Origin of the sequence: Shewanella piezotolerans WP3 (assembly GCF_000014885.1) — a bacterium.
In the GTDB taxonomy this organism is placed as follows: Bacteria; Pseudomonadota; Gammaproteobacteria; order Enterobacterales; family Shewanellaceae; genus Shewanella; species Shewanella piezotolerans.
In genome coordinates this window covers 3,663,941-3,721,611 of the sequence record NC_011566.1, presented here as the reverse complement: position 1 = coordinate 3,721,611, position 57,671 = coordinate 3,663,941, and the positions used below count along the sequence as shown (strand labels likewise).

The window sequence follows — 57,671 nt, the reverse complement described above, 5'->3', positions numbered from 1 at the left end:
AGCACTGATGCTTCACCATACTATGGCGGCACTTTAGTCTTTTTAGTTATGTTAGTGGTTTGGGCGACCGATTCCGGCGCCTATTTTGCCGGCAAGTCATTCGGTAAGCGCAAGCTAATGCCGAATGTAAGTCCAGCTAAAACCATTGAAGGCTTACTTGGTGGATTGGCAACAACTATGATTATTGTTGCTGGGGTAATGTATTTTTCACCTGAGCAAGAGTTAGGGCTTTTAGTTGCAGTAACCCTATTTGTTGCACTTGCTTCAGCAGTGGGTGATCTGTCTGAAAGTATGTTTAAGCGAGTCGCTAATATTAAAGACTCAGGCACCATCTTACCTGGTCACGGCGGTGTGTTAGATCGTATTGATAGTTTAACTGCGGCCCTGCCTGTATTTACCCTGATATATATAGCTTTTTGGATGTAACTATATGCAAAGTTTGGTGATTTTAGGTGCGACGGGCTCAATCGGTGCAAGCACATTAAATGTTGTTAAATGCAACCATGAGCAATACCGAGTATTTGCACTCGTCGCTAATACTAATGTCGCCAAGATGCTTGAGATCTGTATTGAGCATCGCCCATTAGTTGCACATATGGTTAATGCTCAAGCGGCTACAGAGCTTAAGCGATTACTTCCAAGTGAATTGGCGATAGAAGTCACCACTGGGGAAGATGAACTTTTATCGCTTGTGAGTTGCGCTGAAGTTGATACTGTCATGGCTGCAATTGTAGGGGCAGCGGGATTGCCTTCGACATTAGCGGCTGTTAAAGCTGGAAAGCGCGTATTACTGGCGAACAAAGAATCGTTAGTGATGTCGGGACAGTTGTTCATTGAGGCGATGCAATCTTCTGGGGCGACGGTTTTACCGGTAGATAGCGAGCATAATGCAATTTTTCAGTGTTTATCTGAGCGCACTCAATTAGAGATTGGCCGCTGTGATTTAGCTGGCGCCGGTATATCTCATATTTTGCTAACGGGTTCGGGTGGGCCGTTTTTAAATTCTGAGTTATCTACGCTGTCTTCAATGACGCCTGCACAAGCTTGTAAACATCCTAATTGGTCGATGGGACAGAAGATCTCAGTTGATTCAGCTAGCATGATGAACAAGGGCCTAGAGTACATCGAAGCCCGCTGGCTGTTTAATGCCAGTGCTGAGCAGTTGAAAGTCGTTATTCACCCACAAAGTGTGATCCATTCAATGGTACAGTATCGAGATGGCTCGGTTATCGCACAACTGGGAAATCCTGATATGCGTACACCTATTGCGCATTGCATGTCTTTTCCACAGAGAATTAGCTCGGGAGTTGAACCTTTAGACTTTTTCAAAGTCGGACAGTTAAGCTTCTTAGAACCTGATTTCAATCGCTTCCCATGTTTAGCGTTAGCAATTGAAGCGTGTAAACAAGGACAAGAAGCGACTACCGTTCTAAATGCTGCCAATGAAATATCCGTTCAGGCGTTTTTAGAAGGTCAGATACGTTTCACCGATATAGCCATTATCAATGAACAGAGCTTTAAGCACGTAACGGCGCAATCATTAACCACTATTGACGATATTATGGCGTTAGATAGCCAAGCACGACAATATGCATTAGAAGCTGTTAATAAGCTCAAATAGTTCAGAGGAAGGGAATGATAGATTTTTTTTGGAACCTAGGTTCGTTTATTGTCGCACTAGGTATTTTGATCGCTGCACATGAATATGGACACTTTTGGGTCGCGAGAAAGTGCGGCGTTAAAGTTGAGCGATTCTCTATTGGTTTCGGTAAAGCTATTTGGCGTAAAACCGGACAAGATGGCACTGAGTATGTTATCGCGATGATCCCTCTCGGTGGTTATGTCAAGATGCTCGATGAGCGTGTTGATGACGTACCAGAAGAGTTGAAAGATCAAGCCTTCAACCGTAAGGGAGTGTGGCAGCGCATTGCCATTGTAAGTGCAGGTCCAATTGCGAACTTCTTGTTCGCTATCCTAGCGCTATATGCAATGTATCTCATTGGTGTTCCAGCCATTAAACCCGTCATTGATTCAACCGTTGCAGGGTCTCCTGCCGCGCAAATTGTTGTCAAAGAGCCGCTGCAAATCATGTCTGTTGGCGGACAAAAAGTTAAAGATTGGGAAGAAGTTAATCTGGCACTTGCAGGCCACATAGGTAACCAACAAGTTGATATATCAGTCGCGCCTTTAGAACGCCTAGAAGGGACAAATTCGAATGCGCAACAATATACGTTAGATACTCGTGAGTGGAAGTTTGACCCAGAAAAAGAACTTCCTATTACTGCTATTGGTTTGGGCATGTATCGCCCACAGATTTTACCTACGTTAGCAATGGTCAGCGAAGATGGAGCTGCTGGGCTTGCGGGCATTAAAGTCGGTGATATTTTGGTTGCTATTGACGGCGAACGTTATAGTGAGTGGCCACGTTTTGTTGAAATTGTTCAACAATCCCCAAATAAAAGCCTTGATATAACGGTTAGACGTAACGGTGAACAGCTCGTGATGAAGGTGACTCCTAAGTCTCGTGAAAATGCTGATGGTGGCATTGAGGGAGTGATTGGGGTTGCTCCTACCTCTGAGCCATGGCCAGACAACATGAAATTGCAGTTAGAGTATGGTTTTTTTGACTCTTTTCCTGTTGCAGTGGATAAAACATGGCAACTTGTCTCAGTCAGCATTAAGATGATTGGCAAGTTATTAACTGGTGACGTGTCAGTTAAAAATCTGAGTGGCCCTATTTCTATTGCACAAGGTGCGGGAAATAGTGCTAATGTCGGATTAGTTTACTTTTTAGGTTTTCTTGCTTTGATTAGCGTGAACTTGGGCATAATTAATCTTTTGCCTTTGCCAGTGCTAGATGGAGGACACCTTTTGTATTACTTCGTAGAAGTGATAACAGGCAGGCCTGTACCTGAAAAGGTTCAGGAAATTGGATTCAGATTTGGGGCAGCATTGCTGCTAATGTTGATGAGTGTTGCGCTCTTCAATGATTTTTCCCGACTCTGATCAGGGACAGACAAATAATTAGAAGTGCTCTATGAGATTGAATAAAATTTTTGCCTCGATGTTATTAGTCGGAGCGTCTTTTTCAGGGAACGGTTGGGCTGATACTTTTCAACCTTTTGAAGTAGCTGATATCCAAGTTGAAGGATTACAGCGAGTTGCACTCGGTGCCGCTCTACTAAACCTACCAGTGAAGGTAGGTGATACTGTTGATCAATTAAAATTGCAGCAAGCAATTAAGAGCTTATATGCGTCAACTAACTTCGAAAAGATTGAAGTGTTGCGTGACGGCAATGTTTTGGTGGTTAAAGTCACCGAAAGGCCGACAATTAGCTCTGTTACCTTTGAGGGTAACAAAGACATTAAAGATGAACAGCTGCAAGAAAGTCTTGATGGTTCAGGCGTTAAAATTGGTGAGTCACTTGACCGTACCATGCTGTCTGGCATCGAAAAAGGCCTTCAAGATTTCTACTATGGCGTTGGTAAGTATGGCGCCAAGGTAAAAGCTGAGATCGTCAATTTGCCGCGTAATCGTGTCGAGCTTAAATTCTCCTTTACCGAAGGCTTAGCTGCTGAAATTCGTCAAATCAACGTTGTTGGTAACAGTGAATTTAGTGACGAAGAGCTCATTGGTATGCTTGAGCTTAAAGATTATGTTGCTTGGTGGGATCTATTTGGTGAACGTCGTTACCAAAAGCAAAAGCTTCAAGCCGATTTAGAAACGATTAAAACCTATTATCAGAATCGCGGTTATATTCGCTTTGATGTGACTTCAACTCAAGTCGCTATGACTCCTGACCGCAAAGGTCTCTACATTACGATTAATGTAGATGAAGGTGAGCAGTATAAGGTTAAAGACGTTAACTTAACGGGTGATTTGATGGGGCGTGAAGAGTTGCTACAAGCAATCTTGCCTATCAAAGAAGGCGATATGTATAACGGCGGCGATGTTACATTTACCGAAGAGATGTATGGTAAGTATCTAGGTCGTTACGGCTATGCCTACCCTGAAGTGAAGACTTACCCTGAAATTGATGACGAAACTAAAGAAGTGACGTTAAATATCAATGTTAAACCAGGTAAGCGTGTCTACGTGCGTAATATCAATTTCGCTGGTAATACAGTGACGAAAGATGAAGTTATGCGTCGTCAATTGCGTCAAATGGAAGGGGCATGGTTAAACTCTGCTCAAGTTGAACTGTCAAAGTCTAACTTAAACCGCTTAGGTTATTTCGAGACTGTTGATACTGAAACGGTTCAAGTTCCTGGCACTGATGATTTAGTTGATGTTGCTTTTAATGTGAAAGAACAGCCATCTGGTTCATTTAACGCTGGTGTGGGTTACGGTACTGAATCTGGGCTTAGCCTGCAGTTCGGTGTACAGCAAAGCAACTTCCTTGGTACTGGTAACCAAGCTGGCGTCAACTTGAATACCAATAAATATTCTAAAAACGTTAACCTATCGTTTACTGACCCTTACTTCACTAAAGATGGTGTAAGTTTAGGTGGCAGTATCTATTGGAGCGAATTTGATGCTGATGAAGCAAACCTAGAGGCCTATAAAAATAGCTCCTATGGAATTGCAATCAATTCGGGCTTCCCAATTAATGAATACAACCGTATAAACGGTGGTATAGGTTATCGCCATAACGAAATTTCAGAGATTTCGGCTTATGAACAAGCGGTTAGGTTCTACGACATCTACCGAGATTCGGATGATCCTAATGCTGGCTTGAGCTTTGATAACTTTGAGTTAAGTCTCGGTTGGTCAAGAAGTAACTTGAACCGCGGTACCTTCCCATCAGACGGCTCGTCACAGCGTTTGAACGGTAAGATGACGGTTCCTGGGTCAGACTTACAATATTTTAAAGCAGACTTTGATACCAACTTTTATTTCCCTATTAACCGTAGTCACAGCTTTGTTATGCTAGCGCGTGGCCGTTTAGGTTATGGTAATGGTTACGGTCAGTTTAATGATAATGACCAAATTCTACCGTTCTGGGAAAACTATTACTCAGGTGGTAGTAGTTCATTACGTGGCTTTAAGTCTAACTCGGTTGGTCCACGTTCATTCTACTTATATCGTGGCAGCGAGCCTTGTTCACCAGATCCTTCTGGAACGGGTTGTACGCTACCTGGGGATCCGAACCAAATTCAAGTTAGTTCAGGTCGCTCAATTGGTGGTAACGCTATTGCAACAGCGAGTTTAGAGTTAATTGTACCTACGCCGTTCTTAGATGAAGCCTATACCAACTCTGTTCGTACAAGCTTCTTTGTGGATGCGGGTAACGTATGGGATACTGAGTTTGACTATGAGTCGTATCGTTATCTTCCAATAGAAGAGTTTAATAAACTTGAAGATTATAGCGATCCGAGTCGTATTCGTGCCTCTTGGGGTATGAGCGTGCAGTGGTTATCGCCGATGGGACCTATGGTGTTTAGTCTTGCATGGCCAATCAAGGAATACGAGGATGATGAAACTGAGATCTTCTCGTTTAATATTGGTAAAACTTTCTAAAAATAATTTAAATGTAATCGGCAAGTTTTGCTGAGATAAAGGAGTTTGTTTTGAATAAGATGTTAAATCGCGCAATGATGGTTTTAGTTCTTTTAGGTGCACCATTAGCTGCGCACGCTGAAAAGATTGCAGTTGTAGATATGCAAGCTGTATTTGAGCAGCTACCTCAACGCGAACAAGTTAACGAAACTTTAAAAGCAGAGTTTGGTGACCGTGTTGCCGCTGTACAGAAAATGCAGGAAGAGCTTCGTGGTTTGCTTGAAAAGCAACAACGTGATGCAGCGCTTATGAGTGAGTCTCAAAAGACTGAAATGGTTCGTAAAATGGAATCAATGAAGGCTGAGCTACAACTTAAAGGCAAAGCATTAGACGAAGATATGCGTCGTCGTAACGGTGAAGAGCAAAATAAACTACTTCTTGAAGTACAAAAGACAATCAATACAATTGCTGAAAAAGAGCAGTATGACATGGTATTACAACGTGGTGCAGTTATCTACGTTAAGCCATCTGCTGACATCAGCAACAAGATTGTTGAAGCTCTAGGTAAAGGCAAGTAATTAGATGACTAGCTATACTTTAAGAGTACTGGCTGACCATCTTAATGCAGATGTTCAAGGTGACGACTCCGTTGAAATATCAACGGTCGGCACTTTGGACGGTGCAGGTAAAGGTCAAATCTCTTTTTTGGCAAACTCAAAATACCGTTCGCAGCTTGAAACTACTGCTGCATCAGCGATTTTGATGAGTCCGGCAGATGCTGAAGGGTTTAAGGGCAATGCTATTGTCCTAAAAGACCCCTATGTTGGCTTTGCCCGCATTGCACAATTCCTTGATACCACGCCAAAAGCGGCTGAAAATATTCACCCTTCTGCACAAATAGCTGCTTCTGCTATGCTAGGAGAGGATGTTGCTATTGGTGCCAATGCAGTGATTGGTGAAAATGTTGTTCTTGGTAACAATGTCCAAGTTGGCGCTGGCAGTGTTGTTGGACAAGACAGTGTTATTGGCTCTAACACATTATTATGGGCGAATGTGACCGTCTATCATGATGTACATTTAGGTCAAGACTGTATTGTTCATTCGGGTACTATTATAGGCTCAGATGGATTCGGTTATGCCAATGAACGTGGTCAGTGGATTAAAATCCCACAAACTGGCGGTGTTCGAATTGGAGACCGTGTCGAGATCGGTGCAAATACTACCATTGATCGCGGCGCGATAGATCATACCGAAATTCATGACGGCGTTATTTTAGATAACCAAGTTCAGATAGCGCACAACGATATTATTGGTGCTAATACCGCGATAGCGGGAAGTACCGTTGTTGCTGGTAGTGTCACTATTGGTAAGCACTGTATCATCGGCGGCAATTGCGCAATTTCAGGACACCTAAGTATTTGCGACGGTGTACATGTTACTGGTAGCACTAATATTACCAGTGTGATCCGAGAGCCGGGTGTATATTCTTCTGCAACGGTTGCGATGGATAACAAACTGTGGCGTAAAAATACTGTTCGCTTTAGACAACTTGATGGGCTTTTTCAGCGCGTGAAGTTGCTAGAGAAAAACACAAAGTAAATGATTAGCTGCCTAGGGCAGATTAAGGAATAAGTTTCGTGTCAAATCAATTGAATACAATGGATATCAAAGAGATCCTAAAGTTTTTACCTCATAGATACCCGTTTTTATTGATTGATAGAGTATTGGATTTCACCCCAGGTGAGACCTTACACGCTATCAAAAACGTCACCATTAATGAGCCATTCTTTCAGGGGCATTTCCCGGTTCAACCTGTGATGCCAGGCGTATTGATTTTAGAAGCTATGGCGCAAGCTACAGGTCTTTTAGCATTCAAGACGATGAGTGATGCACCTTCGAACGATGCACTATACTATTTTGCTGGGATCGACAAAGCACGTTTTAAGCGTGTTGTAGAACCAGGCGATCAGTTGCATTTCGAAGTTAAAATGATTAAAGAGCGCCGTGGAATAGGCGTATTTACTGGCGAAGCCAAAGTGGATGGCGAGGTTGTTTGTTCAGCCGAAATAATGTGTGCACGGAGAGAGATTTCCAAGTGATCGATAAATTAGCTTACATCCATCCAGATGCCAAAATTGGCAATAACGTCACTATAGGTCCGTGGACTTATATTGGCGCAGACGTAGAAATTGGTGATGACTGTTGGTTTAGTTCACACGTCGTTGTGAAAGGCCCAACTGTTATCGGCAAAGGTAATAAATTTTATCAATTCGCCTCTGTAGGCGAAGACTGCCAAGATAAGAAGTTTGCAGGTGAAGCAACTCGTCTGATTATTGGCGATAATAATGTTATTCGCGAATCGGTAACAATTCACCGCGGTACAACTCAAGATAATTGGGAAACCCGCATCGGTTCAAACAACCTGTTTATGGCTTATGTGCATATTGCCCACGACTGCGTAGTCGGCAACAACGTTATCATGTCGAATAATGCCTCAATTGCGGGTCATGTCCATGTTGGTGATTATGCCATTCTTGGTGGCATGACAGGCGTACATCAGTTTGTTAAGATCGGCGCTCACGCATTTACGGCTGGCTATTCTTTGATTTTGAACGACGTGCCACCGTTTGTAATGGCTTCGGGTCAACCCGCAGTGCCGAGAGGTCTTAATAGTGAAGGACTTAAGCGTCGTGGATTCTCTAAAGAATCTCAGCTTGCTGTTCGACGAGCTTATAAAACGCTGTACCGTAACGGCTTAACCGTAGAAGAAGCGGTCGAGCAGCTAAAGGAGGCGGCTGAAGATGATGAACAAGTTAAACTGTTGGTCGACTTTATAGCTTCCTCTAATAGAGGCATCGTTCGTTAGAAAGAATAAGAACCCGTTATATAGCGGGTTTTTTCTTTATCATTCATCCTAAAATAGACTCCTCTCTATGAGCTCAAACACTCCTCGTATATTTGCTATGGTCGCCGGAGAAATCTCAGGTGATATTCTAGGCGCAGGCCTAATTAAGGCGCTTAAACAAAGCTATCCAGATGCACGCTTTGTTGGTATTGGTGGTCCACGCATGGACGCCCTTGGCTTTGAATCTCTGTTCTCCTATGAAGAACTTGCAGTGATGGGGATTGTTGAGGTGCTTTCGCGTTTACCGAGGTTGTTGAAGGTGAGGGCGTCGCTCATTGATGAAATCACGCAACTCAAGCCGGACTGCTTTATCGGTATAGATGCGCCTGATTTTAATATAGGGCTTGAGTTAAAGCTTAAAGCTCGTGGCATCAAAACGGTTCACTATGTTAGCCCGTCAGTATGGGCATGGCGACCAAAACGAATCTTTAAAATTGCAAAGGCGACTAATATGGTGTTGTCACTGTTGCCATTTGAGAAAGCCTTTTACGATAAGTACCAAGTACCTTGTACCTTTGTCGGCCACACGTTAGCAGATGACATCCCATTAGAAAGCAGCAAAGCTGAGGCGCGCAAATTACTTGGACTTGATAGCGAAGCTGAATATTTGGCTATTTTACCAGGATCGCGAGGTGGCGAGTTAAAAATGCTTGCCGAGCCGTTTGTTAAGGCTGCTAGTTTGATTAAGCAACGTTATCCTGATATCAAATTTGTCACGCCACTTGTGAATGAAAAACGCAGGGCACAATTCGAACAAGCTCTTAGCGACTATGCTGCAGATTTGGAGATTCATTTAATCGAGGGGCATTCGCGCGAAGTGATGGCTGCAGCCGATTGCATATTGCTCGCATCAGGCACTGCAACACTCGAAGCGATGCTCGTTAAAAGACCTATGGTCGTTGCCTATAGAGTAAGCCCCATTACCTATCGTATTGCGAAAGGTATGATGCTCACTAAACGATATTCGCTACCAAACTTGTTGGCTGACGATGATATCGTGGATGAACTTATTCAAGAGAACTGTACCGCACAAAAGATTGCTGATGCAGTATCTGTGCAACTCGATAGCGATTTTACTCCGCTACATGATCGTTTCATGGCAATGCATAATGATATTCGTCGTGATGCCAGTGCACGTGCGGCAGATGCGGTAATTAAGCTCGTTGAGGAACAAAGTTAATGGCAGTGTTTAAAGGGATAACACCTGAGCAGATAGACGCTATCTGTGTTGGGCAATATGCAGGTGTTGACGAGGTTGGTCGGGGGCCACTGATTGGTAATGTGGTGACGGCGGCAGTGATTTTAGACCCCCATAATCCAATTGTTGGCCTGAATGATTCAAAGAAACTTTCAGAGAAAAAGCGAGAGTTGCTATTTAATCAGATCCAAGAGAAAGCTTTAAGCGTCAGTGTTGGGGCGGCAACGCCGGCTGAAATTGACGAGATCAATATATTACATGCCACTATGATGGCAATGCAGCGAGCGGTTGCAGGACTATCTATTAAGCCGACCTCTGTATTAGTCGACGGTAATCGTTGTCCTGATTTTGGCATGCAGAGCCATGCTATTATCAAGGGCGATGGTCTTATCGATGCTATTAGTGCCGCATCAATCGTTGCGAAAGTAGTACGCGACCGTGAGATGGAGGCTTTAGCTGCGCAGTATCCTGAATATGGCTTTGAGAAACACAAAGGTTACCCGACTAAGGCTCATTTTGAAGCATTAGCGAAGTACGGCATTCTTGCTGAACATCGTAAAAGTTTTCGGCCAGTACGTGAGGCGATGTAGAACTCGTCCTTTTTTATCCCATGTTCTTAATTGTATACACGGCGATCATGGTCGCTAAAAATTTATCCATCCGTTGTCTAGATTAGCGGTTTCGCTTGTTTGCTGCTAGTCCATGTTTTACTCTGTAATATTGACTATTTGTCTTCATCTACCTAAAAGAAAGATACTCCATATATGTCTGATCCTTTATTTGTGCATTTGCGCGTCCATAGTGACTTTTCAATGTCTGATGGGCTGTCCAAGGTTAAACCTATTCTTGCTAAAGTGAGCGAGCTTGGGATGCCTGCAGTGGCGTTGACGGATCAGACTAATATGTGTGGACTGGTAAAATTTTACGGCGGCTGTCATGGTGCCGGAATAAAACCCATCATCGGCACTGAGTTTTGGGTACAAGTGCCGGGCGTCGATGAGCTTTGTTCTATTACTGCAATTGCAATGAATAATGAAGGTTATTCGAGCTTAACGCTACTGATCAGTGATGCTTATCTTCGCGGCCATATTGATGATAGAGCAGTGATTGATCATGAGTGGTTAGCTAAGTATAACGACGGTTTGATTTTACTCTCTGGTGGACGCCATGGTGATGTTGGTCGAGCGTTACTAAAAGACAACAAGGCTCAAGTTGATTCCCTAATTGAATTTTATCAAACACACTTTCCTGACCGTTATTACCTAGAATTGTTACGCACCGGTCGTCCAGATGAAGAGCGTTACTTGCATATGGCTGTGGAGTTAGCACAGGCAAAGGATTTACCTGTCGTTGCTACCAACCAAGTGGTGTTTAATAAACCTGAACAGTTTGAAGCCCATGAAATTCGGGTGGCGATCTCCGATGGTTTTACGCTAGCCGATCCTCGCAGACCTAAAAAATACAGTGATCAGCAGTATTTTAAGAGTAGTGAAGAGATGTGCGAATTGTTCGAGGATATTCCAGAAGCAATTCAAAACACCGTTGAGATCGCCAAGCGTTGTAACGTTACTGTGCGTTTGAATGAATATTTCCTGCCTAACTTTCCTACTGGCGATTTGACCATTGAAGACTTTTTGGTCGATGTTTCTGAAAAAGGACTTGAGGAACGTTTAGAGTTTTTGTTTCCTGATCCAGAAGTAAGAGCTGAAAAACGACCAGAATACGATGAACGTTTAGATATTGAACTTAAAGTTATTAACGAGATGGGTTTCCCTGGCTACTTCCTGATTGTCATGGAGTTTATTCAATGGGGTAAAGATAATGATATCCCTATTGGCCCTGGTCGAGGTTCGGGAGCGGGGTCGCTAGTGGCCTATGCTCTCAAAATTACCGATCTTGATCCATTAGAGTATGATCTACTATTCGAACGATTTCTTAACCCTGAGCGTGTATCTATGCCGGATTTCGACGTCGATTTCTGTATGGATCGTCGAGATGAGGTTATTGACCACGTGGCCGATCTTTACGGCCGTGATGCGGTATCGCAGATTATTACCTTCGGTACCATGGCGGCTAAAGCGGTAATACGAGATGTGGGTCGTGTGCAAGGACACCCTTACGGTTTTGTCGATAGGATCTCTAAGATGATCCCTGCTGAGCCTGGCATGACGCTGGCTAAAGCATTTGAAGTCGAACCCGCTTTGCAGGAGTCCTACGATGGCAGCGAGGAGGTTAAAGACCTTATCGATATGTGTCGGATTTTGGAAGGTGTTACCCGTAACGCTGGTAAGCACGCCGGTGGTGTTGTTATCGCGCCGACCAAAATTACTGATTTCTCCCCTATTTACTGTGACTCCGAAGGGCTTAACCCTGTTACTCAGTTCGATAAAAACGATGTAGAAACCGCGGGTCTGGTTAAGTTCGATTTCTTAGGGTTAAGAACGCTCACCATTATTGATTGGGCGTTGCAGATGGTGAACGCCGTTAAAGACAAGAATGGCGAAGATCGCGTGCGAATTGAGTCTATTTCGCTGACAGATCCTAAGTGTTTTAAGTTATTACAACGCTACGAAACGACAGCGGTATTCCAGCTTGAATCCCGTGGTATGAAGGATTTGATTAAGCGTCTTCAGCCTGACTGCTTTGAAGATATGATTGCATTGGTAGCATTGTTTAGACCCGGCCCTTTGCAGTCAGGCATGGTAGATAACTTCATTGAGCGTAAGCATGGTCGCGAAGAAGTCTCTTACCCTGATGCTGAGTACCAGCACGAATCACTTAAAGAATTACTGTCGCCAACTTACGGTATTATTTTATATCAAGAGCAAGTGATGCAAATTGCTCAGGTATTGGCGGGTTATACTTTGGGCGGCGCCGATATGTTGCGTCGAGCGATGGGTAAGAAAAAGCCTGAGGAGATGGCTAAGCAGCGCGGTACTTTCGAAGAGGGATCGATTAAAAACGGCGTTGATGGTCCATTGTCGATGAAGATCTTCGATCTGGTAGAAAAGTTTGCGGGTTACGGTTTTAACAAATCACACTCTGCAGCCTACGCGTTGGTGTCATACCAGACTCTTTGGTTAAAGACTCATTATCCGTCGCAGTTTATGGCAGCGGTTATGTCTGCGGATATGGATAATACCGACAAGATCGTGACTTTGGTTGATGAGTGCGAACGTATGGGATTACCGCTGATCCCACCTGATGTGAATAAGGGCTTGTTTAGATTCACTGTCGATGACGATCTTAATATTGTTTACGGTATTGGTGCGGTTAAAGGGGTGGGTGAAGGTCCTGTTGACTCGATACTAGAGGCCAGAAAAGATGGTCCATTTACTGACTTATTTGATTTTTGTGCCCGAATTGATCTTAAAAAACTTAATCGTCGCGTGATTGAAAAGCTCATTTGCGCGGGAGCATTGGACAATCTTGGCCCACACCGAGCCGCGTTGGTAGCCACGCTACCAGAAGCTATTCGCGCAGCAGACCAACATGCTAAAGCAGAGGCAATTGGTCAGCATGATATGTTTGGTTTATTAAATAATGAGCCAGAAGATGACAAACAGCAGTTCGTTGATTGTACACCGTGGCCAGATAAAGTTTGGTTAGAGGGAGAGCGGGACACACTCGGTTTGTATTTAACTGGCCACCCGATTAATCAGTATCTCAAAGAACTTAAGCATTACACATCTGGGCGCCTGAAAGATGTGCACCCAACTGAACGCGGAAAAACCGTGAAAGCGGCAGGGCTTGTGGTCGCCACTCGGGTTATGATGACCAAGCGTGGCGCTAAAATGGGCTTAGTGACCTTGGATGATAAAAGTGCACGCTTAGAGGTAATGTTATTTACCGAAGCGTTCGAGAAATTTAACCACTTGCTTGAAAAAGACCGTATTTTGATTATTGAAGGCGAAGTCAGTTTCGATGACTTCTCCGGCGGTAACCGCATGACTGCACGTAACATTATTGATATGGGCGAAGCGCGCAGCCACTTTGCAAATGCGGTTGAAGTTGACTTGCAGTCAACAGAGGTTGATGGAGACTGGTTAAACCGTTTTCAGGCAGCAGTTGAGCCATGGAAAAATGGCGCTGTACCAGTGTTAATCAATTACGCCCAGCCAGAAACTAGGGCGCAGTTTGCACTAGGTGATGAATGGCGGGTGAACCCAACCGATGATTTGATGTTGGCGCTTGAGTCATTAACAGGCTCAAACAAAGTTCGGATTGTCTTTTAAGTTATGGATATTGCAGAGCTGATCCAACACTGTATCGACGAATTACCATCGATTGATTTGAGCCAAAAGCCCCGTAAAATCGTGTTGGCTTATAGTGGCGGAGTTGACTCAGAGATCTTAGCACAAGGGTTATCGTTGTTTGCGAAGCAGCAGCCGCAGTTTGAATACCAGTTAGTGCACGTTCATCATGGGTTAAGCGATAATGCAGACGACTGGGCAAAGCACTGCCAAGCGCAGGCAGCTCTCTATAAACTTCCTTGTACTGTTGCGCGAGTTGAAGTGACAATAGCTCCAAGAGTTAGTATCGAAGCGCAAGCTCGCTCAGTGCGTTACCAGGCGTTATTAGCCCAAATGGAAGCTGCTGATATTTTAATGACGGCTCATCATCAAGATGATCAATTGGAAACTATTTTGCTGGCTTTAAAGCGAGGACTCGGCCCAAAAGGTCTGTCGGCAATGGGCAAAGTACAGTCATTCGACAAAAATAAGTGGCTTATTCGACCGCTGCTCGATATAAGTAAAAGTGAAGTTGAAGCCTACGCAATGAAACATCAAATCAGTCATATTCAAGATGAGAGTAATTTTGATGAAAAATATGATCGAAATTTTCTACGCCAATCTATCATTCCATCGTTAAAGCAGCGCTGGAGCGCCATTGCAGCAACAGCTAGCCGAAGCGCTGAGTTATGTGCGATGCAACAGAGTGTTGTCGATGAGGAGATGGCGGCGCGTTTGCCCTCTATTCAAAGACTAGAGGGTGAAGAGTCAGTGATTGAACTGGCTGCGTTAGCAGAGCATTCTAAAGCTTGGCAAGCATTGTTACTACGAGGGCAAATGGATCAGTTGGGATTTGCTCCACCTTCAAAAGTACAAGCTGAGGAAATTCTTAGCCAGTTGCTTGATGCTAAAGCTGATGCCAATATTGAAATAAAATTAGCGGACGTTGTCATAAAACGTTATAAGGGCGCTGGTTACTTTCTTGCATTAACCAAAGAGGCACCACTAAACAATATCACGGTGTTATCAATCAATGAGTTAGTCGCACAGGGGATTAGCTGTGGTACTGGAAAACGGCTACAAGCAGACTTATTTATTGGCGTTGGGGTGCGTTTACCACGCGAAGATGAAAAGGTCACCATTGAGTTTTCATTACCTGGCAGCACCCGCTGTCAGCCGCATAATCGCAATAAAGGGCGCGAGTTAAAGAAGCTTTGGCAAGAGTTTGCCGTGCCGCCGTGGGTAAGAGCTAAAGTTCCGTTATTGTGTTACAACGGCAAGCTAGTAAGCGCTATCGGTTATTGGAATGAAAAGGCCTATCTTTGTAGCGAGAACGAAACTGGGCTTACTCTTAAAAGTAGCTAACCTTCTATTGAAATAATTAGCAATCCTTGGGCTGATATATGCTATAGCACTGTCTGCCCATCGCTTTTGCTTGATAAAGTGCACTATCTGATTTTTGGTATAAGCTGTGCTCAGAGTCATTGTTATCCCACTGTGCGATCCCTAAACTGGTTCTTATTTGATAGTTTTCTATCGTGGTCAGTTCCTCTAAGGCGACTAAAACCCTTTGACACAGAATTGCTGCGGCCTTTGCATCACCTTGTACCAATATCGTAAACTCATCACCTCCAATCCTAAAGGCTTGATCGGTATCTCTGATCACCCGGTTAAGCAATTTGGCAAAAGAGACCAATGCTGCATCGCCTAACTGATGACCATACCGATCATTGAGCTGTTTGAAGTTATCAAGGTCTAAAGTGACTAATGAGAAGGTACTATGGCTTCGTTGTGCTCTAGCAACCTCTTTCTTGACCTGCTCAAGATAATAGTGGCGATTACCTAACTGAGTCAGCGCGTCAAACATTGCTTGTTTTGATATTTCTTGAAACTGAATCGCATTGAATAAGGGTTGTAACACAAGTTCCTGTAACTGGTTTAAACGCTGAGCTTGCGACGGCACTAACGGTGCTTTTAGGTTATAGTTAACCGTAACCATAGAGTCAGCTAACGTTAAATGCTGTTCAATTGAGTAGCCACCAGGTCGACCCCATTGAAAGTGGTATTGCTTATAATTCAACTGGACGCCATGAAGCGGCAAGTATTGCCCCATGATTTTGCCGAAGCAGGCAAACACTGTCCGCGGATCTAAATGTTGATGCAGTTGTTGAATGATGGTGACAAGATCAAGATCTAACGGGTAGCCAGATTCATGATCTGCTTCTACACGATATTCGTTAGGAAAAAACTCGGTCGCTAGGCCAAATTCCATGTACTCAACTCCAAATAGATTAGCGGTATTACCAAACAATTATCAAGCACTAATCGTGCCAGTGTGTAGTGTGTGGTTTTTTATCAGTGCTTCTCAATAGGTTAGCTGTATATTTTGATTGGTAAATCGAGTTGTGACGGGATTTTGACGAGCAAAAGAACAATGGTTTTGGGGGCATTGCTTTTTGGTCAAAATGTCGATTAAACACTAAGGCTGGGGAGTTGAAAAATGCACTTAGTGTTTAATTTTTAAATGCTTATTCGTCTCTTTGACTTGTAGTACAAGTATTATTCTTTATGATAAATAAATGCAACAAATCCAAGCATAGAAATTTATACCGTCCCTAGGAGTACATTGAGCACATGGAACACAGCTTTCTAATCCAAATACTGCTTATGTTGGTAGTCGCTATTGTCTCTATCGCCATATTAAGGCGTGCTGGACTGCCTGCAATTCTGGCTTACTTGATGACGGGGATCATCAGTGGCCCAAGCGGTTTTCATTGGTTTACCCAGCACCAGATGCAATCCGTGGCGGAACTTGGCGTGGTTCTATTAATGTTCAGTTTAGGGCTTGAGTTTTCTTTGCCGAGGCTTTGGGCAATGCGTAGAACTGTATTTGGTTTAGGTAGTGCACAAGTAGTAGTTACTGCAGTACTGAGTATGGTCATTGCGCTAATTTGTAACCTAAGCGTGACTGAATCCATCGTGGTTGGTTCAGCGATTGCGTTATCTTCAACCGCGATAGTATTGAAATTACTCAACGAGCAAGGTTGGCTTAGGCGTCGTCATGGTGAGCTTTCAGTCAGTGTGTTGTTGTTTCAAGATATAGCCGTTGTTCCATTATTGATCTTACTGCCTCTGCTTGCGAGCGATGGCGCGCCACTGCTGTTAAGTGATGTGGCTTATGCATTATTGAAAGGTATTTTGGCATTTATTGCTTTAATGGCATTTGGCAAATGGGCACTACCAAGACTATTTGATGAGGTGGCTCGGTCACGTTCTAATGAACTATTTGTGTTATCGACGTTGGTGGTCGCGTTAGTCACGGGCGCAATTACGCAGTGGTTGGGATTATCGATGGCGTTAGGTGCATTTATGGCTGGCATGCTTTTGAGTGAAAGCCAGTACCGTCGTCAACTCGAGGCCGATATTCGTCCTTTTAGAGATCTACTAATGGGGCTATTTTTTATCTCTATCGGTATGTTACTCGACTTCCAGTTGGTTACCCAGTTTTGGTGGCAGATAATCTTAGTATTGATCGCGGTGATTTTAGGCAAGGCGTTAGTGATTTTATCGCTGCTAAAGCTCGCAAAAGAATCATTTCGTGTATCAGTATCAACCGCACTTAGCTTAGCGCAAGTGGGGGAATTTAGTTTTGTGGTCTTGGCTCTGGCAGTAAATTATCAGCTACTTGATGTGAAAACTAGCACCACATTAGTGATGGTCGCAGTATTATCAATGGCACTAGCGCCTTGGTTGGTTCGCCATAGCGTTGATATCGCGCGTATGCTACAGGGGTTAAAGCCGAAGCAGGAAAAAGGTGAACCGATTGCAGTCAGCGCAGATGTTGCCGATGAAATGGTGCTGATCTTAGGCTACGGCCGTGTTGGGCAAACTATTGCGAGGTTTATGAAAACAGAGGCTATACCTTATCTTGTGCTTGATTTAGATCCCAAGCGGGTCTCTGAAGCAAGAACTGCGGGAGAGCCGGTCTATTTTGGTGATGTGTGTAAACGCAGTATTCTCAAACAAGCGCATGTACGTAGCGCTAAATTAATTGTCATCACTTTTAGTAGCGAACGTATTTTAGAAGAGGTACTCCCCTTGTGCCGCCAACTGGCACCAGATGCCAAAATTTTAGTGCGTACTAGGGATGACTCTGGCATGGAAGAGCTAGAGGAGGCAGGGGCAAGCCAAGTGATCCCTGAGACACTTGAGGGCAGCTTGATGTTGGTCTCTCAAGTGCTATATCAATGTGGTGTGCCACTAGCTAGAATTCTCAAGCGCTTAGAGTCCGAGCGGCGCAATCACTATCAGTACTTACACGGATTCTTCTCTGGCGCTGAGACTGACTTTACTCTTGAGTTGCTACATGCTGTGGCTTTGCCAAAAGGTGCCAATGCTGTGGGGAAGACGCTCGCTGATATCCCTTGGGAAAAACTCAGAGTAGAGCTGCGCGCAGTTCGCCGTGCAGGGGCCGAAGTGGATAACCCTGAATTAGACTGGCAAATAAAGCCCGGTGATATTCTTATTTTGCTTGGAAAACCTAGGCGAATAGAGAAAGCTGAAACCTATTTATTACAAGGTTAATTGCCGTGACAGCTTGTCGTTGGCAACCTAAATCAATCTCTTGCGAGATGCAATACTTGTTGAAGACTTGCAAGTTAAATGTGTTTACCTTCACTCAGTGCAAGTAGTCTATAACGGGCTACTTTTCTATTTCCCCCTCTCTAAATGACCTTCATTTTGATTTTAACTGCCTGTAATGGCTGATATATCTGACTGTTGCAGGTCTGGTTTTTCTAATGTGATTCCTGCTTATATCCCACTATGGCAACACTTGTTCGTCGCTCAGCTTTCCAATTATGGAATAGCTATTCTCGAAATGATGGGCTAATCAGCTTCCGACTTCTTGGTTAAAGTAGCGTCACTTACTTGAGAGCGACATGACAAATAGCCTTATTGGTTGTCGGGTTCAAGTTTATTAAACACAGACTTTAATCATCTAGCTGTTAGCTAGTGAGAGTATTAATTAGGAAAAACCATGAATACTGAAATTAACCAACTTATTAACCGTTACGCACAAGTGCTAAATAATGCAGACACTCGTATTTTACGAGAAGTATTTACAGATGATGCTGTTTTTATCGGCCAGCCTTTCCCTACTGCAGCAGGTATTAAAGCGATAGAGGCAACTTACAATGCCTTTCTTTCTCAGCTCGATTTTAAGGTGCAGTTTGAAGTATTAGAGGTTGAGTTAGGCGAAAGCATAGGTTACGTGCAAACCCGCTCTTCTGGCTCAATAGTACCTAAAGGACAAGCCGCAGACGGTGGTGAAGGAAATAGAGAGTTGTTCGTTGTGAAAAAAATAGACGGTAACTGGAAGCTACATCGTTACATTTTTAATGCTGAAATCAGCGCATAAAGACGAATTAACTGTAGTAAGTAACCTAAAACAACCGTCCAGGTAAGGTATGTAAAACCTTACCTGGCGTGTTAAAAATTGAAAAATAGAGAAACTCATTATGAAAAACACCATATTCACTAAATCAGAAAATACCGCTTTGCTTATTGGCCGAGTATTGATAATTGCTCTTTTTATGATCTCCGGTTTAGGCAAAATCGCTAATGTTGAAGCGACTCAAGGCTATATGGCTGCGATGGGAATGCCTGCTAGTTTGATTTGGCCAGCTATTGCACTTGAGGTTGGCGGGGCACTTGCAGTGCTGCTAGGATTTTTTACCCGCCCGTTAGCTTTACCATTTGCCGTTTATTCAGTGATATCAGCTCTGGTATTTCACAGCAATTTCGATGACCAGATGCAAGCTATCAACTTTTGGAAAAACATCTCAATAGCAGCTGGATTTATCTTCTTGTGGGTCAGTGGACCTGGACGTTACAGCCTTGAAGCATGGTTAGCCAATAGAAAGTAAATATTGATAGCACTGCTTACGCAGTACAAATGAATTTAATAGAGGTAAAGTTATGTTTTCCATGTTCAATCCTGTAATGAAAATTATATTGTTGTTGATTGTGTCGGTCTTTTTCAGCAGTGCCAATGCCGCCGGAGGTAAGGATGAGGCTGATGGGGAGTATATGCAGATTACTCAATTGGTCAAAGAGTACCAACAGGCACTCAATGAAGGTAATGGTGCAGCAGTTAGAGAACTGTACACTGCAGATGGTACCTTTGTTGGTCAAGGTTTCCCAACAGCCCAAGGTAGTGAAGAGATTGTCGCGCTTTATACTGACTTCTTGTCAAAACTAGATTTTAGTATCAAGTTCGATATCAAGGAGATGCAGTTAGGGGAAGAGTATGGATTTTTACGCACTGCTTCCCATGGCACTATTGTTCCTAAGGGAGTGACGCCTTCGAAGCAGGAGGGGAACCGCGAGGTGTTTTTACTAAAGAAGGTCGCTGGCCATTGGAAGTTCTACTATTACATCTTTAACTCTGAGATAAAGTGAACTTAACCAACGATGTAAAATAGCCCTTAAGGTTCTCCTTAAGGTTCTCCTTAAGGGCTATTTTGTATCTATGATTGTTAGCGCTACTCAGTTCATTACCTATCTAATAGGTTGAAAAGTGAATCGTCTTGGCTGTGTTTTGCGCAAAACTCAATGCAGAAATCAATATAGGTTTTGGCAATGTTTGATAAGTATTTGCGCGAAGGGTAGAGCAGATGCAGGTCAAAAGCGGGTAAAGGATAGTCCGTAAGCAGCTCAACGAGTTCACCGCTTTTGATAAGCTTATTGACCATAGTTGGCGGCAGTTCACCCAACATGTTTCCTTTACGAACCATCGCCAAAATAGGCGCGTAATCATTACAGGCAAATTGAGGGTTGATGGCGGTTCTGCTATCACCCAACTGCCAGTAGTCGTTACCTAAGCGGTTGACGAAAACTGCTAGTGGTAATTCAGTTAGATCGTCAGGCGTCTTTGGTATTGAGTGTCGCTGTATAAACTCAGGACTAGCGACCAATACATGACGGTAACTACCTAACTTGCGAGCAACTGCTAGCTGGTGTTTCAGCTCGCCCACCCTTAATACAACATCAATTCCATCTTCTACAAAATCAATTCGACGTGTGGTGCAAATGATCTCCAACTGGACCTTAGGGTAGCGTTGATAAAACTCATCGATAAGGGGCTCCCAAGCATCCACATTCGGAGGAATCGAGATCCTTAGCGTTCCAGATAGGTTGTCCTGACTCTCCTGCATCGCGATCTTGCCTGCGGATATCTCCTCAAAGCCACGAGATGCAAAAAGGTATAGGGTTTTGCCTGCGTCGGTGAGATCTAAGCTGCGGGTTGAGCGCTCCAATAATCGCTGATCGAGTTGTGACTCTAATTCGCTGATACGACGACTGATTGTTGATACTGGTGTGCGTACCTTTCTAGATGCAGCAGAAAAGCTACCTTGTTGCACGACATGTACAAATAATTGTAGTGAGTTTAAGTCCATATTTTTTCCTACAAATCTAGCGACAAAGTTTGTTAGTCAACGAATGATATTATCCTATTAATATAGGGTAATTTTTAATGTATCGCACTTACTATTCCAAATATGGAAAGCAAGTTCTCACATTTATGGACTAATCAGCTTGCCTGCACTCGATTATTATCTCCTCGTTCTCAACAATTAACTTATTAGGAAAATAATCATGAAAGCAATCGTAGCGTTACAACCTGGCAATGCAGATGTATTAGAACTTCGCCATGTGGAAGAGCCCCAAGTTCAAGAGGGGGAAGTGAAAATCAGAGTGAAAGCATTCGGTCTTAATAAAGCCGAAAGCTACTACCGCAGTGGAAACTACGGCACCTTTGTTGCCAATCAAGCTTTGGGTATTGAGGCCGCTGGTGAGGTGGTGGAAGATCCAAGTGGGGAGTTGAAATTCGGTCAAAAAGTAGTGACAGCCATGGGAGGCATGATGTTTACACGTCACGGCGGTTATGCTGAATATGTGACGGTACAACGTGAAAATGTTGTTGCTATAGAGAGTGAACTCGCTTTTGAGGCGTTAGCTGCGCTGCCAGAGCTATATTTAACGGCTTGGGGAGCACTCGATGGCAATCTAAAAATCGAAGCTGGGCAAAGCTTATTGATAAGAGGAGCGACATCAGGACTCGGAATGGCGGCATTGACTTACGCTAAAGCTAGGGGACTGACAGTGCTAGCGACCACTCGGCAAGTTAGTCGTGTCGATAAGCTGAAGGCACTTGGCGCTGACCATGTATTAATTGATGATGGTGATATAGAAAAGCAGGTGCGTGCGCTTTATCCTGAGGGAGTTGATAACGCACTTGAAGTGGTCGGCGCTGCGACTGTGAAAGACACAATGAAAGCCATCCGATTGTGGGGACAAGTGGTTGTTGTTGGCTTGTTGGGTGGTGCTCCCGTATTAAGTAGTTTCAACCTAATGGGAGATTTGCCTAACACGGTAAAACTCAGCTTCTTTGCCAGCGGACTACTTGGTAGCGATGCGCTACCGCTACATGAATCTCCCATTAATTGGATCGCTGAACAAGTCGAGAGCGGTGAGATGCCAAGTATCGTGAGCAAAGTATTTAACTTTGATGAGATCCAGAAAGCTCACCGATTACTTGATAGCAATACAGCATTAGGAAAAATTGTGGTAAAAGTGTAGTTACTCGTTTTTGTAAGGATACAAAATTGCACTATTTATTGCTCATACTATTCGCTCCTGTATTTTTTTTACAGGGGCGCTTTGTTAAGAAAAACACCCCTAAACTGCCTGAGGCTGCAGGAGAACGCTCTGGTCTAGTCGGCGTCGGGCCTAGAGTTTCGTTATTGGTGTTAGGGGACTCTGCTGCAGCCGGTGTTGGTGTTAATCGGCAGCAACAGGCGCTTAGTGGTACGGTGAGCGCAGGACTAGCGGCTCATTTTAGCGTTTCTTGGCAGTTGTTGGCTAAGTCAGGTTCTAACACAGAGCAAACACTTAAAATGTTAAAGAAGAGGCAGCAGCAAGATCCATTTAATTTTGATATTGTTGTAGTGTCTTTAGGGGTTAATGATATCCTCAGTCCAATATCTGCAGCCAAATGGAGCTCTCAGCAGCGGGAGCTTATTCAGTTTCTTAACTATGAAGTTCAATGCCGCCAATTGATCCTCACTGAAGTGCCACCTATGGGAAGCTTTCCCGCTTTGCCACAACCTTTGCGTTGGTTTCTTGGTAAGCGCAGTGACGAGTTTAATGGGGTATTGAGGCAACTTTCCAAGTCTGAACCTTTTACCTTGTTAGATTTTGGCTTAAAGCCAGAACCTACGCAGATGGCCAGTGATGGTTTTCATCCAGGCGAACTCATTTACCAACATTGGGGCGACAGTATTGTTGAGGCAATTGGTGACACAACTATGGCCAATTAGTCCGCTAATACCGCTCGAAAATCAAATGAGGGAAGCATTATCCCTTGGATGATTAATGAGATTGGATATTGAAAAATGACTTGATTTCATCTATTTGACACATGGCATCTTGGTAGCCTAGCTCTATTAATGCGCTACAGTACCCTTGCTCAAATAACAGGTATGAGCCAACACTCGAGTCTGAATGCTCATTGATCCCGAGAGCCTTCATCATCATCCTGATTGCAAATGGCATATCTTGAAAGTAGCGTGAGGCGATGACACTTAAATCCTCACTCGGCTTAATCACCAGTGTTTCAATCTGCTTTAGAGGGAGGTTTTCTCGGCTCTCTTTGGGGATCAGCGCTAAGGTACTATTTATCCGTTCAAGTCGTTCAAGATCGCTGTTTAAGGTATCTGAAAATATAGTATCAAGCAAATGGCCCGCTATGGTGGCCGTTTTCGGGTGATGCTCAAGTTCTCTTGGTTGTACTTTATGGGGGCTTTCTAGATTGATCACCATAATTTTGTCGGCACCAAGATGAATTGGACTACTCAGTGGTGCCAGTTGATGCACTGAACCATCGCCATAATATTCTTGATTGAGTCGCACTGATGGGAATATCAACGGAATGGCCGAGCTTGCCAATAGGTGATCGGTATTTAAGCGAGTTCGTTGGCCGCAGCGACGTGCGCGCTGCCAGTTTTCGATAAGTGGATTGCCTTGAAAGAAGGTCACTGACCGAGAGTTGTTATAGCAGGAGGTATCTAAGCTAACTGCATCAAGCGCGCCGCTGCTAATGTTACGGCCTATGCGTTCAAAACTTATCAAATCACTCAGTAGCCCTCGTAAAGGGTCACTGTTAAACAAACTTCCTGCACTGCTTGAAGCGCCATCACTTTGCACCCCTTTTAACGCCATCTTACTTAAATGTTTGAGTACCCCTCCAATTGAGGCTTGATAGACTTTTTTAGCATGAATATGGCGCCATACCCACTCTAATTTTCGTACACCCAAGTGAAAGCATGAGGCGTGAGTGGCAATAGAAGTTGCATTAATAGCGCCAGCTGAAGTTCCACATACAATCTTGAAAGGGATCCCATGATTGCGGGGGTAAAACTGTACGATAGCTTTAAGGACACCGACTTGGTACGCTGCTCTTGCGCCACCGCCGCCCAACACTAATGCTACTTTATCTGCCAAATTGGCGTTCCTTATCAATTGAAAAATAAAACTTATTCAAAACTAGCGCTAAATTCAGAATATGTGAGAGTCGCTTTATGTACAAGTCTAAAATCCAAATTAGTGTTGAGTTATTTAATGCGGTTCAGTCAGCCGTGATTTAGTACCGCGATGTTTGAATTTCACAGACTTGAGGTTGATTGCTTGTTTATTTTGGCAATATGAAGGTTTATCTAGCATAAAATCTTAATGTCTGACCTAGTTAATAAGTCTATGTTGCAGTGATTAGTTATTAAGCATCTGAGCAGGCTATCTACTTGTAATCAAAGTGTTAAATGAACAAATTGATAAACAAGGAAGTAATTGTGGCGAGTTGATAATAAAAGGCAATGGAGTAGACTAAAAACATGTACATATGAGGGATCGAACATGTTACAGCCACTAAAAATAATAATAGCTGATGACCATCCATTATTTCGACAAGCATTGGTCAACATCTTAACCACTCATTTTGAAAATGTGAGTTTGTTTGAAGCGGAATCGGTTGCAGAACTTGATGAAGTATTGAAGCGGCATGATGCCGATCTGTTGCTACTGGATCTTAATATTCCAAAAGCACATGGGTTTAATACTTTAGTTAGTATTCGAAATTGCCATGCTCAAATGGGGGTTGTTGTTATCTCGGGGCAGGAAGATAAAATCACCGTTAGTAAGAGTATGTCGTTTGGTGCTGCAGGGTTTATTCCAAAATCAACTGCTGTTGAAGTCATGGTTACGGCGATTAAGTCGGTATTGGCAGGCCAGCAATGGGTACCTGCGGGGTGCAATAATTTTGAAGCGATAGAAGCCGATAGCATGACCAGTAAGATTGTCAGCCTTTCTCCAAGGCAACATAGTATCTTGATGATGTTTGCCGACGGTTTACTCAATAAGCAAATCGCCTATGAATTAGGTCTTTCTGAAGCGACGATTAAGGCGCACGCCAGCGCAATCTTTTTAAAACTCGGTGTGCATACCCGCACTCAAGCTGTGATTGCGATGAACGAGTTGCAACTAGAAAAAACACCTATCACCGCTTAATTTTGACAATAAATCATAGCGTAAGCCTGTTGTCAGGTTGGCGCTATGACTTACAATTCCTCTTCTGCAGTGTATTTCGGTGTCTTACTAGCTGCATAGTTGCTACGAAGGTTTTTGGCCAATGTCGAACTCATTACCGCTCTTAGTGCGATAGGTTTAATTATCTTACGTAGATAGCCATAGCCAAGTTTCTTTGCTGTATTCACCACGGTTTCATCAATGGTTGCAGTTATTAATATGCCTGGTAAAGGTAAGTCTGTTTGCTGTTGCAGCTCTTGCATTAAATCGAGACCATTTAGGTCATCTTCAAGCTGATAATCCATTAACACGATATCAATCTTGTGTGCATACTTGGCAAACATGATTTTCGCTTGCTGAGCTGATGATGCTTGATAAACGCGGCAGTGCCAACTTTGCAGAAGCTGCACCATGCCTGCAAGTACATTGGGATCGTTATCAACGCACAACACGTGCACTCCGTTAAGGGTCAGAATGTCTACCGGTGCTTTAGGCGCAAGTTGTTGAGGTTGAACTGTTGTGAGACGCAAACTGAATATACTTCCGTGCTCCTCTTTCGATGATAACGTCAGTTGATGGTTAAGCAGTGAGGCCAGCCCTTGTGAAATATTCAGCCCTAGTCCTAAGCCGTTAACGCCGTCGTGCCCCGAGTGCTGTAGCCGCGTAAACTGTTCAAATATCGCCTTTTGTTTTTCTTTAGGGATCCCTGGTCCATCATCAACCACTTGAATAGAGATATTATCTCCATGGCGGCGATAGCCGAGCAGAATTTTCCCTTTCCCAGCGTATCTAAAGGCATTGCTGATCAGGTTTTGCAAAATTCGCCGCAATAGCACTTTGTCACTTCTAACCCAAAGCTGAGTTTTAATAAATTTGAATTTTACACTGGACGTTGTGGCTATAGCGCCAAATTCGTCAACGAGGGAGTCAATGACTTCTTGCAGGGCAAACTCAGTGATCTCTGGAATAATAGTGCCGCTTTCTATGCGTGATATTTCATTTAAATCTAATAGCAGTTCATTGGCGACTTGCAATGAGTTATCGATATAACCTATCTGCTGTTGTTGCTTACTGGTGAGTTGGCTGTCTTGTAAAAATGCTGATGAAAATAATCTTGCGGCAGAGAGTGGCTGCAGTAGATCATGACTACAGGCCTTTAGGTATTGGCTCTTTTTCTGGTGGGCTTGTTCCACTTTTTGAAGTGCCACCGCCAGCTCTTGATTGGTATGTTCTAGGCTTAAGTTCGCTTGCTCTAGCTTTTTAGTCCGTTCATATACTCTCGCTTCTAGGTCTAAATTCTGTTCCTTAAGTAGTTTTTCCGCTTCACGGTACATGGTGATATCAGAAAATATCATCACAAAACCGCCATCGGGAATAGGATTTCCTTCAATTCTTATTGTTTTTCCGTCAGGCTGAACTCGTTCTGTACTGTGTCGGCTACCTTGGCGGAGGTAAGCTAAACGTCGTTCAACTTGTAGGGTTAAATCATGTTGTAATGGGTAGGCATGGCTTAAGTTAAATTCAATAAGCTGTTTGACTGGGCAGCCGATATAGACAAGGTCATCAGGATAGCTAAATAGATTTAAATAGTGTTGATTCCAAGCGACTAAATTCAAATCCTTGTCGATCACAGAGATCCCTTCACTGGCATTTTCTATCGCACTGTGCAGTACGCTGCGACTAAATTCGGTTCGGTGGCTAGAAGCTTCCTCGACCAATTGTGCCACATCTTCAATCGCAATATCTCGGCCATTTAGGGCGTAAGATATCACTAAACGTGCTGAGGCTGATCCCATCACACTCGCTAACATATTCTCTGTATAGAAAGTGAGCGCTTGATTATGAGCTGCTTTGTCGGATATAGGCTCCTGGGTCGAGAAAAAGGCTTGGAATCCTTGGGCGGCTTTTTCTTGGCCGATAAAGCGGGCAACCAGTAACTCTAACTCTGTAGGATTAATATATTTAGGCAGCGCGGGTTGTAATCTAGCAAGGTCGGGGCGCTCAATAAAATGTGCGATTTGCATCTGTTCATGCACACTTTGGCGAGTAAATGATGAAACTATCCAGATCATTGTGATATTGGCAAACAAACCAACCAAGGTAGCCATTGTGGTCATTGAGTACTCGCTACCTGCAAACGGATGAGGATAAACGCCTAGTTGCGGCAATAGGTTAAGTGACAACCACAGTGAAAACCCACAGCTTATTCCTGCGAGTACACCGATTAAGGTTACTCGTCGCCATAAAAATGCCGCGAACAGTGCTGGACCTATCTGGGCTATTGCACCAAACGCGACCTCTCCTAATGACGCTAGCGTATCGGGGGGAGCAAGCAGAAACATGCCGTAACTTAAGAAGATAACAAATAGGATTAATCCTTTGCGTATGTTTAATAAGTGAGAACGAAACTTATGAAAATCGGTGCTCTGAATATTGCTGACTTTAAAAAGGGTTGGGAAAACCACCTCATTGCTTAACATGGTGCTTAAGGCAATGGTTGAAATGATGACCATAGAGCTTGCCGCTGATATTGCGCCGAGAAAACTAAATAGCCCTAACCAAGCGTCACCACTAAAGGCGGGAAGAAACAGCACGTAGGCATCACTTTGTAGTGAATCGCCGTAGAGTATGTTGCCGGCTTGCCCTAGAGGCATTGCAAAAAAGGCAAAGACTAAGATGTAAATTGGGAATGTCCAACGACTCCACAGAGCATGTTTTTGCTCTTTCAATTCAACGATGAGTACTTGAAACTGACGTGGTAGACAGAGAAATGCCGACATAACAATAAAGAGTAAACCAAACATCGACACCATATTGGGGTAAGTAAACTCAGTCGATACCGGTAGCGTTTCATTAGCTTGGCGCCAGATGTCAATGGGAGAGTCAAATAGAAAAAATGATACAAAAATTCCAATCGTGAGATAGGCGATGAGCTTGACGAAAGATTCAAAGGCGATGGCTAGCATCATCCCTGGGTGACGTTCAGTGACATCAATGGCTCTCACGCCAAATATGATGGTGAAACCAGCCAATATAAGACTCACAACCAAGCCTAACTGCCAAGAGGAGAGTAGGTGATCTTGTCTTAAAATTTCATAGGAGTTAACAATGGCTTTTAGTTGTAGCGCGATGTAAGGCAAGGTGCCAAACAGTGCGACAAAGGTGACCACGGTCGCCAACAGCTGCGACTTACCAAACCTTGCGGCGAGTAGATCGGCAATTGAGGTAATATTGAGCTTAAGGCAGACACGGATGATGCGCTGAATAAAAGGCCAAGCAAACATAAAAAGTAAAATGGGGGCAATATAAACAGGCAGGTAGGAAAAAGAGTTACTGGCAGCCTGTCCGGCAGTACCTAAAAACCCCCAAGAGGTGCAATAAACGCCCAGAGATAGTGAATAGATAATTGTATGCTGCTGCTTAAAAAGCTTTTCTCGATACTTATCACCCAGAAACGCCATCAGAAATAGCAAACCAATATAGCTAATACTGATCGTCACCAATAGCCAATTAGGAAACATGCTGTAGTCACACCTTTTTATTGGGAAATACCCGCCGAATAAGCGAAGTTCCCCTTAATTGTTATAGAAATTAACATATCACATTTTCACTTCATAAGAGCACCGAAAGCTATCGACTTAAGTATTAATCCATTGTAGTTAATCCCATGTGTCTAGTTCGCTAGTATTGCGCCTAACGTATTAATACTACTGCACTAATACCATTACACAATTGAGCAAATACTTTTAATTCTGCATCTTGAGTGCAGACATTAAAGGGGATAAAAGATGCTCATTTCTAAAATAAAAAAAATCACATTAGCAGGTTCGTTGTGCTTGCTAGCCAGTTCAGCTGCTGCCGGTTATGACTTTGACGTTGGCGAAGATGGAAAACTAACATTTGGTGGCTACATTAAAGTTGATGCGCGTTATGTCAGTGGTGATGTTGGTTACCGTGACTTTTGGATTGGTACAGGCACGCCGCTTGAGGCGAGTGCTTCTCAATTTAGAATTTTCGCTAACGAAACACGCTTTAACACTAAATATGTCCACGGCGATGTGATGGGCTTTATTGAAATGGACTTTCTTGGAGGTGGTGGCAACCAAGTTGTTTCCAACTCGGCAAACCCAAGAATACGTCATGCATTTATCAAATATGAAGGCTTAACAGCAGGTCAAACCTGGACCACCTTTATGAACACTAGCGCGATTCCTGAAACAGCAGATTTTGCTGGCGCAACGGTGGGATTGGCCTTTATTCGTCAAGGTCAAATTCGTTACGACATTGGCGGTTTTCAAGTCTCAATAGAAAACCCTGAAAGTGTTGGTGGCGATACCGCAAACGATGATCTTCCCGATGTTATTGCCCGTTATAACTTCAAAGGAGACTGGGGTGATATCTCAATATCTGCGCTTGGTCGCAGCCTAAATACTGACCTCGGTAACAGTGAAACTGCATTTGGTGGCTCTATTGCCGGACGTATTAAAACCTTTGGAAAAGATGATCTGCGCTTTCAATTCCACCAAGGTGAAGTTGGCCGTTATGTGGGGATTGGCGTGGCGCAAGACTTAGTTGGAGAAGAGGTTGAAAGCACCACTTCTTACCTTGTCGCATATCGCCATTTTTGGACTGACACCTTAAGAAGTACCGCGCTTTATGGTCGTGTTGAAACAGACATTGGCAATGCTGAACGCAGCCAGTGGAGTGTTAACCTTTTCCAAAACCTCACTCCGCATTTAGCGATAGGTTTTGAGGTGGGTAACTTTGAAATTGGCGATCAAGATGTCGACTCCGACTACGCACAACTCTCTTTCCGTTACGCACTTTAGCCTTTGATGACAGCAGTGTTAATTCTGCTGTCATTTTGATGTGAATAAGTATTTTTGTATTCAGTTATTGATTCCCCATGACAGTCGTCGGACATAAGTACTTAGTGACGATAAGTGCGAGAAGCAGAACGATGTTGAGTGTAAAGGAGTATGGGTGTGACAGATAAAATCTTAAAAGTTGAACAGATTTCCCTAGCATTTGGTGGCGTAAAAGCGCTAACAGATGTCAGTTTTGAAGTTGAAAAAGGGTCGGTGTTTTCGATTATCGGGCCTAACGGTGCAGGTAAAACCTCGATGCTTAACTGTGTCTCCGGTCGCTATCGCCCCTATGAAGGCTCCATTCTTTTTGATAACCAAGAAGTCACGCACATGCGGCCAAATGACCGTGCCGATTTGGGCATTGGTCGAACATTCCAAAACCTTGCGCTTTTCGGTCATATGTCAGTTCTTGACAATATCATGGTTGGTCGTCATCACCAGATGAAAAATAACTGGTTAACTGGGCCACTTTACTGGGCTTCTCCTGCACAAAAAGAGGAGCTAAAGCATCGACGCCAAGTTGAAGAGATAATTGATTTTCTCGATATATCCCATGTGCGGAAGTCTATAGCAGGCACCTTGTCCTACGGCTTACGTAAGCGTGTCGAACTGGCCCGTGCTATCGCACTTAACCCAAAACTAATTCTACTCGATGAACCCATGGCTGGCATGAACCTAGAAGAGAAGGAAGATATGGCGCGCTACATCTTAGATCTCAATGAAGAGTTTGGCATTACAGTGGTGATGATTGAGCACGATATGGGAGTGGTAATGGATATCTCTCATGAAGTGATGGTGCTCGATTTTGGTAAGAAACTGGTTAGCGGTTTACCGGATGAAGTTATGGCAAATGAACATGTTAGGCAAGCTTACTTGGGCCTAGATGATAATGAGCAGCTGCAGGAGGTGGGTTAATGAAAACTGCAAATGAAGGAGCTGCAAGCCGCTTCGATATGGGAGACATGGATACCTTTCCCAAAATATTGCGCCACAATGCGCTGCTATGGAGCGATGATATTGCCATGCGTGAAAAAGAATTTGGCATCTGGAGCGAGTTTAGCTGGCTCGATTACCATAACCGGGTTAAGTGGCTGTCTTTGACCCTGCGTGATTTGGGCATTGAAGCCGAAACAACCATTGCGCTATTAGGCGATAACCGACCTGAGTGGGTTTGGGGCGAAGTTGCAGCTCATGCCTTGTGTTGTTTCTCTTTAGGGATCTATCAAGACTCGCTGCATGAAGAGGTGGCATACCTGCTTAACCGCAGTAATGCGCAGGTGGTGATTGCTGAAGATGAGGAGCAGTGCGATAAGTTACTCGAGCTTGGTGATCAAATCCCTTCAGTAAAATACATTGTCTATTGCGATCCTCGAGGAATGCGTAAGTACGACGACCCGCGATTGATAAACATCGAAGATATTTACAAGAGTGGACAGCAGCTTGATAAACAACACCCAACAGCTTATGACGAGTTAGTCGATGCGGGAAAAGCCGACAATATTGCCATTTACTGCACCACATCTGGCACGACCTCAAAACCCAAAATTGTATTGTTGCAGGGCAGTAAGTTTATTGACCACTGCTGCTCATACTTGCGTGCCGACCCAAGAATGCCTGGCGACAACTATGTATCGGTATTGCCTCTGCCTTGGATCATGGAGCAGGTGTATGCTGTCGGCCAAGCACTGATTGCCAGACAGATAGTTAACTTTGTAGAAGAACAAGAGACCATGATGGCTGATCTTCGTGAAATCGGTCCAAGCTTTGTATTACTCGCGCCGAGAGTGTGGGAAGGGATCTTAGCTGACGTACAAGCGCGGATGATGGACTCGACGCCATTGAAGAAAAAGCTATTTGAGTTTGCGATGAAACGCGCAGAGGCAGCACTTGCTCAAGGTAAGCGCTCGACGTTGGCGGATATTCTATTAATGAAAGCGCTGCGCGATAGGCTTGGCTTTTCATTCCTAAAATCTGCGGCAACCGGTGGAGCAGCTATGGGCCCAGATACCTTCAAGTTTTTCCAAAGTATTGGGGTGCCACTGCGCCAGCTATACGGTCAAACAGAGATGTGCGGTGCTTACACCATCCACCATCAAGATGATGTTGACTATGACAGTGTTGGTGTTGCTTTTGATACCGCCGAGCTGCAGGTGATTAATACCGACAGCGAAGGCGTCGGTGAGGTTATCGCTAAAACGGTGGGTATGTTCAATGGTTACCTAGGTGACCAAGCGGCTTTTGATGAAGACGTAAAAGAGGGCTGGATGCACACCGGAGATGCTGGTTATTTTAAGCCTTCGGGACATTTGGTGGTCATCGACCGAATTAAAGATCTGGCTAAAACCAGCCATGGGATCCAGTACTCGCCACAATATATTGAAAACAAGCTTAAGTTCTCTTCGTTCATCGGTGAAGCGGTGATTTTAGGTAAAGACAAGCCGTTCCTATCAGCCATTCTTTGTATTCGTTTCAGTATTGTTTCTAAGTGGGCGGAACAGCAAGGACTGGCATTTACCAACTACACCAATCTGTCAACCTTGCCAGAGGTTTATGAGCAACTGACTAAAGAGGTAGAAATAGTTAATCAATCGCTCCCTGATGCTCAGAAGATCAATAAATTCATCCTGCTATACAAAGAGCTCGATGCTGATGACGGTGAACTGACTCGTACCCGTAAAGTTCGCCGAGGTGTCATTGCTGATAAATATGCTGACATTATCGACTCACTCTATAGCGATAAACCCCATGTTGATATCGATACCGTGATTACCTTCCAAGATGGCAGTCAATCGCGCATTCAAACCCAACTGAAGGTGGCAACTGTTATTGAATCTTCAGTGGCTACTCAAAGCAGTATTTCTCAAAGGAGAGCGTCATGAATTTTGAACTGTTACTGCAACTTATCATTAATGGGCTGATAGTTGGTCTGCTCTATGGTGTGGTGGGGATGTGTTTTGTTTTAGTGTACAAGTCGACCCAGATTGTTAACTTTGCCCAAGGTGAGTTCTTGTTAGTGGGCGCATGGGTTTGTTGGGCGCTCTTGGTTTACCTACAGTTGCCATTCTTCTTAGGCTTCTTACTCACACTCTGCTTTATGGCGGTGTTTGGGGTATTTCTACAGATGATAGTGCTTAGGCCAATGATTGGTGAACCCATTATTTCAGTGATAATGGTGACGATAGGCCTATCTATCTTCTTCCAATCTTTGACTAAGTGGATTTTCGGTGTATCTCCGCAGAGTTACCCAACAGTTTTCGATACCCAATCAATCTCAATCTTTGGGCTTAATATCGAGTTGGCTTACTTAATGAGTACCGTGATTGCGCTTATTATTATGGTCAGTTTTTTCTTGTTCTTTAAATATTCAAAACATGGCTTGGCAATGCGGGCGACAGCGTTTGACCAGCAAGTTGCGCAAAGTTTGGGAATATCAGTGAAACAAGTTTTCGCCATGAGTTGGGGAATTGCAGCGACTGTGTCTGCAACCGCAGGTGTAGTGATCGGCATGGTGAATGGTGTCTCAGACTCTCTCTCCTCTATCGGCATCAAGGTCTTTCCTGCGGTTATTCTCGGTGGCCTCGACTCAATAGTCGGCGCGATAGTCGGCGGCATTACCATCGGTATTTTAGAAAATGTGGCTGAGTTCTTTGATAGTCAGTACCTGCATATCGGCAACATGTACGACATCGCGCCGTTTTACGTGCTGTTGATCATTCTATGGTTTAAGCCCTATGGCCTGTTTGGTACTCGTGACATCGAGCGTATCTAAGCACCTATCTTACGTTACTTATTTATCGCCAATTTTTTGTTTAAGGAGTTCTTATGTCTAGCTTAGCGATGCGTCCGTGTGGTGATTTCCGCACCAGCTATAAAGCCGACAACACAATATTTGAAACTAAAACTATCCGACTGATGACGATAGCGCTTATCGCCATTGCTTGTGGTGCGCCATTGGTACTTGATGGCTACTTTCTAACGCTGTTCATTCAGATCTCATACTTAGGGATTGCAGCATTAGGTCTCAATATTTTGGTGGGGTTCACTGGGCAGATCTCACTGGGTCACGGCGCATTCTTTGGCTTTGGTGCTTTTGCCTCAGCGTGGTTAAACACCAGCTTTCAAATTCCTGTGGTGCTGTGTATTCCGCTGGCAGGCTTTTTGACCATGGCCGTTGGCATGATGTTCGGAATGCCAGCAGCAAGAATTAAAGGTCTGTATCTTGCCATTGCAACCTTAGCGGCGCAGTTCATTATTGAGGATTTTTTCGCTCGAGCAGAGTGGTTCTCTGGCGGTTCTTCAGGCTCTATGGCAGCGCCAGTCAATCTATTTGGTTTTGATTTTGATACCGATCAGAGCTTCTACTACATCGCGTTATTTGCTTTGGTCTTTATGTATATCTGGGGCTGTAACTTGATGCGTAGCCGTGATGGTCGCGCGTTTGTTGCGGTGCGAGATCACTATCTCTCTGCTGAAATTATGGGGGTGAAGCTTAACAAATATCGTTTGCTGTCATTTGGAATATCTTCGTTTTACGCAGGTATTGGCGGCGCTTTATATGCTCACTACTTAGGTTATGTTTCGGCTGAAGGCTTCACCATTTTGATGTCTATTCAGTTTTTGGCAATGGTGATCATTGGCGGCCTTGGCTCAATAAAAGGCACCTTAATGGGGGTGGTGTTTATGGTGTTACTGCCAGAAATGCTCGAGAGCATTGTCGCCCTGATGAAGTACACCGACTGGGGCAATATCCCCATGGTGACTGATGGCCTTGCCTATATCAAAGAGATGGCGATTGGATTGGTCATCATCCTGTTTTTGATTTTTGAACCTGAAGGGCTAGCCCATCGTTGGGCACAAATTAAGAATTATTGGAAATTCTACCCGTTTGCTTACTAACAACCTGGTTTTACCTAGCTGTACAGCAGCGGTATACAGCTTTCAACTTTGACTGAACACTTGAAGGATTATAACAATGCATAACAATACCGAGAAAAACAGATTGAGCAAAGTGAACTATTTAAAATTGGCTCTGGGCTCAAGTATTGCTTGTTTAGCAACCACAGCCAATGCTGAGGAAACTATTTTTGTTGGCCATCTGGCTGATATGTCGGGGCCAACAGCGTTTGTAGGTAAGCCATATGCTGATGGTGTTCGAGACTCGTTAGCTTATATCAATGCCCATGGTGGCATTGACGGCACTAAGCTTGAGTATGAAACTATCGATTATGCCTACAAGGTTCCGCAAGCGATCGCCTCTTATAAAAAGTGGAAATCGCGTAAGAATATGGTGGCGATGCAAGGATGGGGAACGGCGGATACTGAAGCGTTAATTTCGTTTGCAGCAAAAGATAAAACACCGGTTTTTTCAGCATCCTATTCGGGGCATTTAACTGACCCACAAGGCAAAAACCCTAAGACCAAAAAACCAGCACCCTATAACTTTTTCTACGGTGCATCTTACTCAGACTCTTGCCGTGGCTTAGTGCAGTGGGCGGCAAACGATTGGAAAACCAAAGGAGGACAAGGTAAGCCAAAGTTTACTCATATTGGCGCTAACCATCCTTTTCCCAACGCTCCTAAAGCTGCATGTGCTGAATACGCAACCGAGTTAGGCTTTGATGTTCAGCCTCCAGTGGTCATTTCAATGAAGCCCGGTGACTTTAAAGCTCAGTGCTTGAGTCTTAAAAGCTCTAAAACCAATTATGGCTACATCGGTAACTTAGGTGGCTCGGTGCAGTCATTGATTAAATCTTGTAATACCGTCGGCACCGATATCCAGTTTATGTCGAATATCTGGGGCGGCGACAAGTTGGTATTTAAGGCGGCGGGAGAGGGTGTTAAAAATTACATTTTCCCAACCATGACGCCATTTTGGACTGATGACGTGCCTGGGATGAAGCTGGTTCGCGAGATCTCAAAGATGTCTGATAGCGAAGGTGGTGAAGAGCGTCTGCACCATTATATTCGTGGGATTTGTTCGACCTACTTTATGAAGGAGTCCATGGAGTGGGCCAAAGCAAATGGCGGAGTAACAGGAGAAAACGTTAAAAAGGGCATGTACGCACGTAAAAACTGGGTGCCTAAAGGGCTTGAAGGGGTCTGTTTAGCGGCAACTTGGACACCAGAAGATCACCGCGGTATTAACCAAGTCAACATCTACAAAGGCAACTTTAATGGTGGTGATGTGCGAGTTGAAAAAGTGAATCAAGTGACACTGGAGCGCCGTGTTGATTGGTTAGGTTATTAAGCCTCGCTTGCTAAACCCTGGTTATTAATCTTAAACGGGATCCCTGCCTAGTGGATGAGCGATCATCTGCTAGGTAAGAACATTTAAAGTTGGAGTTGTTATGTCACAAGCTGTGCAGTTAAAGCCTGAGAGTCCTCTGTTGTCAATTAATAACATTGAAGTCGTCTATGACGATGTTATTCAAGTTTTGCGTGGGGTGAGTATTGATGTTCCTCAAGGTGAGATAGTGACGTTGTTGGGGCCAAATGGTGCGGGAAAATCAACCACCTTAAAAGCGATATCTGGGTTACTCAAAAACGAAAATGGCGAAGTCTCTCGCGGTGATATTCATTTTATGGGCGAGAGAATTGACGTTAAAAATGCAGAAGATGTGGTGCGTTCCGGTTTGTTTCAGGTCATGGAAGGTCGGCGGATTGTCGAAGATATGAGTGTTATCGAAAACTTAAAGCTAGGTGCTTATACCCGTAACGATGGCCAAGTTAATCAAGATATCGACATGGTATTTAACTATTTCCCTCGCCTGAAGGAACGTACGGGGTTGGCGGGATATTTATCGGGCGGTGAACAGCAAATGCTTGCCATAGGCAGGGCGTTAATGGCGAGACCGAAAATGATCTGTTTGGATGAGCCGTCAATGGGCTTGTCGCCACTGCTGGTTAAAGAGGTGTTTGGTATCATTGAAAAGATCAATCGGGACCAAGGGATCACCATGTTGCTGGTGGAGCAAAATGCTAACTATGCGCTAAAGGCGGCTAATTACGGCTACATTATGGAGTCGGGAAAAATAGTGCTAGACGGTAATAAGGAACAGCTATTAAATAATGAAGATGTGAAGGAATTTTATCTCGGTGGTGGTAATGAAAAGCGTAAAAGCTTCAAAAATTTAAAGTCTTATAAACGCCGTAAACGTTGGTTGTAAAGGAGTCTCGTCTATGCCTTTTTATAGTGCTCAAGAGCAGCAGTCGATGATGCTGCGAGAATCAACATTACTGTCTGGATTAAGTGATTTTCTATGCTTTGCTAAGGAGTCATCTCCTTACTATCAGCAACTGCTTGCTGATATTGATGTCAGTGAAATAGATAGCAGAGCGAGCTTGGCCTCACTGCCTATCACCCGTAAATCGGACTTAATCAAGCTACAAATGGCAGCTATGCCCTTTGCTGGTATGGTGCCCCAAGTGGCCAATATTGCAAGAGTATTTCAATCCCCAGGGCCAATCTATGAGCCAGAAGCAGACGAGCATGATTGGTGGCGCATGGGGCAAGCATTTTTTGCCGCTGGCTTTAGAGCTGGAGATTTAGTGCAAAACTGCTTGTCTTATCATCTTACACCGGGTGGCTTTATTATGGATTCCGGCGCGAGAGCCTGTGGTTGTAGTGTGATCCCTGCGGGTCCTGGCCAAACAGAGCTACAGCTAGACATGGCTAAAAATCTCAAACCTAATGGTTATTGCGGTACACCATCTTTTCTGAAAATCTTGCTGGATAAAGCCAAAGCTCAGCAATTGAATCTGCCATTCAAAAAAGCGTTAGTGACGGGGGAAGCGCTAACGCCGTCGTTAAAGTCTGCATTTATCAAAGCCGATATTGAAGTTAAGCAGGCCTATGCCACCGCAGATATTGGATTAATCGCTTTTGAGAGTGTTGTTGATGACGGGCTTATTGTCGCTGAAAATATAATATTAGAGTTGGTGAGGCCCGGTACGCTAACGCCAGTAGATGTGGGCGAGGTGGGGGAAGTTGTTATCACTAGCTTTAATCCTAGTTATCCTTTGATTCGATTTGCGACAGGGGACTTATCTGCTCAGCTAGAGGGGGTAAGCGCATGTGGCCGCAGCAATATGCGCATTAAAGGCTGGCTTGGCCGTGCAGATCAAACCACTAAAGTAAAAGGCTTGTTTGTGCACCCTGAGCAAGTTGAACAGATAAGAGTGCAGCACAATGCGATACAGCGTTTACGAATGGTCGTTAGTCGAGATAATGATAACGATAAAATGTGCTTGTTGTGTGAGGTGGCGGAGACAGCGTTAAATAGCGTGGATGTCAGTGCAATTGAGCAAACCATACGAGCTGTGACACAGTTATCTGCTGAGGTGAGTATCGAGCCTTTAGGTAGTTTGCCTAAAGATGGTATCGTGATAGACGATAGACGATAGACGATAGACGATAGACGATAGAAAGTTAAAAGGTTGAGCTAAACAAAAACGCCGATGATAAATCATCGGCGTTTTACTATTATCTATTGAGCCTCAGCTTTGAGTGTAAAGCTCATTAGCCATGAACTATGCTTGTTGTGCCTTTAAAAACTCAACAATTTGATCGAACGGAACATCTTGCTTCTCACCAGTGCGACGATTCTTATATTCGAATACACCGTTATCAATGTTACGGTCTCCGATAACCACAACATTTGGTAGGCCTACAAGTTCCATATCAGCAAACATCACACCCGCTCGCTCTTTACGGTCATCAAACAACACTTCCATACCTGCATCAGTTAGATCTTGATATAGCTGTTCAGCCATATCTTTAACGCGGTGAGACTTATGCATGTTCATTGGCAAAATTCCAACTTGGAATGGCGCGATAGCTTCTGGCCAGATAATACCTCGATCATCATGGTTTTGCTCAATAGCAGCGGCAACCATGCGGCTAACACCCACACCGTAGCAACCCATAAGTAGTGTCTTAGACTTACCATTTTGGTCAAGTACGTTAGCGTGCATCGCTTCTGAGTAGTTACTACCAAGCTGGAAAATATGTCCCACTTCGATACCACGAAGCAGTGCGATAGTGCCTTTGCCACAAGGGCTAGCTTCACCTTCGATGATGTTACGTAAATCGAATGCTGGTGCGCTTGGTAAGTCGCGCTCCCAGTTAATGCCGAAGTAATGTTTGTCGTCTTGGTTAGCACCCGCGCCAAAGTCACTCATTACTGCTACGCCGTGATCCACGAAAACTGGAATATCAAGGCCGACAGGGCCGATAGAGCCTGGACCTGCACCAATGGCTTTACGAATATCGGCATCATCAGCAAATTCGAAAGGAGCAAGAACCGCATCAATCTTTTCAGCTTTGACTTCGTTAAGGTCGTGGTCGCCTCGAATAACCAATGCAACCAAAGGCGCTTCTTCAGTTGCGCCTTTAACGATTAAGGTCTTAACCGTCTTTTCAATCGCAATATCGTGCTGCTCAACGAGCTCTGCAATGGTCTTGGCATATGGCGTATCGACTAAAGTCATCTCGCTAGTTGCCGCTTGACGTGTTTCAGTTGGCATAGGCGCTTCACATTTTTCAATGTTAGCCGCGTAGTCACTTTCTGTTGAGTAAGCGATTAAGTCTTCACCGCTGTTAGCCAGTACGTGGAACTCGTGTGACAAGCTGCCACCAATAGATCCCGTATCTGCCATTACAGGGCGGAATGATAAGCCTAAGCGAGTAAGGATATTGTTATAAGCCTGGAACATAGCCTCATAGGTTTCATCCATGCACTCTTGCTCTAGGTGGAAAGAGTATGCATCTTTCATCAAAAATTCGCGCGAGCGCATCACGCCAAAGCGTGGGCGAACTTCATCACGGAATTTAGTCTGAATTTGGTATAGGTTTAGTGGTAACTGTTTGTAAGAGTTAACCTCCTTACGCACGATGTCGGTGATGACTTCTTCGTGTGTAGGGCCTAAGACGAAGTCACGGTTGTGACGATCTTGAAAACGTAACAGCTCAGGACCAAACTTATCAAAGCGTCCTGTCTCTTGCCAAAGATCTGCGGGCTGAACCATAGGCATTAGAATTTCAACCGAACCGGCCTTGTTCATCTCTTCTCGAACAATTGCTTCGATTTTACGTAGTACACGTAAACCTGTCGGCAACCAGCTGTATAAGCCAGATGCGTTACGACGGATCATGCCCGCACGTAACATTAACTGATGACTAATGACTTCAGCATTAGCCGGAGTTTCTTTTTGTGTTGATAGCAGGTACTTGCTTACGCGCATTACCGAGTGTCCAAATTTGAGTTGAATGGGCGTCATTTTATCACTTGTAGAAGCTATGTCACCTAAGGATTTCGACATTAGTCAAAATTGTTACTTTTTGCTGGATTGGGTACTAAGGCGGATGGGGAAATAGGGAGAAGGTTGGGTTTGAATAAGAGACTATCTTGGTTAGGGTCTACATATGATAGGAACGACTTTTTTGGTCGAAAGAGTAGCCTCTATATGCTAGTTAAAAGCGAGCGGATTTCAGTTATCAGTTAGTTTAAAACTAAGATAGGGAGTAACGAGTTCACCATTTTGATTTATTAATTTAAAAGCTTGTTAATTAAAGTAATTTAATTTAAATTTGATTCAATATCGGGCTGGGGTATTAGGTATACCATCTGCAGATATTTAGAATGGATAAGCTCAAAACTTGAGCATGATGATTGATAACAACAAGGAGAGTCCAAAATAATGGATTATTTTATCGGAGCTTTACGGAAGTATGCTGATTTTTCAGGTCGTGCAAGACGAACTGAGTATTGGATGTTTATGCTGTTTTACACCATTTTCTATTTGATTTTAGCGCTAGTAGGTTCATTGCTTGGTACTGAAATTTTATCACTTCTCTTTTCATTAGCGCTGCTGGTACCATCTTTAAGTATTGGTGCTAGAAGATTGCATGATACTGGTCGTAGTGGCTGGTGGCAGTTACTCTATATTCTTCCTATTATTGGCTTTATTGTACTCATCATCTTTTTTGTCCAAGACAGCCATGATGAAAATAGCTATGGCGGCAACCCTAAAGCCATTGCCGCAAGTTAAGTCAGTATTTATAGGTTATTAAAGGCCAGGTTAAGTGTTGACTTGGCCTTTTTCTTGCCTATAGCTGTTGTTGAGAATGTCGGTAATTCTGCAAGTTCAACATCGTTTGGTGTAAAGAGGTAAGCTCGTTGCTCAAAAACTTTCTTGATGCAAAAAAGCAAACGCTAGCAAAGTCCCATGATGGTACTGGTGAATATGACCTGTTTGAGATATGGAAGCCTGCTGACTTTAGCAGTAATGTAGATTTTATCGATAGAGTGGTGATCCCGCCCAAATCAAGTGTTGGTTACCATAAGCATGCTAATAATGAAGAGATGTATATCGTGCTTGAAGGGCAAGGTGAGATGAAGCTCAATGGCAAAAAGGTATTCATTAAGAAAGGTGATATGATTTTAAATCAGCCTTTTGCTGAACATGGCTTGGTAAACAATTCGGACTGCGTGATTGATATCTTGGTTATTCAAGTGTCCATTTAACCGCCCAATTAGTTCTCTATTAAGTTCTGGAAATTGAAGTTGATGACACAAGTTAGATAAATGAGCGGCATTATTCGTTTAATTGCAGTGTTAATCCTCCATTGAAATCATCAATGTTTAGCACTTAACTCAGTAGGGTTGGAAGATGATAAGAAAAGCAACCAAGGCCGATGCGAGTACTGTATGGCAGATTAGATCGCAGGCAATATTGCGCACTTGCTCAAGCCATTATAGCCAAGAGATAGTATCGAACTGGTCAAGTGTGCCAATGCCTGATGGGTTTGCTGATGTATTAGTGCATCATGGCGCATTGGTCTTTGAGGTGCAAAACCAGCTATTGGGTTTTGGTTTCGTTGATATTGAGCAATGTCGCCTAGAGGCACTTTTTGTTTCCCCTGATTGCGTAGGTAAAGGTTATGGCAGGCTCATTGCTAGCGAGCTACTGTTGGTAGCCAAGCACGCAGGCGTTAAATTGTTAACACTGTCATCATCTTTAAATGCGGTTAAATTTTATCAAGGACTCGGTTTTGAGGCTAAAGAAGAAACTTTATGGGTGCATCCTTTAGGTTTTGAAATTACCTCTGTATTAATGGCGAAGCAATTGAGCTAATTTAATTCATTAAATGTTATGTTTTATCTCGTCTATCGCCAATGACTCTTGCTGGATTACCAGCAACAATGGCGTAATCTTCTACATCTTTAGTGACCACAGCCCCCATACCCACAACGGCATGATTGCCTATTGTAACGCCATCGACAATCCCTGCCTGCGCGCCTATCCAGACATCTTCGCCGATTACGATACCTTTTGAGTTGGAAGCTTGCTGGTAGATTGGAGAATCGGGTGTCATGCCGTGATTAAAAGCATAGATAGTCACGTTGTTAGCAATACGAGTTTGCTTGCCAATGGTTATGCCATGGCGGCCACCATCGATTGAACAACCGTGATTGATTGCTACTTCATCGCCTAAAGTGAGCGGCCCATGTATAAAACTGTCGGCGGCAATCATGCACTGTCTACCGACTTTAATTTCGCGTCCGCGCTCTGCAAACAGATTTGCTTCAGGTGCCACAAAGCTGTTTTCGGCAATAGAGATGGTTTCTACACTGCAAAAGTGTGCTTGCACTTTATCTTGCCAAGGTTTAGCCCATAAGCGGTGTTTTTCTTTGAGGGAAAAATACAGCCATGGCATGTAAGACAGGCGCTTTTTATGTTGAGCTTGGTAGTCAGGCTTGCCAGTTTCAGTCATCACTTTTCTCCAACTTGGCGGAGATGCCAACTTGTGACGGCCGCAATTCAAGTACTTCTATCCCATCGGCTAACATTTTCCACAAGATATCTAAGTCATACAGAGCGACTTGATAAAGTTTAGGATCGGCCTTAGCTTTTTTGTAAGCGGGACGAGGATCTTGCGCTAATACCCCTATTATTAACTCAGCAAGCCTTGGATAGTTATCACTTTTTTGGTAAAGCTCTAATTGTTGTTGAGCTGCTTGGCAAAAAGTAACCCTTGCTAGGACTGGCGCCTCTTGGGCAATACCACCAGCGGCCTCTTCAATCGAGTCGGAAAAGGGAATATATGGCTTAATATCTACGATTGGGGTGCCATCAAGCAAGTCCATGCCAGAGATCTCCAAACGGACTTTACCATTATCGCTGTGCACGCCATGGAGTTTCACCACAGACTGACCAATACCGTTGGGCCTAAACGTTGAGCGCGTAGCAAATACTCCCAGTTTCTCATTACCACCTAAACGGGGGGGGCGCACTGTGGTTTTCCAGCCTTGGGCTAAGTTTTCATGGAAACAAAAGAGTAACCAAAGGTGAGAATATTGCTCTAAGCCCCGAACGGTATCAATTTGATTGAAAGGCGGCGCCAGTTCAACAAAGCCTCGAGCAGCGCTCACCAAGCCAGGTTGGCGCGGGATGCCAAATTTTTGTTTATACGGTGTGCGGCAGTACGCTACCGCTTGGATCTGATTGGTAAAAGACATAATCACTTAACTAGCGGTTAGGCTATTCCTGCGCTGTAGTCGTCACAATAGCTTGACCAACACATAGTGCACGAGTCACGCAGTTTGGCGTAGACTCTTCGATTAACAAGCAGTTCTTAATGACAACTCCATTTGCTTGTTTATCTGCTGCTGCACGGCGAGCTAATGTGCGCGCTTCAACAATAGAAGCAGGGGCATCGCTTTCGCCTATTTGACAAGTTTCACCCTCAACTAAACCTTTTATTTCATAAGGGCCTTTAGGTTGAATACTTCCTTCATAAAGCGTGACATCGCCAACTTTAAAGTAATCGTTAATTGCTTCGCCATCGAGGTTACTGTTAAAGGCATATTCACCCGCACAAGCGCTAAGTAAAATGATAAGAGAAGCTGGCAGTAGGTATTTCATAATGAATGCCTGTTATATGAGTTATTAGGTTAGTAAAAGGGGTTAGCTTTCACTAAAGAGGCGTACAAAAAAGTGCTCATAAAGAGCACTTTTCATTAAACGGTCTTGTTAGCGCTATAAGTTTGAAATTCTAGCGCTTTAGATACTTTTGATAAAGCTGTTGATGACGATTATTTAGATCAATTTTACGACCATCAATATAAACGGACTCAATGCCCGCCTGCATCGGGTCTAAAATATCTCCCGTTGCAATAATCATATTGGCTTTAAAGCCAGGCGCAATAGCGCCCATGTCGTCAATATCAAGTATTCTCGCCGCATCAAGGGTAATGCTTTGAAGTGCTTGTGACTTGGTTAGACCATAGGCGACAGTTTGTCCTGCTGCAAATGGCAAGTTACGGCTATTCCAGTCAGACGAAAAACCGAGCGCGAAAGGGATGTTGGCTTGTTTAAGCAGCGCAGGAATTTTGAAGGCCAGATCAATGGGTTCATCCTTACGCTTCGGTAAACTCAATGTTTGGGTATAGATAACTTTTGCATTAACTTCCGCCAATGCATCGGCTATACGCCAAGCATCATAGCCACCAACGATAACAATTTTAAAACCGTACACCTTACTCAGCGCAATCGCTTCCTCTATCTGTTTTTGTGATTGTGCATGAATAAACAACTGCGCATCACCGTCAAATAATGGCGTTAGAGACTGCCAGCGTAGGTCTGTTTTGGTTATCTTGCCGGCTTTAAGTGCCAGTTGATAACGATGAGCATCAGTAAAAGCCTCATGAACCTTGTTAACTCGCTTGCTGAGAGCATCAAGTTGGTCTTGACGTTTATCGGCATCAGATGACATCCAGCGAATATATGGCCAGTAAAGATGAAATTGCTTGTTTGACTCAACTAATGCATCTTCTATCGTCCAGCTGTCCATCGATACCAGTGCTGATTGGCCCGCTAACCCATCACCTTGCGGAACGACTTGAGCATGAGTAATACCATTAACACGTACGGTAGGAATGATTTCCGAGTCAGGATTAAAGGCGGAAATGGCCTCAAGTTGTGGATTAATAAAGCCCACTTCGTAGGCGTCATTACTTGGACGCATCATCTCTACTTCAACAAGCCCCATGGTGGTATCAAGTGCAATAAGACCCGGATAGATATGTTTATCGCTGGAATCGAGCACGACTGCGTTGGCGGCCATTAGCGCTGTTTCTGATTGAGCAGCTGGCTTATCTGCTTGCTCGCTAAGATCCGCAGCAGGTTCCGCGGTTGCTAGGTTTTGTCCAACAGCGACAATCTTGCCGTCTGCAATCAATACATCGGTATGCTCAAGCTGACCTTGAGTCACCGAATGGACAGTGGCATTGGTAAACAGTACTGCTGAAGTTTGCGCCGGTGCTGGCAGCATGTCGTGGGCATAAAGCGCACTGCTAAACAAGCATGAGGTAATAACGCTAGCTAATGAGCCTGCTATTTTAATTGATTGAGTAAGCTTCATTACAGTGCTCCTTGAGCAGTTTGTTGCCAAGCATTAAAGTGAGTGTCGCAGTGCCATTCTGGCTCAGCTAACTCGATACTGGTTTCACCTTGTTTATGGGCATCATCACTCAGTAGCACTTTTTGGATCAATGCGCTGCGCTCTTTTTCTACCGCTATTTGAGCTAATTTATCTTGCTCACGGCTAAAGTATTGACGCCCTTGAATCCAAGTTGAATCAACTTTGGCATAAACAGATAGCGGAGAGTCACTCCAAAGCACGATATCAGCCTGTTTCCCCTCAACCAGTGAGCCAACTTTGTCCTCGATACCTAACTGGATGGCAGGATTAATGGTGATCATCTTCCAAGCATCTTCTGCGCTCATACCACAATACATCATCGATTTGGCGGCTTCTTGGTTGAGCCTACGCTGCATCTCGTAATCATCAGAGTTGATGCTGGTGAGTACGCCTTTGTTTTGCATTAGACAAGTGTTTTGCGGGATAGCATCATAAACTTCAAATTTGTAAGCCCACCAGTCTGAGAAGGTAGATGCATAAGCACCATGTTTGGCCATTTCATCTGCGACTTTATAGCCTTCAAGAATATGGGTGAAGGTCCCCACTTTAAATTTGTAAGCTTCAGCTAATCTGAGGAACATTAAGATCTCAGATTGCACATAGGAGTGAATATGCACAGTACGTGTTTGCTCTAAGACCTCGGCTACAGCTTCTAAGCGGTAGTTATATTGGGGAGCGACAGTACGTCTTCGTTCGCTTGAACGCATTTTTTTATAATCACGCTGCGCTTTTCTATAAGCTAAGGCTTCGTTAAATGCCTCGCTGAACAGTGATTTAACACCGATACGACTCTGAGGGAATCGACTGTCAAAGTTGTCTCCCCAGTTACTTTGCTTAACATTTTCACCTAATGCGAATTTAATACTGGCAGGAGCGCCTGCAAATTTTAACTGCTCGGCGTTATCGCCCCATTTTAGTTGAATGATTTGCGCTTGGCCGCCGATAGGGTTTGCACTTCCGTGCAAAATCTGTGCGGTAGTGACGCCGCCAGCAAGGCCGCGGTAGATGGCAATATCATCAGGGTTAATCACATCACCAATTCTTACCTCTGAGGTAACAGCATCTGTTGCTTCGTTAGTACCACCATTTAGTGCAATATGTGAGTGTTCGTCAATAATACCCGCAGTAAGGTGCATGCCTGTGGCATCGATGACTTTATATCCCGAAGGTGTGCTTAATTGACTTCCTATCTCCTCAATTTTGCCGCGAGAGATAATCAAGTCAGTGTTGTTTAATACACCGTTTTCAGCTGACGTCCAAATCGTGGCGTTTTTAATATGCAGCTTGTCTTGAGTGGGCTGTGTTAACAAACCATAGGCAACATTAGGTGAAGTTTGCTTAGCTATTTGCGGTAGCTCAGCGCTCTTTGCATTCAGTGAGTCGTTATCATCTAATGCTATTTGTTCAAGCTTGGTGCCGCCAAAAGGTACAGTTTGATTTTTACTATCGAGCAGGCGACCACGTATGCCATTGTCATCAAACCACAAGGTGAAACGGCTAATCCCATCAATACCAGCGTCGGTTAAATCAGCACTGAAGGTCATTCGGCCTTGATTGAAATGAACGTTGGCTAGGCTGATCTCTTGTTCTCCACTCGACAATGTACCCGATAAACTCGGATCTTGTTCAATGTTAAGGTCGAAAGTAAGTTCATTAATCTGTAATTGATACGGCTGAGACAGTAAGGTTAGCTCACGGTTGATAAGCTGACGTTCTTCACCTTGCAACCAGATGCTGGTGATTTTTCCATCCTCAAATACGTTGCCACGACTAATGACGAGGTCTGCCATGTAACCAGGTTTCAATTGGCCGGCCATATTACTGATCCCTGCAATCTCAGCAGCCTCAGTCGTTAATGCAGCGAGTGCAGTTTGTTGATCTAAACCGCGCTCAATGGCCTGCTTGAGTCGCGGCCAAAATTTGTCTTCATCAATACCGTATTGAGTCAGCGCAAAAGGCACATCTGCTTTGGCGACCATAGCGGCATTACTCGGGGCTGTTTCCCAATGTCTTAAAGATGCCAAACTGACATCTCGTTCACTGTCGCTATCGATAATGGTCGGTGCCGCAGGATAATTTAAAGGCAACACTAAACTATAGGGATAAGATTTTAGTTCATCAATTCTAGCGTATTCATGGCCATTACCAACTAAGCTACCTTTAAGTTTCTGCTTATTTAATAATCTAGCGGCTCTTAATTGATTATTTAAGTTCTTTGTTTGAAAGATGAAGCGTTGTTCTTTTAAGTTTGAAAGGCGCTCCAATGCAATATTGAATTCAACATTGTTAGTTGAACTAGTACTTTTGGCTATATTATTGTTATACCAACGTGCATCTGAGAACGTTTGTCGAATGAGCGCCATACTACCCATTAATGACTGCGGGTAGTCTTGAATCGATGAGCCTTTATCGAATGCCATAAATTGATTGGCTTTAGCTTTGTATATTATATCATTTGCTTTTTTATCTGCCAGAGATAAGCTGACTCCACGCCCTCTAAATATGCCATCTAAATAGCTAGACTGCACACTGGTGAAACCATTGTTAATCCACTTTTCAGCCTGCTCTTTGTTGGGATATACATAATTAAACCATTCTTTCTCTGAATGGATAGCGCCATTTTCGGCATTACCGCCAATTCGTTTTATTTCATAAACGGGACCGTCGCTATCTTCACTCGGTGCTTCATACTCGATAGCATATTCAGTGAATGGATCAATAAATCCAGGGTAAATAATATGACCTGACAGGTTTATTTCATAGGCCCCTGCTGGGATGTCATTATCTTTTATAATTGACTTGATTCGATTGTTTTCAATTAACAAAGTGGCATCAGTCAATATTTCTCCAGGCTCTAACATCAAGGTTGCATGACTTAAGGCTGTGATTTTTGGAGTATTATCGGTCAGCTGCTCATTAGCTATTACACTATGGCTGCTCAACACACTAAGTAGGGCGACAAGGGCTTTTATTTTATGTTTATGCATTATCGTACTTATGTTTTTTATAGAAGGTGGCGGAACTGTGAGGATATCTTAACTTAATAGCAATTACTAAGCAGTAATTGTAACCTTGAATGTAAATGTAGCGATAATTAACAAAAAACCCAGCAAATGCTGGGTTCTTAAAGGGCAAAGAGAAAATTTAGATAAGGAAGTCTTCCATAGTACGGCCATTTTCTAATTCATTTTTAAATACGGTTGGCATACGTCCTTGCCCTGTCCATTGAACCATTTCTCCGTTAACTTCGATTTGGTATTTAGCAGGACGTGGAGCACGTTTCTTAGGAGCTGGTTTAACACCCGCGCCACCAATATCATCAACTGATAAGCCAATGGCTTCCATTTGCTTACGAATTTCTTCAATTTTAGCATTACGCTCAGCCATTGCTTCGCTTTCTGCTTCAGCTTGAGATGCTTTTTCATCGATGATTTTTTCAAGCTTTACTGAAACGTCTTTTAAGTCTTCAAGAGACAACTCTTTTACAGCAGCTTTAAAACGACGACCGTGGGTCAAAATATCTAAAAATTCGCTCATAATTATTAAGTCCGATTAAAAAAAATTGATAAAGGATTTTTATATTCTGGCTAAATAATAGAAACTATTTCAATAAGGATCAAATATTATTTTAGTTTTATTAATAATTAAAAAGGATTAATTATAATTTAACTTGAAAGGCTTGTTATATTCATGAAAAAGGATCGATATAAGGTAAATACTCTGTTTATGAATAGATAAATATGAACAGGTGTTCGACTCTAGGTTGACGTTAACGTCAACAGCACGTAAAGTGACTCTAAATTCTGTAATAGTGTCTGTGCTATATAAGTCGCTGTTAACACAATCCCGTTCATTAAGAGACGTAAGAAGGAAGCCCTATGAAAGTATTGGTGCCAGTAAAACGTGTCGTCGATGCCAATGTTAAGGTCAGGGTTAATGCTGACAATACTAGCGTCGATACCGCAAACCTTAAAATGGCGATTAACCCGTTTTGTGAGATTGCAGTAGAAGAAGCTGTTCGTTTGAAAGAAGCGGGTAGCGCTGCTGAAGTTGTTGTACTCAGTATTGGCCCTAAAGCGTCACAAGAGCAATTGAGAACGGCGCTAGCACTAGGAGCTGACCGAGCTATTCATATCGAAACCGACGAAGACCTCGTTCCTTTGTCTGTCGCCAAGCTTATCCATGCAGTACAGCAAAAAGAGCAGGCTGATTTAGTTATCTTAGGTAAACAGTCGATTGACAGTGACAACAACCAAACTGGTCAAATGTTGGCTGCCATTGGTAAAATGCCTCAAGCGACATTTGCATCAGAAGTTAAAGTTGACGCTAACCAGCTCATCGTGACTCGTGAAGTGGATGGTGGCCTACAAACATTGCAGTTGCCATTGCCTGCTGTTGTCACTGCTGATTTACGCCTGAACGAACCTCGTTATGCGAAGCTGCCTAACATCATGAAAGCCAAGCGCAAGCCGCTAGAATCATTAACCCCTGCAGATTTTGATATTACGCTTAAGGCACACCAAACAGTGCTTAAGGTAACACCTCCTGCTCAGCGTAGCGCTGGTGTAATGGTGTCTTCTGTAGAAGAGTTAGTTGAAAAGTTAAAGAATGAAGCGAAGGTGATCTAATGGCAATTCTAGTATTAGCAGAACACGATAACGCCAGTCTTAAACTGGATACAGCTAAAGTCGTTGCTTGTGGCCAAGCAATTGGTGGCGATATCGATGTATTGGTTATCGGTCACGACTGTGGCGATGTGACAAGCAGCGCACAACAGTTAAATGGTGTACGTAATGTTTTGGTTGCTGACGCCTCTGTTTATGCCAACGGTTTGGCTGAAAATATAGCAGATGTAATTACTGAAGTTGCCGCAGACTATGAGCATGTACTTGCCGCAGCATCAAGTCACGGTAAAGACATATTGCCGCGCGTTGCAGCATTGCTAGACGTTAACCAGCTATCAGAAGTGATTGAAGTGGTCAGTAACGACACCTTCATTCGCCCAATTTATGCCGGTAACGCATTAGCAACGGTGCAAAGCTTAGATGATAAAAAAGTGATGACGGTTCGCTCTAGTGCGTTTAATGCTGTAGCAAATGATTGCAGCGCAGATTTAGTGACGCTTTCGCAAGAAGTTGCACCACAGGTAGAGTTTGTTTCTCAAAGTCTTACGGAATCTGAGCGTCCTGAACTTGGTAGCGCTGGGGTGATTGTGTCTGGTGGTCGCGCTTTAGGTAATAGCGAGAATTTCACTATGCTGGAGCAATTGGCTGATAAGCTCGGCGGTGCACTTGGTGCATCACGCGCAGCAGTCGACGCAGGTTATGTACCTAACGACCTACAAGTGGGGCAAACGGGTAAAATCGTAGCACCTGACTTGTATATTGCTGTCGGGATCTCTGGTGCGATTCAGCATCTTGCCGGTATGAAAGATTCAAAAGTAATTGTAGCAATCAATAAAGATCCAGAAGCACCGATTTTCCAGGTTGCTGACTATGGATTAGAAGCGGATCTATTTGAAGCAGTGCCACAGCTTTTGGAACAGCTTTAAAATATCACAGAGCTTATTGACGAGCAGTTAAAAATCAACCAGTTGTAAATTTTGGGTTGTTGCGCTGTTATCGTTTGTGGGTTTAAGTTGGTAATATTTGAGATCTGTGTCACGATAAGCGGCTTTAGGGTAGCATCCCTAAAGCCGCTTATGTTTTTATGTCATTCACGTTAATTAGCTCTGCCTATTTAGCGTCCTTAGAAGTAGAGGTGCATTTAATATTAGTACCAACGAGTAGGGTGATGCCTATGACTTGTTGAGAAAGGATTTGATGCCGAAGTGACATAGCATATCGAGGCGTGTTGCTGGGGCTGTTATCAAATAGGAACAGCACTGCCATAGTATTTCTTATCGGGAAGATAAGAAGATTTTATATTAATGTCGAACATTGATATTACTGTGGAGCGCTACTGATAGGACAGGTGTAATCAGCTCTCAATGCTAACTCCCACCAGTTCAGTCGGCCTCCATTCGTACTTAGCGAAGATAATAATTAAATGACAATTTTAAGCTATGCCGATTCGGCACTTTCGTTGCTGCCTCCGGTAGTTGCAATCGTACTGGCGATGTTAACGCGTCGTGTTTTACTTTCTCTTGGGGTAGGGATCCTGCTGGGCGCGCTATTGCTGACTGATTTTTCTGCAGCTAATACCGTTCAATATGTGGGTGAAAAAGTAATGGGACTCGTGTGGGATGACGGGGCACTTAATAGCTGGAACCTATACATTCTTGGCTTCTTAGTGCTACTGGGTATGATCACCGCACTCATCACCGTTAGCGGCGCAGCTCGCGCGTTTGCTGATTGGGCTCGCAATCACATTCGCAATAAACGCGATGCGAAACTACTAACCATGTTCCTTGGGTGTGTGGTGTTTATTGATGATTATTTCAATAGTCTGGTTGTTGGCAGTGTCGCAAGACCACTTACCGATCGTTACTATATTTCCCGTAGTAAACTAGCCTACTTGCTTGATTCAACGGCCGCACCTATCTGTGTTATTTCGCCAGTCTCAAGCTGGGGGGCGTACATCATCGCGCTGATTGGCGGCATTTTAACGGCTCACGGTTTTACTGACTCAGGACATCTAAGTACATTTGTGCAGATGATCCCGATGAACTTCTACGCTATTTTTGCTTTGTTACTACTACTTTGCGTTGCGCTTATGGGACTGGATATTGGTCCTATGCGCCAGCATGAGCTTAATGCGCAAAAGGGCAACCTTTATGATGAATCTAAAGGGTTACCGCCAGGGGCAAATTCAGACCTACCTGAAGCTGACACCGGTAAAATTATCGGCTTGTTTCTGCCTATCACTGTATTAGTTTTTGCCACTTTCTACTTTATGGTGAGCAGTGGTGGTGATGCGCTTGCGGCTAAGAATGAAGCGTTCAGCTTAATCGGTGCATTTGAAAATACTGATGTGGGCTCTTCATTGTTCTTTGGTGCGTTAATTGGTCTTATTGTTACACTCGTGTTGGTTATCTACCAAGGTGTCGATAAGAAGATGATCGTTAAAGGTGTGGTTGAAGGCGCCAAATCTATGCTACCAGCCATCTACATCTTGTTGTTTGCTTGGACGATTGCTGGGGTGATTGGCCAACTCGAAACCGGCAAGTATATGGCGAGCTTAGCCACTGGTAATATACCGTTTGCGATGCTTCCTGCTGTGCTATTTATATTGGCAGGCTTAACAGCGTTCTCTACCGGAACCAGCTGGGGAACCTTCGGTATTATGTTACCAATTGCAGCGGATATGGCGATGGGTAGCCATACAGGCATGATGCTACCAATGCTTGCCGCGGTGCTTGCTGGCGCAGTGTTTGGTGATCATTGCTCGCCAATATCTGATACCACGATTTTATCGTCGACAGGGGCAAACTGCCACCATATCGACCATGTGATCACTCAGTTGCCATATGCGCTGATTGTTGCTGGTATTAGCTTAGCGGGTTACATCGTACTTGGTTTCACTGAGTCGGTGACTGCAGGTTTATTGACTTGTAGTGCACTGTTTGTAATTAGTGTGATTATACTACGAATTAAATCTTGTCAGCGAACCACTGCTTAAGCAGAGTATTCGAAAGACAAAGCAGCTAACCAATTAGCTGCTTTATAGACATAAAAATGCCGCTCTAATTAGAGCGGCATTTTTGTCGGTATGCTCGTTAGTTCAAGCCACGGCGCTCTAGTAGGGCGTCAGTCGTTGGTTCTTGGCCTCTGAAGGCTTTGTAAGCATCCATTGGGGCGACCGTATTGCCCACTTCACGAATCGTTTTTCTAAATTTCATGCCAATTTCGCGGTTCAATCCGCCTTGTGTTTGCACGTAAGCAAAGGCATCAGCGGCTAAAATTTCACTCCACATGTAGGCATAGTAGCTAGCAGAGTATCCACCAGGAAACGCGTGCGCAAAATAGGTCGACTTGTATCTTGGTGGAACTGCTGGCAGATCAACGCCATGCTTCTTTAACGCGGCAGCTTCAAAGCTGGCCACATCTTGTAGTGGTTTGCCCGCTTTAAGTGAGTGCCACTCAAGATCTAACAATGCTGCCGACATATACTCTAAAGTATCAAAACCTTGGTTAAAGCTGCGAGACTTTAGCAGTTTTTCTAACAGATCTTGAGGGATCGCTTCACCGGTTTCATAATGCTTGGCATAATTAGCAATTACCTCTGGGTGTGCAGCCCAATCCTCTTCAAAAGTGGAAGGGAATTCAACAAAGTCTCGTGATACAGAGGTGCCAGAGAGAGTTGGGTACATTACCTTTGAGAACATACCGTGAGTGCCATGACCCATTTCGTGGAACATGGTGGTCACTTCATCATAACTGACAAAGGTAGGCTCGCCTTCAGGTGCCTTCTTAATGTTCATAACATTGACAACTACTGGCTTGTTGTTAAGCAATTTAGATTGGCTGACAAAAGAGCTCATCCAAGCACCACCACGCTTACCTTCACGGGAGAAGTAATCGGCATAGAAGATAGCTAAGCTAGTGCCATCTTCATCAAACATCTCGTAGGCTTTAACATCAGGGTGATATACAGGTAGGTCAGGGCGAGGAGTTAAACTTACGCCATACAGTGCTTTCAGGGTGAAGAACACTCCATCTTCTAATACTCTGTCAAACTCAAAGTACGGGCGTATTGCCGCTGCATCTAAATCATACTTATCTTTACGTACTAGCTCGGCGTAATAAGCCCAGTCCCACGGAGCAAGTTCAAAATCACCGCCTGTTTTGTCGATCATTGCCTGTATGTCAGCCGCTTCCTTATTGGTGTTAGCAACGACTGCTGGCACCATAGAGCCAAACATCTTGTAAACCGCTTCAGGCGTCTTTGCCATTTGCGGCGCTAAGCGGTAGTCGGCCCAGCTATCGAAGCCTAAAAGTTCGGCACGTTCTGCACGAAGCTGTGCTAAACGCGCAACCAGAGAAGCAGTTTCGTTTTCTCCACTGAGGCCACGATTAGCAGAGGCTTGCCATACTTGTTGACGTAACTGTCGGTTTTCTAGCTGAGCTAGCACAGGCTGGCGAGTGGTATTAGTAATGTTGAGCTGATATTTTCCTTCATGACCATTATCTGCAGCATCTTTTGCTGCGGCTCGGATAGCGCTGTCTGAAAGCCCTACGAGTTGCTCTTTTGAATCAACAACAATAGCAATCTCTTTTGATAGGCGCATTAATCGCTGCGCAAATTCATTGGTGAGTGTTGATTGCTCTTCGTTAAGGCTACGGATCTTAGTCTTTTGTGCCTCGGTGAGCTTGGCGCCTGCACGTACAAAACGCTGGTAATAAACATCGACAAGGCGTGCTTGCTCTGCGGTTAACCCTAGATCTGCCTGATTGTTATATAAAGTTTCAATGCGAGAAAATAGCGCAGGGTTAAGGTTAATATTGTCAGAGTGTGCTGCCATTTTCGGCGCCATTTCACCTTGGACTTGGCGTAGAGTTGGGTTGCTGTTAGAGCCTGTAAGGTTATAGAAAACCTTAGAAGTACGATTCAGCAATTCACCGCTCTTTTCCAATGCCACAATGGTATTGTCAAAAGTTGGCGCTGCGCTATTGTTGGCAATGGCGATGACTTCTTTGGCGTGTTCAGCTATTCCTTGATTTAACGCTGGCGCAAAATGCTCATCTTTAATAAGCGTAAAGTCGGGCGCTTGGTATTGTAGGGTGCTTGCTTGCATAAATGGATTTTGGCTTTGCACCATAGTAGCTTGATTAGATTCCTGACTTGTTGTTGAACATGCGCTCAGGGCAAATGTCGCAGTAATGGCTGCGGCGATTAATGTCTTATGCATTGTGTAGAACTTCCTTCATTATAGTTGTTTATTTTTATCCCCCTGCAAAAGTTGAGCATTGCAAGGGCTAGTACCACGGCTGATTTGCCACCTATATTTTTAAAAACATAGAAAGATAGTGCTTGGCACACTATCAATTTTTCGTTAAATGATCCTTAAAAATACAGGCGCTTTAGTCACAAAATGTTTCTCAATTTAGTGATCTTTTTATGGTTTGTAGCAAAATTGTAGGATGGGGAGAAACACTTAGCTTTGCGCTAAATCATGTTGTAAAAAATCAGCAATAAATTAGGCTGTAATCCACTGGTCATTTTATTTTTCCTAGTGGATTAGACTAGCGCAACGCTTCTTTTGTAGTGGGTTATCGGAAAGCAATATAACTCACTCCGATGGTGGATAGTGGGTGATTTTTATTGACTAACGATGCTAGACTAGCTGCGCATTCATCTTTAAGGATATTTGGTTTGGCGCAACTTTATTTTTACTACTCAGCAATGAACGCAGGTAAGTCGACTTCGTTATTGCAATCTTCGTATAATTATCGTGAACGTGGCATGAATACACTGGTCATGACAGCCTCAATTGATGACCGTTATGGCGTGGGCAAGGTTGCTTCTCGAATTGGTATTGAGACTGATGCACAGGTATTTGGTAGTAGTGATAACCTAGCGAAAATGATTGGTACCGCTCATGATGAGCAAACGCTGCATTGTATATTAATCGATGAATCGCAATTTTTAAGTAAAGAGCAAGTAAAGCAGCTCACTTATGTGGTCGATATTCTCGATATCCCCGTACTGTGTTATGGCCTCAAAACCGATTTCCAAGGTGAGTTGTTTAGCGGTAGCCAATACCTGCTGGCTTGGGCTGATAAGTTAGTTGAGTTGAAAACTATTTGCCATTGCGGCCGTAAAGCTAATATGGTGGTGCGCCTTGATGGCACTGGAAAGCCGATGAGAGAAGGTGAGCAGGTTGCTATCGGCGGTAATGAAAGCTATGAGTCAGTTTGTCGTAAACACTTTCGAGAGTTTATCTGGGATTAGTTTATTGCGAGTCGCTATTTAAAGGTCAGCAACGCTGGCCTTTTTTATTGGTTCAGTTAAAAATAATACCAATCCAGAGTACCTAATCAGTGTTTAACTTGTACTCACGTTTCATCAATACAGGCAACCACTAAAATGGTGCTGGTTTCACTTACCGATTCCCTATTTTGCTGCCAGTCTCCTTTAACTGTTGAGCTGCAGTTCTAAGCTCTAGGAGCGAACATGTCAGTTATATTCGTGATCTCCATCGCCAAAGGTTATAAAAGCCTGCTTACGCAAACAACCTACTGATCGCCGCTGTGAGTTGAAATATGTTTATGGTTTCAGTGCCTGATATGGGGACCTTCATGAATGCAGCCCCGCTATTTATCATAAGTTAACTTTAGGCAAAGACACTGACAAGCCATAATAAATGTCACCAGGTTAGTGATTAAGGTTCGGTTACGCATAGCGAGTAGTTGGTTTTATTACCTGACAGAAGTTAGGAAAGGCGAGCACTAATGCTAGTACTCGCCTTGGTTGTCACAGACGGTTCATTGCAGGGAACATTCTGTATCGACTTTGGCGGCTAAAGGTTCACTAGTTCAATGGCTAAACCCTTTCGCGCGTCATTGTATTAGTGCATTTGACCATGCACTTTGTCTACGCCAGAGGTGCTGCCTATTGAGTGGCAGGTCGCACAAGACTCAGTGCCTGTCGCAGCCCCTTGTGAGCTTGCACCGAATACCGCGCCACCGTTTAAGATCATGTGGTTTAGCATGCTTTGCTCTTTATCAGTAATGGTTACAGGTACTTGAGGAAACTCACCATTGTCGTACCCTAGACCATTACTGCTTAAGTCTCGAGTGAGTAGTGTATTACCATCAGCATCAAGAACCACTTTGCCATCTGCGCCAATGAGACCGGGACCGACACTTAAGTGACATGATGTACAAACTAGGGCGGTAG

47 protein-coding genes and 1 riboswitch (2 of these 48 running past the window's edge) are annotated in these 57,671 nt (G+C 43.9%); of the genes, 34 read left to right on the top strand and 13 right to left on the bottom strand.

The window, feature by feature from the left end:
- The 12 genes from SWP_RS15705 to tilS form a co-directional block, all read left to right on the top strand.
- A protein-coding gene (locus SWP_RS15705) for a phosphatidate cytidylyltransferase (RefSeq protein ID WP_020913557.1) crosses the window boundary here: on the top strand, positions 1–426 show its end. Its footprint begins 432 nt before the window's first position; the window shows 426 of its 858 coding nt (coding positions 433–858); the start codon falls outside the window, past its left edge; its stop codon occupies positions 424–426.
- Between the two features lie 4 nt (positions 427–430).
- The gene (gene ispC / locus SWP_RS15700) at positions 431–1,621 is read left to right on the top strand and encodes a 1-deoxy-D-xylulose-5-phosphate reductoisomerase (RefSeq protein ID WP_020913556.1); all 1,191 of its coding nucleotides are present in this window, start codon (positions 431–433) and stop codon (positions 1,619–1,621) included.
- A gap of 14 nt (positions 1,622–1,635) precedes the next feature.
- Positions 1,636–3,006, top strand: a complete 1,371-nt coding sequence (gene rseP / locus SWP_RS15695; RefSeq protein ID WP_020913555.1) for a sigma E protease regulator RseP — start codon at positions 1,636–1,638, stop codon at positions 3,004–3,006.
- Positions 3,007–3,037: 31 nt separating this feature from the next.
- On the top strand, positions 3,038–5,521 hold the full coding sequence (gene bamA, locus SWP_RS15690; protein WP_020913554.1) for an outer membrane protein assembly factor BamA: 2,484 nt from the start codon (positions 3,038–3,040) through the stop codon (positions 5,519–5,521).
- A 59-nt stretch (positions 5,522–5,580) separates the two neighbouring features.
- Positions 5,581–6,078, top strand: coding sequence for an OmpH/Skp family outer membrane protein (locus SWP_RS15685; RefSeq protein WP_044556481.1), 498 nt, complete (start codon positions 5,581–5,583; stop codon positions 6,076–6,078).
- A 4-nt stretch (positions 6,079–6,082) separates the two neighbouring features.
- The gene (lpxD, locus tag SWP_RS15680) at positions 6,083–7,099 is read left to right on the top strand and encodes a UDP-3-O-(3-hydroxymyristoyl)glucosamine N-acyltransferase (RefSeq protein WP_020913552.1); all 1,017 of its coding nucleotides are present in this window, start codon (positions 6,083–6,085) and stop codon (positions 7,097–7,099) included.
- A 38-nt stretch (positions 7,100–7,137) separates the two neighbouring features.
- Entirely contained in the window at positions 7,138–7,599 is a 462-nt protein-coding gene (gene fabZ / locus SWP_RS15675) for a 3-hydroxyacyl-ACP dehydratase FabZ (protein ID WP_044555987.1), read from the top strand.
- Positions 7,596–8,366, top strand: coding sequence for an acyl-ACP--UDP-N-acetylglucosamine O-acyltransferase (gene lpxA / locus SWP_RS15670; RefSeq protein ID WP_020913550.1), 771 nt, complete (start codon positions 7,596–7,598; stop codon positions 8,364–8,366). Before fabZ ends, lpxA begins: the two co-directional genes overlap by 4 nt.
- Positions 8,367–8,433: 67 nt before the next feature.
- Complete coding sequence (gene lpxB, locus SWP_RS15665) at positions 8,434–9,585, top strand: lipid-A-disaccharide synthase (RefSeq protein WP_044555986.1); 1,152 nt, start codon at positions 8,434–8,436, stop codon at positions 9,583–9,585.
- Positions 9,585–10,193, top strand: coding sequence for a ribonuclease HII (gene rnhB / locus SWP_RS15660; RefSeq protein WP_020913548.1), 609 nt, complete (start codon positions 9,585–9,587; stop codon positions 10,191–10,193). The genes lpxB and rnhB overlap by 1 nt, the downstream gene beginning before the upstream one ends.
- A gap of 174 nt (positions 10,194–10,367) precedes the next feature.
- Positions 10,368–13,838 carry a DNA polymerase III subunit alpha gene (gene dnaE, locus SWP_RS15655; protein ID WP_020913547.1) on the top strand — a complete coding sequence of 1,157 codons (3,471 nt, stop codon included), beginning with the start codon at positions 10,368–10,370 and terminating at the stop codon, positions 13,836–13,838.
- A gap of 3 nt (positions 13,839–13,841) precedes the next feature.
- Positions 13,842–15,200 carry a tRNA lysidine(34) synthetase TilS gene (gene tilS, locus SWP_RS15650; RefSeq protein WP_020913546.1) on the top strand — a complete coding sequence of 453 codons (1,359 nt, stop codon included), beginning with the start codon at positions 13,842–13,844 and terminating at the stop codon, positions 15,198–15,200.
- 16 nt (positions 15,201–15,216) lie between these two features.
- Here tilS and dgcS read toward each other — a convergent pair whose 3' ends face one another.
- Positions 15,217–16,107, bottom strand: coding sequence for a diguanylate cyclase DgcS (dgcS, locus tag SWP_RS15645; protein ID WP_020913544.1), 891 nt, complete (start codon positions 16,105–16,107; stop codon positions 15,217–15,219).
- Positions 16,108–16,469: 362 nt separating this feature from the next.
- Between dgcS and SWP_RS15640 the strand changes: the two genes are divergently transcribed.
- The 4 genes from SWP_RS15640 to SWP_RS15625 all read left to right on the top strand — a co-directional run bounded on the left by SWP_RS15640 (position 16,470) and on the right by SWP_RS15625 (position 20,297).
- Positions 16,470–18,419, top strand: coding sequence for a monovalent cation:proton antiporter family protein (locus SWP_RS15640; RefSeq protein ID WP_020913543.1), 1,950 nt, complete (start codon positions 16,470–16,472; stop codon positions 18,417–18,419).
- 454 nt (positions 18,420–18,873) lie between these two features.
- Positions 18,874–19,254, top strand: a complete 381-nt coding sequence (locus SWP_RS15635) for a YybH family protein (RefSeq protein WP_020913542.1) — start codon at positions 18,874–18,876, stop codon at positions 19,252–19,254.
- A 100-nt stretch (positions 19,255–19,354) separates the two neighbouring features.
- Complete coding sequence (locus SWP_RS15630) at positions 19,355–19,762, top strand: DoxX family protein (RefSeq protein ID WP_020913541.1); 408 nt, start codon at positions 19,355–19,357, stop codon at positions 19,760–19,762.
- A gap of 52 nt (positions 19,763–19,814) precedes the next feature.
- Positions 19,815–20,297 carry a YybH family protein gene (locus SWP_RS15625; protein ID WP_020913540.1) on the top strand — a complete coding sequence of 161 codons (483 nt, stop codon included), beginning with the start codon at positions 19,815–19,817 and terminating at the stop codon, positions 20,295–20,297.
- Positions 20,298–20,392: 95 nt separating this feature from the next.
- Here the strand turns inward: SWP_RS15625 and SWP_RS15620 are convergent, their stop codons facing one another.
- A complete protein-coding gene (locus SWP_RS15620; RefSeq protein ID WP_020913539.1) occupies positions 20,393–21,295 on the bottom strand; it encodes a LysR family transcriptional regulator in 903 nt (300 codons plus the stop codon).
- 199 nt (positions 21,296–21,494) lie between these two features.
- On the opposite strand from SWP_RS15620, the gene SWP_RS15615 reads away from it, so the two are divergent.
- Together SWP_RS15615 and SWP_RS15610 are read left to right on the top strand one after the other, a co-directional pair.
- Complete coding sequence (locus SWP_RS15615) at positions 21,495–22,478, top strand: zinc-binding dehydrogenase (protein ID WP_020913538.1); 984 nt, start codon at positions 21,495–21,497, stop codon at positions 22,476–22,478.
- 26 nt (positions 22,479–22,504) lie between these two features.
- Complete coding sequence (locus SWP_RS15610) at positions 22,505–23,218, top strand: SGNH/GDSL hydrolase family protein (protein WP_020913537.1); 714 nt, start codon at positions 22,505–22,507, stop codon at positions 23,216–23,218.
- 52 nt (positions 23,219–23,270) lie between these two features.
- Here SWP_RS15610 and SWP_RS15605 read toward each other — a convergent pair whose 3' ends face one another.
- Positions 23,271–24,401 carry a patatin-like phospholipase family protein gene (locus SWP_RS15605; RefSeq protein WP_044555985.1) on the bottom strand — a complete coding sequence of 377 codons (1,131 nt, stop codon included), beginning with the start codon at positions 24,399–24,401 and terminating at the stop codon, positions 23,271–23,273.
- A gap of 408 nt (positions 24,402–24,809) precedes the next feature.
- On the opposite strand from SWP_RS15605, the gene SWP_RS15600 reads away from it, so the two are divergent.
- A complete protein-coding gene (locus tag SWP_RS15600; RefSeq protein WP_020913535.1) occupies positions 24,810–25,460 on the top strand; it encodes a response regulator in 651 nt (216 codons plus the stop codon).
- A 50-nt stretch (positions 25,461–25,510) separates the two neighbouring features.
- Here the strand turns inward: SWP_RS15600 and SWP_RS15595 are convergent, their stop codons facing one another.
- Positions 25,511–28,999, bottom strand: coding sequence for a hybrid sensor histidine kinase/response regulator (locus SWP_RS15595; protein WP_020913534.1), 3,489 nt, complete (start codon positions 28,997–28,999; stop codon positions 25,511–25,513).
- 267 nt (positions 29,000–29,266) lie between these two features.
- Between SWP_RS15595 and SWP_RS15590 the strand changes: the two genes are divergently transcribed.
- The 8 genes from SWP_RS15590 (at position 29,267) to SWP_RS15555 (ending at position 38,749) form a co-directional block, all read left to right on the top strand.
- Positions 29,267–30,307 carry a DcaP family trimeric outer membrane transporter gene (locus SWP_RS15590; RefSeq protein WP_020913533.1) on the top strand — a complete coding sequence of 347 codons (1,041 nt, stop codon included), beginning with the start codon at positions 29,267–29,269 and terminating at the stop codon, positions 30,305–30,307.
- A gap of 156 nt (positions 30,308–30,463) precedes the next feature.
- Complete coding sequence (locus tag SWP_RS15585; protein WP_044556480.1) at positions 30,464–31,261, top strand: ABC transporter ATP-binding protein; 798 nt, start codon at positions 30,464–30,466, stop codon at positions 31,259–31,261.
- Positions 31,261–33,225, top strand: a complete 1,965-nt coding sequence (locus SWP_RS15580; protein WP_020913531.1) for a long-chain fatty acid--CoA ligase — start codon at positions 31,261–31,263, stop codon at positions 33,223–33,225. The genes SWP_RS15585 and SWP_RS15580 overlap by 1 nt, the downstream gene beginning before the upstream one ends.
- On the top strand, positions 33,222–34,115 hold the full coding sequence (locus tag SWP_RS15575; RefSeq protein ID WP_020913530.1) for a branched-chain amino acid ABC transporter permease: 894 nt from the start codon (positions 33,222–33,224) through the stop codon (positions 34,113–34,115). Before SWP_RS15580 ends, SWP_RS15575 begins: the two co-directional genes overlap by 4 nt.
- Before the next feature lie 53 nt (positions 34,116–34,168).
- Positions 34,169–35,242 carry a branched-chain amino acid ABC transporter permease gene (locus SWP_RS15570; protein ID WP_020913529.1) on the top strand — a complete coding sequence of 358 codons (1,074 nt, stop codon included), beginning with the start codon at positions 34,169–34,171 and terminating at the stop codon, positions 35,240–35,242.
- A 76-nt stretch (positions 35,243–35,318) separates the two neighbouring features.
- Positions 35,319–36,593, top strand: coding sequence for an ABC transporter substrate-binding protein (locus SWP_RS15565; protein WP_020913528.1), 1,275 nt, complete (start codon positions 35,319–35,321; stop codon positions 36,591–36,593).
- Positions 36,594–36,693: 100 nt separating this feature from the next.
- Positions 36,694–37,512: an ABC transporter ATP-binding protein gene (locus tag SWP_RS15560; RefSeq protein WP_020913527.1), complete on the top strand. Its 819-nt coding sequence runs from the start codon at positions 36,694–36,696 to the stop codon at positions 37,510–37,512.
- A gap of 13 nt (positions 37,513–37,525) precedes the next feature.
- Positions 37,526–38,749 (top strand): phenylacetate--CoA ligase family protein, encoded by a 1,224-nt coding sequence (locus tag SWP_RS15555; protein ID WP_020913526.1) that lies wholly within the window; start codon positions 37,526–37,528, stop codon positions 38,747–38,749.
- Between the two features lie 126 nt (positions 38,750–38,875).
- On the opposite strand, the gene SWP_RS15550 is transcribed toward SWP_RS15555, so the two are convergent.
- On the bottom strand, positions 38,876–40,588 hold the full coding sequence (locus SWP_RS15550; protein ID WP_044555984.1) for a proline--tRNA ligase: 1,713 nt from the start codon (positions 40,586–40,588) through the stop codon (positions 38,876–38,878).
- 456 nt (positions 40,589–41,044) lie between these two features.
- Here SWP_RS15550 and SWP_RS15545 point away from each other — a divergent pair, with 456 nt between their 5' ends.
- The 3 genes from SWP_RS15545 to SWP_RS15535 all read left to right on the top strand — a co-directional run bounded on the left by SWP_RS15545 (position 41,045) and on the right by SWP_RS15535 (position 42,481).
- Complete coding sequence (locus SWP_RS15545) at positions 41,045–41,395, top strand: DUF805 domain-containing protein (RefSeq protein ID WP_020913524.1); 351 nt, start codon at positions 41,045–41,047, stop codon at positions 41,393–41,395.
- Between the two features lie 128 nt (positions 41,396–41,523).
- Positions 41,524–41,871, top strand: a complete 348-nt coding sequence (locus SWP_RS15540; protein ID WP_020913523.1) for a cupin domain-containing protein — start codon at positions 41,524–41,526, stop codon at positions 41,869–41,871.
- A gap of 145 nt (positions 41,872–42,016) precedes the next feature.
- Positions 42,017–42,481: a GNAT family N-acetyltransferase gene (locus tag SWP_RS15535; RefSeq protein WP_020913522.1), complete on the top strand. Its 465-nt coding sequence runs from the start codon at positions 42,017–42,019 to the stop codon at positions 42,479–42,481.
- Between the two features lie 16 nt (positions 42,482–42,497).
- Here the strand turns inward: SWP_RS15535 and SWP_RS15530 are convergent, their stop codons facing one another.
- The 6 genes from SWP_RS15530 to SWP_RS15505 form a co-directional block, all read right to left on the bottom strand.
- Positions 42,498–43,121: an acyltransferase gene (locus tag SWP_RS15530; protein ID WP_020913521.1), complete on the bottom strand. Its 624-nt coding sequence runs from the start codon at positions 43,119–43,121 to the stop codon at positions 42,498–42,500.
- Positions 43,114–43,866: a tRNA (N6-threonylcarbamoyladenosine(37)-N6)-methyltransferase TrmO gene (gene tsaA / locus SWP_RS15525; RefSeq protein WP_020913520.1), complete on the bottom strand. Its 753-nt coding sequence runs from the start codon at positions 43,864–43,866 to the stop codon at positions 43,114–43,116. The genes SWP_RS15530 and tsaA overlap by 8 nt, the downstream gene beginning before the upstream one ends.
- Positions 43,867–43,888: 22 nt before the next feature.
- Positions 43,889–44,272: an Rcs stress response system protein RcsF gene (rcsF, locus tag SWP_RS15520; protein ID WP_020913519.1), complete on the bottom strand. Its 384-nt coding sequence runs from the start codon at positions 44,270–44,272 to the stop codon at positions 43,889–43,891.
- Positions 44,273–44,402: 130 nt separating this feature from the next.
- Positions 44,403–45,770 carry an amidohydrolase family protein gene (locus tag SWP_RS15515; RefSeq protein ID WP_020913518.1) on the bottom strand — a complete coding sequence of 456 codons (1,368 nt, stop codon included), beginning with the start codon at positions 45,768–45,770 and terminating at the stop codon, positions 44,403–44,405.
- Positions 45,770–48,817, bottom strand: coding sequence for an amidohydrolase family protein (locus SWP_RS15510; protein WP_044555983.1), 3,048 nt, complete (start codon positions 48,815–48,817; stop codon positions 45,770–45,772). Before SWP_RS15510 ends, SWP_RS15515 begins: the two co-directional genes overlap by 1 nt.
- A gap of 157 nt (positions 48,818–48,974) precedes the next feature.
- Positions 48,975–49,367 (bottom strand): H-NS histone family protein, encoded by a 393-nt coding sequence (locus SWP_RS15505; RefSeq protein WP_020913516.1) that lies wholly within the window; start codon positions 49,365–49,367, stop codon positions 48,975–48,977.
- Positions 49,368–49,708: 341 nt separating this feature from the next.
- On the opposite strand from SWP_RS15505, the gene SWP_RS15500 reads away from it, so the two are divergent.
- The 3 genes from SWP_RS15500 to SWP_RS15490 all read left to right on the top strand — a co-directional run bounded on the left by SWP_RS15500 (position 49,709) and on the right by SWP_RS15490 (position 53,450).
- Positions 49,709–50,458, top strand: a complete 750-nt coding sequence (locus SWP_RS15500) for an electron transfer flavoprotein subunit beta/FixA family protein (protein WP_020913515.1) — start codon at positions 49,709–49,711, stop codon at positions 50,456–50,458.
- The gene (locus SWP_RS15495; RefSeq protein WP_020913514.1) at positions 50,458–51,381 is read left to right on the top strand and encodes an electron transfer flavoprotein subunit alpha/FixB family protein; all 924 of its coding nucleotides are present in this window, start codon (positions 50,458–50,460) and stop codon (positions 51,379–51,381) included. Before SWP_RS15500 ends, SWP_RS15495 begins: the two co-directional genes overlap by 1 nt.
- Positions 51,382–51,577: 196 nt before the next feature.
- Positions 51,578–51,799: riboswitch (Lysine riboswitch) on the top strand.
- A gap of 79 nt (positions 51,800–51,878) precedes the next feature.
- Positions 51,879–53,450 (top strand): Na+/H+ antiporter NhaC family protein, encoded by a 1,572-nt coding sequence (locus SWP_RS15490; RefSeq protein ID WP_020913513.1) that lies wholly within the window; start codon positions 51,879–51,881, stop codon positions 53,448–53,450.
- Positions 53,451–53,547: 97 nt separating this feature from the next.
- On the opposite strand, the gene SWP_RS15485 is transcribed toward SWP_RS15490, so the two are convergent.
- A complete protein-coding gene (locus tag SWP_RS15485) occupies positions 53,548–55,680 on the bottom strand; it encodes a M3 family metallopeptidase (protein WP_020913512.1) in 2,133 nt (710 codons plus the stop codon).
- Positions 55,681–56,144: 464 nt separating this feature from the next.
- On the opposite strand from SWP_RS15485, the gene SWP_RS15480 reads away from it, so the two are divergent.
- Positions 56,145–56,723 (top strand): thymidine kinase, encoded by a 579-nt coding sequence (locus tag SWP_RS15480; protein ID WP_020913511.1) that lies wholly within the window; start codon positions 56,145–56,147, stop codon positions 56,721–56,723.
- Between the two features lie 616 nt (positions 56,724–57,339).
- On the opposite strand, the gene SWP_RS15475 is transcribed toward SWP_RS15480, so the two are convergent.
- A protein-coding gene (locus SWP_RS15475) for an OmcA/MtrC family decaheme c-type cytochrome (RefSeq protein ID WP_020913510.1) crosses the window boundary here: on the bottom strand, positions 57,340–57,671 show its 3' end. It continues 2,113 nt past the right edge of the window; the window shows 332 of its 2,445 coding nt (coding positions 2,114–2,445); the start codon falls outside the window, past its right edge; the stop codon is at positions 57,340–57,342.

Bases quoted from the DNA above. Each gene is read 5' to 3' on its own strand.
- dgcS (WP_020913544.1), bottom strand. From the start codon at position 16,107: ATGGAATTTGGCCTAGCGACCGAGTTTTTTCCTAACGAATATCGTGTA.
- SWP_RS15625 (WP_020913540.1), top strand. From the start codon at position 19,815: ATGTTTTCCATGTTCAATCCTGTAATGAAAATTATATTGTTGTTGATT.
- SWP_RS15615 (WP_020913538.1), top strand. From the start codon at position 21,495: ATGAAAGCAATCGTAGCGTTACAACCTGGCAATGCAGATGTATTAGAA.
- SWP_RS15565 (WP_020913528.1), top strand. From the start codon at position 35,319: ATGCATAACAATACCGAGAAAAACAGATTGAGCAAAGTGAACTATTTA.
- SWP_RS15555 (WP_020913526.1), top strand. From the start codon at position 37,526: ATGCCTTTTTATAGTGCTCAAGAGCAGCAGTCGATGATGCTGCGAGAA.
- SWP_RS15570 (WP_020913529.1), top strand. From the start codon at position 34,169: ATGTCTAGCTTAGCGATGCGTCCGTGTGGTGATTTCCGCACCAGCTAT.
- SWP_RS15560 (WP_020913527.1), top strand. From the start codon at position 36,694: ATGTCACAAGCTGTGCAGTTAAAGCCTGAGAGTCCTCTGTTGTCAATT.
- SWP_RS15685 (WP_044556481.1), top strand. From the start codon at position 5,581: ATGTTAAATCGCGCAATGATGGTTTTAGTTCTTTTAGGTGCACCATTA.
- SWP_RS15595 (WP_020913534.1), bottom strand. From the start codon at position 28,999: ATGTTTCCTAATTGGCTATTGGTGACGATCAGTATTAGCTATATTGGT.
- SWP_RS15630 (WP_020913541.1), top strand. From the start codon at position 19,355: ATGAAAAACACCATATTCACTAAATCAGAAAATACCGCTTTGCTTATT.
- SWP_RS15490 (WP_020913513.1), top strand. From the start codon at position 51,879: ATGACAATTTTAAGCTATGCCGATTCGGCACTTTCGTTGCTGCCTCCG.
- SWP_RS15535 (WP_020913522.1), top strand. From the start codon at position 42,017: ATGATAAGAAAAGCAACCAAGGCCGATGCGAGTACTGTATGGCAGATT.
- SWP_RS15510 (WP_044555983.1), bottom strand. From the start codon at position 48,817: ATGCATAAACATAAAATAAAAGCCCTTGTCGCCCTACTTAGTGTGTTG.
- SWP_RS15635 (WP_020913542.1), top strand. From the start codon at position 18,874: ATGAATACTGAAATTAACCAACTTATTAACCGTTACGCACAAGTGCTA.
- rseP (WP_020913555.1), top strand. From the start codon at position 1,636: ATGATAGATTTTTTTTGGAACCTAGGTTCGTTTATTGTCGCACTAGGT.
- SWP_RS15485 (WP_020913512.1), bottom strand. From the start codon at position 55,680: ATGCATAAGACATTAATCGCCGCAGCCATTACTGCGACATTTGCCCTG.
- SWP_RS15640 (WP_020913543.1), top strand. From the start codon at position 16,470: ATGGAACACAGCTTTCTAATCCAAATACTGCTTATGTTGGTAGTCGCT.
- tilS (WP_020913546.1), top strand. From the start codon at position 13,842: ATGGATATTGCAGAGCTGATCCAACACTGTATCGACGAATTACCATCG.
- lpxB (WP_044555986.1), top strand. From the start codon at position 8,434: ATGAGCTCAAACACTCCTCGTATATTTGCTATGGTCGCCGGAGAAATC.
- SWP_RS15590 (WP_020913533.1), top strand. From the start codon at position 29,267: ATGCTCATTTCTAAAATAAAAAAAATCACATTAGCAGGTTCGTTGTGC.
- bamA (WP_020913554.1), top strand. From the start codon at position 3,038: ATGAGATTGAATAAAATTTTTGCCTCGATGTTATTAGTCGGAGCGTCT.
- rcsF (WP_020913519.1), bottom strand. From the start codon at position 44,272: ATGAAATACCTACTGCCAGCTTCTCTTATCATTTTACTTAGCGCTTGT.
- lpxD (WP_020913552.1), top strand. From the start codon at position 6,083: ATGACTAGCTATACTTTAAGAGTACTGGCTGACCATCTTAATGCAGAT.
- SWP_RS15545 (WP_020913524.1), top strand. From the start codon at position 41,045: ATGGATTATTTTATCGGAGCTTTACGGAAGTATGCTGATTTTTCAGGT.
- tsaA (WP_020913520.1), bottom strand. From the start codon at position 43,866: ATGTCTTTTACCAATCAGATCCAAGCGGTAGCGTACTGCCGCACACCG.
- ispC (WP_020913556.1), top strand. From the start codon at position 431: ATGCAAAGTTTGGTGATTTTAGGTGCGACGGGCTCAATCGGTGCAAGC.
- SWP_RS15495 (WP_020913514.1), top strand. From the start codon at position 50,458: ATGGCAATTCTAGTATTAGCAGAACACGATAACGCCAGTCTTAAACTG.
- rnhB (WP_020913548.1), top strand. From the start codon at position 9,585: ATGGCAGTGTTTAAAGGGATAACACCTGAGCAGATAGACGCTATCTGT.
- dnaE (WP_020913547.1), top strand. From the start codon at position 10,368: ATGTCTGATCCTTTATTTGTGCATTTGCGCGTCCATAGTGACTTTTCA.
- SWP_RS15575 (WP_020913530.1), top strand. From the start codon at position 33,222: ATGAATTTTGAACTGTTACTGCAACTTATCATTAATGGGCTGATAGTT.
- SWP_RS15515 (WP_020913518.1), bottom strand. From the start codon at position 45,770: ATGAAGCTTACTCAATCAATTAAAATAGCAGGCTCATTAGCTAGCGTT.
- SWP_RS15530 (WP_020913521.1), bottom strand. From the start codon at position 43,121: ATGACTGAAACTGGCAAGCCTGACTACCAAGCTCAACATAAAAAGCGC.
- SWP_RS15600 (WP_020913535.1), top strand. From the start codon at position 24,810: ATGTTACAGCCACTAAAAATAATAATAGCTGATGACCATCCATTATTT.
- SWP_RS15505 (WP_020913516.1), bottom strand. From the start codon at position 49,367: ATGAGCGAATTTTTAGATATTTTGACCCACGGTCGTCGTTTTAAAGCT.
- SWP_RS15500 (WP_020913515.1), top strand. From the start codon at position 49,709: ATGAAAGTATTGGTGCCAGTAAAACGTGTCGTCGATGCCAATGTTAAG.
- SWP_RS15550 (WP_044555984.1), bottom strand. From the start codon at position 40,588: ATGCGCGTAAGCAAGTACCTGCTATCAACACAAAAAGAAACTCCGGCT.
- SWP_RS15620 (WP_020913539.1), bottom strand. From the start codon at position 21,295: ATGGACTTAAACTCACTACAATTATTTGTACATGTCGTGCAACAAGGT.
- SWP_RS15580 (WP_020913531.1), top strand. From the start codon at position 31,261: ATGAAAACTGCAAATGAAGGAGCTGCAAGCCGCTTCGATATGGGAGAC.